Origin of the sequence: Methanococcus voltae (genome assembly GCF_017875395.1) — an archaeon.
Taxonomy (GTDB): Archaea; AGJL01; Methanococci; order Methanococcales; family Methanococcaceae; genus Methanococcus; species Methanococcus voltae_C.
The window spans coordinates 1-57671 of record NZ_JAGGMO010000008.1; the positions used below are offsets into that span (position 1 = coordinate 1).

At 28.5% G+C, this 57671-nt stretch carries 40 protein-coding genes; 14 read left to right on the forward strand and 26 right to left on the reverse strand.

Translation table 11 applies throughout. The annotated features are described in order from the left end of the window. On the forward strand, positions 1-787 hold a 787-nt coding region (locus J2127_RS07640; RefSeq protein ID WP_209732971.1), incomplete at its 5' end, for a tetratricopeptide repeat protein. 216 nt (positions 788-1003) lie between these two features. Here the strand turns inward: J2127_RS07640 and J2127_RS07645 are convergent. Then, positions 1004-3589 carry a NosD domain-containing protein gene (locus J2127_RS07645; RefSeq protein ID WP_209732972.1) on the reverse strand — a complete coding sequence of 862 codons (2586 nt, stop codon included), beginning with the start codon at positions 3587-3589 and terminating at the stop codon, positions 1004-1006. Between the two features lie 340 nt (positions 3590-3929). On the opposite strand from J2127_RS07645, the gene J2127_RS07650 reads away from it, so the two are divergent. From J2127_RS07650 to J2127_RS07670, 5 genes are all read left to right on the forward strand, one after another. After that, entirely contained in the window at positions 3930-6035 is a 2106-nt protein-coding gene (locus J2127_RS07650) for a NosD domain-containing protein (protein WP_209732973.1), read from the forward strand. Positions 6036-6520: 485 nt separating this feature from the next. Continuing rightward, positions 6521-9043 carry a NosD domain-containing protein gene (locus J2127_RS07655; RefSeq protein ID WP_209732974.1) on the forward strand — a complete coding sequence of 841 codons (2523 nt, stop codon included), beginning with the start codon at positions 6521-6523 and terminating at the stop codon, positions 9041-9043. Positions 9044-9653: 610 nt separating this feature from the next. Beyond that, positions 9654-10751, forward strand: a complete 1098-nt coding sequence (locus tag J2127_RS07660) for a DUF6293 family protein (RefSeq protein WP_209732975.1) — start codon at positions 9654-9656, stop codon at positions 10749-10751. 299 nt (positions 10752-11050) lie between these two features. Next, the gene (locus tag J2127_RS07665; RefSeq protein WP_209732976.1) at positions 11051-12193 is read left to right on the forward strand and encodes a restriction endonuclease subunit S; all 1143 of its coding nucleotides are present in this window, start codon (positions 11051-11053) and stop codon (positions 12191-12193) included. Positions 12194-12243: 50 nt separating this feature from the next. Next, positions 12244-13746 carry a type I restriction-modification system subunit M gene (locus J2127_RS07670; protein WP_209732977.1) on the forward strand — a complete coding sequence of 501 codons (1503 nt, stop codon included), beginning with the start codon at positions 12244-12246 and terminating at the stop codon, positions 13744-13746. Positions 13747-13896: 150 nt separating this feature from the next. Here J2127_RS07670 and J2127_RS07675 read toward each other — a convergent pair whose 3' ends face one another. From J2127_RS07675 to J2127_RS07695, 5 genes are all read right to left on the reverse strand, one after another. Then, positions 13897-17430: a NosD domain-containing protein gene (locus tag J2127_RS07675; RefSeq protein ID WP_209732978.1), complete on the reverse strand. Its 3534-nt coding sequence runs from the start codon at positions 17428-17430 to the stop codon at positions 13897-13899. Positions 17431-17582: 152 nt separating this feature from the next. Beyond that, a complete protein-coding gene (cobA, locus tag J2127_RS07680) occupies positions 17583-18326 on the reverse strand; it encodes a uroporphyrinogen-III C-methyltransferase (RefSeq protein WP_209732979.1) in 744 nt (247 codons plus the stop codon). Between the two features lie 117 nt (positions 18327-18443). Beyond that, positions 18444-19559 (reverse strand): 7,8-didemethyl-8-hydroxy-5-deazariboflavin synthase subunit CofG, encoded by a 1116-nt coding sequence (cofG, locus tag J2127_RS07685; RefSeq protein ID WP_348635425.1) that lies wholly within the window; start codon positions 19557-19559, stop codon positions 18444-18446. Positions 19560-19657: 98 nt separating this feature from the next. Next, complete coding sequence (locus tag J2127_RS07690; protein WP_245326520.1) at positions 19658-19864, reverse strand: MoaD/ThiS family protein; 207 nt, start codon at positions 19862-19864, stop codon at positions 19658-19660. A gap of 123 nt (positions 19865-19987) precedes the next feature. Next, positions 19988-21034 carry a transcriptional regulator gene (locus J2127_RS07695; protein ID WP_209732980.1) on the reverse strand — a complete coding sequence of 349 codons (1047 nt, stop codon included), beginning with the start codon at positions 21032-21034 and terminating at the stop codon, positions 19988-19990. Between the two features lie 232 nt (positions 21035-21266). On the opposite strand from J2127_RS07695, the gene J2127_RS07700 reads away from it, so the two are divergent. Next, positions 21267-22184, forward strand: a complete 918-nt coding sequence (locus J2127_RS07700) for an RlmF-related methyltransferase (protein WP_209732981.1) — start codon at positions 21267-21269, stop codon at positions 22182-22184. Between the two features lie 85 nt (positions 22185-22269). After that, positions 22270-22923: a ThiF family adenylyltransferase gene (locus J2127_RS07705; RefSeq protein WP_209732982.1), complete on the forward strand. Its 654-nt coding sequence runs from the start codon at positions 22270-22272 to the stop codon at positions 22921-22923. Between the two features lie 103 nt (positions 22924-23026). Here J2127_RS07705 and J2127_RS07710 read toward each other — a convergent pair whose 3' ends face one another. Together J2127_RS07710 and J2127_RS07715 are read right to left on the reverse strand one after the other, a co-directional pair. Next, the gene (locus tag J2127_RS07710) at positions 23027-23689 is read right to left on the reverse strand and encodes a TIGR00266 family protein (protein ID WP_209732983.1); all 663 of its coding nucleotides are present in this window, start codon (positions 23687-23689) and stop codon (positions 23027-23029) included. 135 nt (positions 23690-23824) lie between these two features. Continuing rightward, entirely contained in the window at positions 23825-25174 is a 1350-nt protein-coding gene (locus tag J2127_RS07715) for a GTPase (RefSeq protein ID WP_209732984.1), read from the reverse strand. A 255-nt stretch (positions 25175-25429) separates the two neighbouring features. Between J2127_RS07715 and J2127_RS07720 the strand changes: the two genes are divergently transcribed. Further along, complete coding sequence (locus tag J2127_RS07720; protein ID WP_209732985.1) at positions 25430-26584, forward strand: hypothetical protein; 1155 nt, start codon at positions 25430-25432, stop codon at positions 26582-26584. Between the two features lie 108 nt (positions 26585-26692). Here the strand turns inward: J2127_RS07720 and J2127_RS07725 are convergent, their stop codons facing one another. After that, positions 26693-27910: an FAD-dependent oxidoreductase gene (locus J2127_RS07725; protein WP_209732986.1), complete on the reverse strand. Its 1218-nt coding sequence runs from the start codon at positions 27908-27910 to the stop codon at positions 26693-26695. Between the two features lie 269 nt (positions 27911-28179). Here J2127_RS07725 and selB point away from each other — a divergent pair, with 269 nt between their 5' ends. Further along, positions 28180-29745, forward strand: a complete 1566-nt coding sequence (selB, locus tag J2127_RS07730) for a selenocysteine-specific translation elongation factor (RefSeq protein ID WP_209732987.1) — start codon at positions 28180-28182, stop codon at positions 29743-29745. Next, positions 29746-30855 carry a mevalonate kinase gene (mvk, locus tag J2127_RS07735; protein ID WP_209732988.1) on the forward strand — a complete coding sequence of 370 codons (1110 nt, stop codon included), beginning with the start codon at positions 29746-29748 and terminating at the stop codon, positions 30853-30855. It begins immediately after the preceding gene. A gap of 99 nt (positions 30856-30954) precedes the next feature. On the opposite strand, the gene J2127_RS07740 is transcribed toward mvk, so the two are convergent. After that, the gene (locus tag J2127_RS07740) at positions 30955-31377 is read right to left on the reverse strand and encodes a metal-dependent transcriptional regulator (protein WP_209732989.1); all 423 of its coding nucleotides are present in this window, start codon (positions 31375-31377) and stop codon (positions 30955-30957) included. Between the two features lie 474 nt (positions 31378-31851). Between J2127_RS07740 and J2127_RS07745 the strand changes: the two genes are divergently transcribed. Next, a complete protein-coding gene (locus J2127_RS07745; RefSeq protein WP_209732990.1) occupies positions 31852-32058 on the forward strand; it encodes a FeoA family protein in 207 nt (68 codons plus the stop codon). Between the two features lie 41 nt (positions 32059-32099). On the opposite strand, the gene J2127_RS07750 is transcribed toward J2127_RS07745, so the two are convergent. The 11 genes from J2127_RS07750 to J2127_RS07800 all read right to left on the reverse strand — a co-directional run bounded on the left by J2127_RS07750 (position 32100) and on the right by J2127_RS07800 (position 47974). After that, complete coding sequence (locus tag J2127_RS07750) at positions 32100-33026, reverse strand: sugar phosphate isomerase/epimerase family protein (RefSeq protein WP_209732991.1); 927 nt, start codon at positions 33024-33026, stop codon at positions 32100-32102. 224 nt (positions 33027-33250) lie between these two features. Then, positions 33251-35068, reverse strand: a complete 1818-nt coding sequence (locus tag J2127_RS07755; protein WP_209732992.1) for a DUF128 domain-containing protein — start codon at positions 35066-35068, stop codon at positions 33251-33253. A gap of 258 nt (positions 35069-35326) precedes the next feature. Then, positions 35327-36148, reverse strand: coding sequence for a hypothetical protein (locus tag J2127_RS07760; RefSeq protein ID WP_209732993.1), 822 nt, complete (start codon positions 36146-36148; stop codon positions 35327-35329). 225 nt (positions 36149-36373) lie between these two features. Further along, positions 36374-37561, reverse strand: coding sequence for a methyltransferase (locus J2127_RS07765; RefSeq protein ID WP_209732994.1), 1188 nt, complete (start codon positions 37559-37561; stop codon positions 36374-36376). Positions 37562-37732: 171 nt separating this feature from the next. Then, a complete protein-coding gene (locus J2127_RS07770) occupies positions 37733-38905 on the reverse strand; it encodes a methyltransferase (RefSeq protein WP_209732995.1) in 1173 nt (390 codons plus the stop codon). Positions 38906-38975: 70 nt separating this feature from the next. Beyond that, the gene (locus J2127_RS07775; protein WP_209732996.1) at positions 38976-40151 is read right to left on the reverse strand and encodes a methyltransferase; all 1176 of its coding nucleotides are present in this window, start codon (positions 40149-40151) and stop codon (positions 38976-38978) included. 375 nt (positions 40152-40526) lie between these two features. Further along, positions 40527-41705, reverse strand: a complete 1179-nt coding sequence (locus J2127_RS07780; RefSeq protein ID WP_209732997.1) for an ABC transporter substrate-binding protein — start codon at positions 41703-41705, stop codon at positions 40527-40529. A 461-nt stretch (positions 41706-42166) separates the two neighbouring features. After that, complete coding sequence (locus tag J2127_RS07785) at positions 42167-43369, reverse strand: ABC transporter substrate-binding protein (RefSeq protein ID WP_209732998.1); 1203 nt, start codon at positions 43367-43369, stop codon at positions 42167-42169. Positions 43370-43708: 339 nt separating this feature from the next. After that, complete coding sequence (locus tag J2127_RS07790) at positions 43709-44893, reverse strand: ABC transporter substrate-binding protein (RefSeq protein WP_209732999.1); 1185 nt, start codon at positions 44891-44893, stop codon at positions 43709-43711. Between the two features lie 344 nt (positions 44894-45237). Then, complete coding sequence (locus J2127_RS07795; protein ID WP_209733000.1) at positions 45238-46416, reverse strand: ABC transporter substrate-binding protein; 1179 nt, start codon at positions 46414-46416, stop codon at positions 45238-45240. A gap of 367 nt (positions 46417-46783) precedes the next feature. Then, a complete protein-coding gene (locus J2127_RS07800; protein WP_209733001.1) occupies positions 46784-47974 on the reverse strand; it encodes an iron ABC transporter substrate-binding protein in 1191 nt (396 codons plus the stop codon). A 400-nt stretch (positions 47975-48374) separates the two neighbouring features. Here J2127_RS07800 and J2127_RS07805 point away from each other — a divergent pair, with 400 nt between their 5' ends. Continuing rightward, positions 48375-49679 (forward strand): dicarboxylate/amino acid:cation symporter, encoded by a 1305-nt coding sequence (locus tag J2127_RS07805; RefSeq protein ID WP_209733002.1) that lies wholly within the window; start codon positions 48375-48377, stop codon positions 49677-49679. A gap of 182 nt (positions 49680-49861) precedes the next feature. On the opposite strand, the gene J2127_RS07810 is transcribed toward J2127_RS07805, so the two are convergent. Further along, complete coding sequence (locus J2127_RS07810) at positions 49862-50560, reverse strand: cobalt-precorrin-7 (C(5))-methyltransferase (RefSeq protein WP_209733003.1); 699 nt, start codon at positions 50558-50560, stop codon at positions 49862-49864. A 364-nt stretch (positions 50561-50924) separates the two neighbouring features. On the opposite strand from J2127_RS07810, the gene cysS reads away from it, so the two are divergent. Beyond that, positions 50925-52598 (forward strand): cysteine--tRNA ligase, encoded by a 1674-nt coding sequence (gene cysS, locus J2127_RS07815; protein ID WP_209733004.1) that lies wholly within the window; start codon positions 50925-50927, stop codon positions 52596-52598. A 173-nt stretch (positions 52599-52771) separates the two neighbouring features. Here the strand turns inward: cysS and J2127_RS07820 are convergent, their stop codons facing one another. The 4 genes from J2127_RS07820 to J2127_RS07835 form a co-directional block, all read right to left on the reverse strand. Beyond that, entirely contained in the window at positions 52772-54451 is a 1680-nt protein-coding gene (locus tag J2127_RS07820; protein ID WP_209733048.1) for an AMP-binding protein, read from the reverse strand. Between the two features lie 299 nt (positions 54452-54750). After that, complete coding sequence (locus tag J2127_RS07825) at positions 54751-55161, reverse strand: acyl-CoA thioesterase (RefSeq protein ID WP_209733005.1); 411 nt, start codon at positions 55159-55161, stop codon at positions 54751-54753. A gap of 132 nt (positions 55162-55293) precedes the next feature. Next, entirely contained in the window at positions 55294-55878 is a 585-nt protein-coding gene (locus J2127_RS07830) for a helix-turn-helix domain-containing protein (RefSeq protein WP_209733006.1), read from the reverse strand. A 556-nt stretch (positions 55879-56434) separates the two neighbouring features. Continuing rightward, entirely contained in the window at positions 56435-57520 is a 1086-nt protein-coding gene (locus tag J2127_RS07835; protein ID WP_209733007.1) for a ZIP family metal transporter, read from the reverse strand. Between the last annotated feature and the right edge of the window lie 151 nt (positions 57521-57671).

The window sequence follows — 57671 nt, forward strand, 5'->3', positions numbered from 1 at the left end:
AGAAGTAGTTAATGAAGAAGTAGTTAATGAAGAAGTAGTTAATGAAGAAGTAGTTAATGAAGAAGTAGTTAATGAAGAAGTAGTTAATGAAGAAGTAGTTAATGAAGAAGAAACTCCAGAATATTGGTTTAATTTAGCAAATATGGCTAAAGATAATAACAAGAAAATAGAATACTATAATAAAGCTTTAGATATAAACCCTAACTATGAAAATGCCATCAATGGTAAGGAAGCAGTTTTAAAATCCATTAAAGAATTAGAAAGATTAGAAGAAATTAGAAAGAATAAAGAAACTGCAAAAAAATTCTGTAAAATGGCATATGGTGAAAAAGATAAAGCTACACAGCTCAAATATTATGAAAAAGCTTTAAAATTAGATTCTGACAACATAAAGATATTATTAAATTGTGCAGTAGCACACCATAACTTAAAAGAATATAATGAAGCATTAAACTACTATGATAAAGCTTTAGATATAAACCCTGGCTATGAAAGTGCCGTCAATGGTAAAAAAATAGTATCAAAACTATTAAAACAAATTGAAGACGCTAAAAAGCTTTGTAAAATGGCATATGGTGAAAAAGATAAAGCTACACAGCTCAAATATTATGAAAAAGCTTTAAAATTAGATTCTGACAACATAAAGATATTATTAAATTGTGCAGTATCACATTATAATCTTAAAAACTATAAAATATGTAATGAATATGCTTTAAAAATCTTAAAAATCGATAAAAATAATTCAAAGGCAAAAGAACTCATTGAATTATGTAATAATAAAAAATAAATATTAATTAATAATTATTTTCTATTTTTTTAAAAGTTTCATCCAAACCATTTTATTCACTTTGTTCATAAAATCCTTTGATGGACATATTTTGTATATTGATTTATTTTATCCATAAAATCCTTTACACTAAAATCATAGATTTTAGGTATTTTAAAAACCGTAGGTTTTTAAGATGATGGATATATTTTGTATTTTTAAAAGTTTCATCAAAAGTTATTTAATAACTCTATAACCAGAACTAGTCCACTCTACAACAATAGGTTCAGTAGGTAACTCCGTAAGAGTTTCAAAGTATTTTAAAGCAGCTTCAGTTCCTAATCTATCGGAACCAGCTATATAGATTAACTTATAATTCTGTATTACAGTTGAAGAGCCTGAAGGAATTGAAATAACTTGTATAATTCCCCTATTTTCTCCAGGATTATCATTAGTTACGGGGATAGAGAATCTATCGTTGTATTGGTTAGCTATTCTGTTAGCTATTGGTCCACCTACGATAATCGTATCTCCATCGATTTCAGTATCGTCTGAATGTATATTTTCTTTTAATTCTTTTGCTAACTGTTTATCGAAGCTACTTCCGTAAACTACGTTTGAATTTGAAACTGTCCTTCTTAATGAGCTTGATTCTATGCTTGGTGAAGCATCTATTTTATTATTCTTATTGTTATTTGAAGGTACGTGAGTATCTATTGTAAATGTTGTAGTTGTTGAATTACTGTTGTTAGCATTATCGGTAGATGTAACGTTTAATAGGTATGTTCCATCGTTTAATGTTTTTTCCGCTACGTAGTAATCTCCTGTTTTAGTTAATGTAATGTTTTCATTAATATTTCCATTAGTTATGTTTGCCTTTACTTCTTTAACTTTAGATCCAGAATCTAAAGAGCTAACGTTTATTAAGAATTTATTAGTTTTTAAAGTTCCTGTTGGTGTGTTTATTGATACGTTTGGAGCTGTTGTATCTATAACGATCCATTGTTTTTTAACAGCTCTATTTCCTGCATTATCAAATACATAGAGTTTTAGCGAGTAATTTTTATCAAGTAGACTATTATAACTTAGGTAGTAAAAAGTAGGATATTCTGCAAGAGTATTATTCCAATCGCCAAGTTCAGCTACTATTCTATCAATACCACTTGCGTCTACTGCAGTTACATTTACTATAAACCTATCTACGTTTAATATTGATTTATTTACTGGTGAAAGCACCGTGAAAGTAGGTAGTGTCGTATCAACTGAGAATATTACTTCATCGGTTACGTTTTTGTTTCCTACAATATCTTCAGCGTAAACCTTTAAACTATATTTCCCATCTATAAATGTTTCATTTAATGTATAATAACTATTATTTTTATTTAATGTATAATTAGTTCCATTTATGTTTGCTTTTACTTCTTTTATTCCATTTGTATCGTTTGCTGTAGCATTTATAAATATATTAGTTGTATTGTATACTTTAGCTGTTGGAGTGTTTATTGATACGTTTGGAGCTGTTGTATCTACAACAACCCATAGTTTTTTAACAGCTCTATTTCCTACATTATCGAAAGCATATATTGTTAATGAGTGATTTTTATCCGTTAGATTGTCATATGTGACATCATAATATGTAAGATATTCTGTAAGTGTAGTATTTGAATCGCCAAGCTCGGATATTATTTTATTAACACCACTTGCATCTCTTGCAGTTACATGTACTCTAAATTTTGGTATGTTATATATTGAGTTATTTGAAGGTATATGTACTGTGAAAGTTGGACCTTGAGTATCGATTAATCGAGGCAAATAATCAATATTATCTAGAACTATAGGGTATGGTTCATCACAAAATCCATCATTGTCATTGTCAGGATGAGTTTCTGAGAAACCTGTTCCTTTTGGATTAAACCAGTAGTTTCCGCCACCTTTTTCTTTTGTAGTGCTCCAACTGTTTCTTTTAATGGGTACTATCCTTAAATTGTTTGTGTTATTAAATATATTGCCTACAAAAGAGTTACTTTCGGAATAGTATATGGAAATACCTTGAGCTTTTGAATTTATAACACTATTATTTATGATATAATTATTGTACGATTGATATAGATGAATACCATCGAATTTTGAACTTATAATACAATTATATAATAAAGAATTATTTGTTGATTTATCCAAGTAAATGCCATAATTGTTTAAATTTACAGTATTATTTCTAATTAATGTATTATTAGAATTCCTTAGATTAATGCCATAACTAGTTGAATTTATGGTATTATTAACAAGGGGATTGCTATTAGAATCCGATAGTGAAATACCAATACCATTTGAATTTAAAGTATTATTTAATAAAGAAGTATTAATTGACTTACTTAAACTAATGCCGCAAACATTTGAATTCACTGTATTATTAATAATAACGTTATTCTTGGTATTATGTATCGAAATACCATACTCTTTGTTTGAACTCACAGTGTTATTAACAATCCTGAGATTATAGGAATAAAACGTAGAGATACCTGCAGTAAAATTCTTTATTATAATGTCCTGTATTGTAACATTCTTTACAGGATCTACGTAAATAGCAGTACTTCCAGTACCATTACCATCTAGGGTAAAACCATTACCTTTGAGTGTTACATTATCGCAACAAATTCTAATGGGATTTCCCAAGGGGGCAGTTATGTTGTTATTTAAATAATATATTCCGGGGCTTGTAATCCGCGTTTGTTTAGTTATTGCATTATCTGCATACGCCGTATTAACAGCTAACATCATTATGACTAAGAACGTAAAAAATATCAGTTTATTATTTAGCTTCATGCCTGTTTTCCTCCATATGTTATGAATATATGTATAGTTATTCAATTAAATAATTGTTGATTTAGGTTATAAAGATAGTTCTAAAATTGTAATATTATATACGATAAAATAAAAAATAAATAATAAAAAATAAATAATAGAAATAAAAAATAAAAAATAAATTTGTTAAAAAAGAAGTCGATTATATATTATTTTACTAAAAAATGATTAATATTCCTAATTATCAACTTATAAATTTATTTTATAGTTATTTTAATTAGATATCTGATTTAATCGATATGAATAATTATTTATTTAATAAACTAAATAAATAATTATGTAAAATATGCTGGAGGATATTATGAACAAAAATTATAAAATATTATTTTTTACAATGTTAATGGTAACAATATTGGCCGTTAATACATCATATGCAGAGATTGGTACCCCAATAACGGGGCCTGTTACAATAGATACGCCAGGAATGTATTATTTAGCAAATAATATAACCCTTTCAGAAAGTGCTAATGCCATAACTATTGAATGCGGTAACATAACAATAGATGGAAAGGGATTTACCCTTGATGGGTCAGTATATGATAGTGTTGCTATAACGACAAATACTACTGCACTGATTAAAAATGTCACAATAAAAAATTTTAAAATAAAAAATTTTAATAGTGGTATATATTTATGTGATATGGAAAACGCCACTATTATAAACAATACCGTCTATTCGAATAAATATCATGGTATCTTCACATTTTTTGCTACCAATGTAACAATTGCAAATAATACGGCCTATTCAAATAATAATAATGGTATTTGCCTATCTTTTACTCATGACAGTACAATTAAAGATAATAACGCAAGTTTAAATAATAATGGTATTTATATAGCCTACTCTACGAAAAATAAAGTTATAAACAATACTATGAATTCAAATGGTTATAGGGGTATTGAAGCACTTGAATCTGATAATAACACCTTTATAAACAATAATATAACGTTAAGTAATGACGATGGTATTTTTCTAGAGGACTCTAATAATGCCATATTTATTAATAATACCATAAGTTCAACCGTGATTAATGGTGGTATCGAGTTAAAAAACTGTAATAATACAGTATTTACTAATAATACAGCTTATTCAAATGATGATGAAGGTATTCGTTTAAACGCCTGTAATAATACAGTATTTATAAACAATACTATCTATTCAAATGGCGAAGAGGGTATTTACCTCACTAATTCCCATAATAACACCATTATAAACAATAATGTAAGTTTAAATTATGACGAACAGGGTATTTACCTCACTAATTCCCATAATAACACAATTGCAAATAATACTGTGAATTCAAATCAGGAAGAGGGTATTTACCTCACTAATTCCCATAATAATACAATTGCAAATAATAAAGTATGTTTAAATGAAGATGAGGGTATTTATCTGGGTAGTTCGCATAATAACACCATTATAAACAATAATGTAAGTTTAACCCAGAATAATGACGATGGTATGTACTTCATTAATTCCCATAATAACACAATTGCAAATAATACTGTGAATTCAAATACGCGAGAGGGTATTTACATATACTGGTCCAATAACAATACAATTGCAAATAATACTGTGAATTCAAATACTAATAATGGTATTTATTTAGGATATTGCTGTAATAACACCCTTATAAATAATATTATAAATTTAAATAATGAATCGGGTATTAGAGTAACTAACTCATATAATAACTCAATATATGTTAATAGATTTAACAATACAAAAAACGTTTTCTTATCCGATAACATGGGATTAAATTACTTCAACACAACAAAAGAGAAAGGTGGTGGAAACTACTGGTTTACACCCGAAGGAACAGGTTTCTCTGAAACTCATGCAGATTTAGATAAAGACGGTTTCTGTGACGAAATATACAATATATCCTTAGGTAACATAGATTACTTACCAAAATGTTTTAAAAGAGAAGAACCGGCACCTAAATCAAGCAATAATAACAATAAAAAATTAGATGCTTCCACTAGTATCGATTCTAAGTCTTTAAGAAGGACAGTTTCAAATTCAAACGTAGTTTACGGAAGTAACTTCGATAAACAATTAGCTGAAGGTTTAAAGGAAAATATACATTCAGACGATACTGAAATAGACGGAGATACAATTATCGTAGGTGGGCCAATAGCTAACAGAATAGCTAACCAATATAATGATAGATTCTCTATCCCGGTAACTAATGATAATCCTGGAGAAAATAGAGGAATTATACAAGTTATAAGTATTCCTTCAGGCTCTTCAACTGTAATACAGAATTATAAGTTAATCTATATAGCTGGTTCTGATAGATTAGGAACTGAAGCTGCTTTAAAATACTTTGAAACTCTTACAGAGTTACCTACTGAACCTATTATCGTTGAGTGGACTAGTTCTGGTTATAATGTAGTTAACTAACCTTTTGATGAAACTTTTTTCAAAAGTTTCCTTTGAAACTCTTACAGAACTTCCTGAAGAACCTATTGTTGTAGAATGGGTTGATGGAGGATTTAGAGTGGTTGAATAACCCCTTTTTATGAAACTTTTGAAAATACAAAACATGCCCATCATCTTAAAAATCTTAGATTTTTAAAATATCTAAAATCGAAGATTTTATATAAAGGATTTTTACTCGTTTCACTCGTAAAAATGGTTTGGAGTGAAGCTTTTTTCAAAAGTTTCGTTGAGTGGACTTCTAACGGACATATGGTAGTTAAATAAAAATAATAAATAATAATAAAATAATAACTTAATAAAAATAAAATTAAAATACTTTTTTCTTTTTTTTAATTGATTAGTATTTTTAGTTATTATTGTCTACACCACATATTCAATAATCTAAATCAACAAGTATTTATCCTATTAAAAAAATAAATGATTTCATAAGATTTGTGGAGGATAATATGAACAAAAACTATAAAATAACATTTTTTATGTTACTAATGGTAACAATGTTAGCGATTAATGCAACGTATGCAGATATGCCAATAACTACAACTCAATCAATCAATACGCCTGGAAAATATTATTTAGCCAATAATATAACAGTTTCAGATGCAGATGCTATAATTATTACATGTGCCAATGTAATAATAGATGGTAAAGGGTTTACCATAAAAGGAAATAATAATATGATGATAAAAGGGATATATGTATATGATTCTTCGATTGTTGACAATATCACAATAAAAAATGTTAAAATATCTAATTTCGGAAGAGGTATACATATACAAAATGCAAGAAATATAACTATTGTAAATAATACCATAATTTCAAACAATGTTCATGGTATAGAACTTGCGAATTCTAATAATAACACCGTTATAAATAATACAATGAATTCAAATAAGGATTATGGTATTCGTATCAGTTATTCCGACAATAACACCGTTATAAATAATAATATTAGTTCAAACCAAGAAGAGGGTATTTACGTAACAAATTCTGAATTTAACCTTATTACGAACAATACTGTGAGTTCAAATTTAGGATTGGGCATTAGCTTATTAGCTTCTAATAATAACACTTTTGCAAATAATAGCATTACATTAAACGGTTATGATGGTATCCGATATTTCAACTCCCATTATAACACATTTACAAATAATAATATTAGTGTAAATAATAGGGACATATACGGTTTGGGAGGTATTGTCGCAATGAGTTCTAAAGGTAACTCCTTTACAAATAATACTATACATTCAAATGGAAAGTATGGTATTTATTACAAGAATACAGAGGATGAATCCCTTACGAATAATAAAATAAGTTCAAACTTTAATTATGATGTTTGGATGGAAGATTCCAAAAATATCGCTATAGTAAATAATACAATGAATTCAAGTACTGAAAATATTTATTTGGAGAACACTCAAAATATTACAATTATTGGAAATTCTTTAAATGAGGGTATTACCATATCTGAATTAGATGGAAGTTACTTATTTTATTATAATACTCACACGATAGTAAATAACACAGCAAATGGTAAAACAATTTACTATTATAAAAATAATAATACGGGAAAAGTTACAGAAGATGCTGGGCAGGTAATACTCGCAAATTGTTCAAACATGATAGTAGAGAATTTAGACATATCCGACGTATATACTGGACTACTTGTAATATATAGCTCAAATTGTTCAGTAAAAAATAATAATATTAGTTCAAATCAGGGTATAGCTATTTATAACTACTATTCTGAGAATAATACGATTACAAACAATATATTGAATTCAAATAGATTAGAGAGTATTTATATACGTGAATCTAATAATACCATAATTACGAATAATACCGTATGTTTAAATAGTGAAGAGGGTATTCACTTACGTAATTCAAATAACTCTATAATTATGTGTAATAATGCAAGTTTAAATGATGATGAACAGGGTATTCGCTTAGATAGTTCGCATAATAACACAATAAGAAATAATATCGTAAATTCAAACCAAGAAGAGGGTATTTACTTAACTAGTTCTGATAATAACACCATTGAGAATAATATTGCATTCTTAAATGGGGATGAAGTTATTCACTTAATTAACTCAAATAATAACAAAATAAGAAATAATATCGTATGCTTAGGTAAGGAAGAAGGTATTTATTTAGAGAATTCTAATAATAACACAATTACGAATAATACTGTGAATTCAAACCAAGAAGAGGGCATTCAGTTACTTAACTCAAATAATAACGCAATATATCTCAATAAATTTAACAACAGTAATAACGTATATGTTGAGAATTCTAACTTAAATTACTGGAATACTACAAAAGAGAACGGTGGCGGTAATTACTGGGCAACTCCAAACGGAACAGGTTTCTCTGAAACTCATGTAGATTTAGATAAAGACGGTTTCTGTGATGAAATATTTAATATTTCATTAGATAACATAGATTACTTACCAATTTCTGGCAAAAAAGTAGAACCAACGCCTGAGCCACAGCCTGAGCCAACATACAACAGAAATAATAACAATAAAAAATTAGATGCTTCACCAAGCATAGAATCAAGCTCATTAAGAAGGACAGTTTCAAATTCAAACGTAGTTTACGGAAGTAGCTTCGATAAACAGTTAGCAAAAGAATTAAAAGAAAATATACATTCAGACGATACTGAAATAGATGGAGATACAATTATCGTAGGTGGACCAATAGCTAACAGAATAGCTAACGTTTACAACGATAGATTCTCTATCCCTGTAACTAATGATAATCCTGGAGAAAATAGGGGAATTATACAAGTTATAAGTATTCCTTCAGGTTCTTCAACTATAGTTCAAAGTTATAAGTTAATCTATATAGCTGGTTCTGATAGATTGGGAACTGAAGCTGCTTTAAAATACTTTGAAACTCTTACAGAGTTACCTACTGAACCTATTGTTGTAGAATGGGTTGATGGAGGATTTAGAGTGGTTGAATAACCCCTTTTGATGAAACTTTTTTTAAAAGTTTCCTTTGAAACTCTTACAGAGTTACCTACTGAACCTATTATCGTTGAGTGGACTAGTTCTGGTTATAATGTAGTTAACTAACCTTTTGATGAAACTTTTTTCAAAAGTTTCATTTCATTATTTACTTTTTTACTTTTTTTTATTAAACGTTTTAAATTAAATTTAAAGTTTTTTTAAGATTGTTATTTTTAAATAAATATATTAACAATCACATTAATATCAAATATAAAATTAACTGGAATAGTTATAAGAGCTAATTTTATTAACATATTTAAATACATATTTGAATTTATTGTATAACTATTATTTTTAGAGGGGTTATTTTCATTTTTTATGTTTACGGTATTTGAGTTTCCGATTATTATTATCATAGTAAATCACCTTTTTGTGCTACATTGCTTTTAGTTTTGGAAGTCCCCTTAACTTCCCTAATTATACCTTGTCCTGGCGTATAGATTAAGCCCAGTATACTCATTAAGCTTAATAGACTTAGTAAACTTATTAGGCTTAATATTTTTATATGATAAAAAACAAATCAGTATAATAAAAAAATAAAAAAATAAAAAATCAAGGGATTATTGTGAACGATAAAACGTCTAATTATACAATAAGGGAAAAAACTAATGATTTACAAAAAAATATGGAAAATATGAAGAATAAAGGTTCTAGGGTACATATTGCGGTTTTAGGTTATGAATTAGATAGAATAACCGAAGTTCCAATTGAAATACGTACAGATAAGGTATATATAATCACACGTAATGAAGATAAAGAAAGCCCGGAAGCAGTTAAATTTTTGAATGAATGTATAAATAGATTGGAAGATAATAAAATTAAGACATTTATTAGGCGAAACGAACCCTTAAATCTTGAAAATATAATTGTTGAAATGAAAAAGATTATTAAATTTGAAAAAATGAACGAAGTACGTGAAATTTATATAAATGTTTCATCCGGCAGTAGTGTAGGGGCAATTGCTGGAACAATATGCGCTATGCTTTTTTCCGATGAAAATACGAAAATTACCCCATATTATGTTATACCTAATGAACATTATGAAAATTTAAGTGACGAAGAAAAATTAAAAAAGCAAGAAAATTATCGGAAATTGGGCTACGATGGAATTATGCCACGTTCTTTTGGCGTTTATGGAATAGAGTATGTCACTCCTTTTAATATAAGTCTTCCCGATGAAAAATTAATGATATTTGCAAAGAGAATTTATGAAATGGAAAGAGAAAGCGAATACGGAGTTTCAATGAAAAAGATTGCAAAGTTAGTAATTGAAACAAAAGAATCTCAAAATCTTATAAAATTAATAACTGAGCCCGAGAATAAAGAAGAAGAGGAATATAATAAAAAATTAATGGAAGATCTGTTAAAAAAATATAAAAAATTGGATTATGGGGAAAATGAGATATTAACTATGATTGAAGAAAATTACACCATACTAAAATGGAGAAAAATGAGGATGGGTATTGAAAAAGGCGACGAAGAAAATATAAAAAGATTGCAAAGAGAAAAACCAGAACCTGTGGATTATGTTTGGCTTAAACAAAATGTAATCTCTAAATTACAAAAATGGGAAATGATTGAAATACCTGAAGATAGAATTGGAGGCTATAAAAGAGTTAAATTAACAAAAAAAGGAGAAGATTTAGTTAAATATTTATATTAACTTATCACTGTTGTTATAATTTATAAATACTTTGTAATAAATTATAAATAATTTGAAATAACATGTTTTTTAAATATTTTCTTTTTATTTGTTAATATATGTAATTTTATTTTTTCTTTTTACATTTCTATTATTATTCCATTAATATTCTATTACTATTCTATTACTATTCTATTATTATTCCATTAATTATTTTAAAAATTTATTGGGAAAATACTTTTTCAACACATATATTAATAACAAACATCTAAACAAGATAATATAATAAAGTAATTAACGATAATTTTTTTAGTGATACTATGGTTACCATATTTGAAAATTTACCTGAAGACTGGGAAATTAAGAAATTAGGTGAAATTGCAAAAATCCGAACTGGAAAATTGGATGTAAATGCTGAAAAACCCGACGGTAAGTATCCTTTTTTCACTTGCTCCAAGGAGATTCACAAAATCAATGAATGGAGATACGATTGTGAATGTGTATTGGTTGCAGGAAATGCAGATTTGAATGTAAAGTACTATAAAGGTAAATTTAACGCATATCAAAGAACCTATATCCTAGAAGTTTTAGATAAACGAATAATAAAAACCAAATATCTATATTATTTTTTGAGTGTATATGTTGATATATTACGAAAAAAAAGCAATGGGGGGGTTATAAAATACATAAAGTTATCTGATTTGGCGGATATATGTTTACCAATTCCTCCATTAAATATACAACACGAAATCGTTAAAATTTTAGAAAATATAGAAAATGGGATAAATTTAAGGGAAAAAGCAATTTTGGAAACTGAAAATTTAATAAAATCTGTGTTTTTAGATACTTTTGATGACCTCTGGCACAATCCAAAAGGTTGGGATGTTACGGAAATAAAAAAAGTATGTTTAAAAATACCAAATATAGTCCCAAACGAGTCTTTAGCTGACGAATATATTAATTACATTGATATATCGGCAATAGATAACACGTCTAAAAAAATAGTAAATGTTAAAAAAATTAAGGGGAAAGAAGCCCCCATCAGAGCAAGACAAATTTTAATGAAAGATGATATTTTAGTAGCCATAGTTCGACCTAATTTAAATTCTGTAGCATTAGTATCTAATGAATATGATAACTTGATTGCTTCTACAGGATTTTGTGTTTTACGCCCTAAAAAAAATATGATTAATGAAAAATATTTATTTGAAATTTCAAAATCAGATTATTTCATATGTAATTTAGTTTCGAAATGCAAAGGTGCAAATTACCCTGCAGTTAACAAACCGGATGTATTGAATTTGGAAATTCCAATACCGCCAATAGATTTACAAAATAAATTTGCTGAAATCGTTCAAAAATTAGAAGAAATTAAAGAAAAACAAATTAAATCAAAGGAAGAAATGGAAGAATTATTTAATTGTTGTTTATATACTACTATTATTGGTAATTTAATCAAATAATACATATTAAATTTTTATGTACTTTTAAAGATTAATTAAAAGGTATTATCATGTTAAAAAAGGAATTAAAATCAGAAATAAGCAAATTATGGGACAAATTTTGGAGTAATGGAATTTCAAACCCCTTAACGGCAATAGAACAAATGTCATACTTATTATTTCTAAAAAGAATGGAAGTAGAGGATACCAAAAAACAAAATGCTACGAAATATAACTCTGAATTAAACTATGTTTCAGTATTTAACGGCTATGAAAATTGTAAATGGTCAAAATGGTCAAAAATGGAAGGCAAAGAAATGTGTAAATATATTGATAATGTCGTATTTCCATTTTTAAAAGAATTGGGAACTTCTGATTCATTATATGGAATTTATATGAAAGATGCAACCTTTGCAATACCTAATGCTTCTTTATTGCTCGAAGCTGTCAACGTAGTTGATAACCTATACTTGGATAACTTAAACTATGACGTTAATGGAGATATATACGAATATTTGCTTTCAGAATTAAAAACTGCGGGTAAAAATGGTCAGTTTATGACTCCGCGACACATTATTAAACTTATGATGGAAATGGTAGACCCCCAAGTCGGAGAAACTATTTACGACCCTGCATGTGGTACTGCTGGTTTTTTAGTTTCTGCACATGAATATATTTTGGAAAAAAACAGTTCGAAAGATGGGGTAATATACGATGAAGAAGGTTATCCTTTTGACTATGCAGGTGACAAACTGAACGATAATGATTGTAAAACACTAAAAACAAAAATGATTTATGGTTCAGAATTTGACCAAACTATGGTTAGAATTGCGTTAATGAACTTAATGATGCACGGTATTGAATCACCTCACATATTTAGAAAAAATAGCCTGGTTGATTGTGAAGAAAACAAAAACCAATATAATGTAATATTAGCAAATCCTCCGTTTAAAGGCACGTTGAATAAAAAAGAGCTATCAAGTAGCTTTACAATTAATACAACAAAAACAGAACTTTTATTCCTTGAATTAATATATAATTTATTAAAAGGTGGAGGACGATGTGCGATTATTGTACCTGATGGTGTGCTATTTGGAAGTAGTAAAGCACATAAAAAGATTAGGGAAAAGTTATTGAATGAGTGTAGGCTTGACGCAGTTATTTCAATGCCCCCTGGAGTTTTTAGACCATATACGGGTGTTTCAACCGCCATATTATACTTTATAAAAGGAGAACCAACAAAAAAAGTATGGTTCTATAACATGACTAATGATGGATACACATTGGATGATAAAAGAAATATAATTGATGGAAAAGGGGATATTCCAGATATTATAAAAAGTTTTAAAGAAAGATACGATCAGGACGAAAACAACCGTAAGGGCAAAAATTTCTTCGTAACGTTTGAAGAAATTAAAAAAAATAATTATGATTTAAGTATTTTAAAATATACGGAAATTGAATATAAAATTCCTGATTACGATAAACCTGAGATTATAATTAAAAGAATTAATGATTTAGAAGATGAAATTAAGAAAAGTTTTGAAGAATTAGATGTGCTAATGAAAAAATAAAAAAAAGTAAGAAACTTTTGAAAAAAGTTTCATCAAAACTTATTCTATAACTTTAAACCCATCAGCAGTCCACTCAACGATAATAGGTTCAGTAGGTAACTCTGTAAGAGTTTCAAAGGAAACTTTTAAAAAAAGTTTCATCAAAAGGGGTTATTCAACCACTCTAAATCCTCCATCAACCCATTCTACAACAATAGGTTCAGTAGGTAACTCTGTAAGAGTTTCAAAGTATTTTAAAGCAGCTTCAGTTCCCAATCTATCAGAACCAGCTATATAGATTAACTTATAACTTTGAACTATAGTTGAAGAACCTGAAGGAATACTTATAACTTGTATAATTCCCCTATTTTCTCCAGGATTATCATTAGTTACCGGGATAGAGAATCTATCGTTGTAAACGTTAGCTATTCTGTTAGCTATTGGTCCACCTACGATAATTGTATCTCCATCTATTTCAGTATCGTCTGAATGTATATTTTCTTTTAATTCTTTTGCTAACTGTTTATCGAAGCTACTTCCGTAAACTACGTTTGAATTTGAAACTGTCCTTCTTAATGAGCTTGATTCTATGCTTGGTGAAGCATCTAATTTTTTATTGTTATTATTTCTGTTGTATGTTGGTTGTGGCTCAGGTTGTGGCTCAGGCGTTGGTTCTACTTTTTTGCCAGAAATTGGTAAGTAATCTATGTTATCTAATGAAATATTAAATATTTCATCACAGAAACCGTCGTTATCATTATCCGGAGTTATTTCAGAGAAACCTGTTCCGTTTGGAGTTGCCCAGTAATTACCGCCACCGTTCTCTTTTGTAGTATTCCAGTAATTTAAGTTAGAATTCTCAACATATACGTTATTACTGTTGTTAAATTTATTGAGATATATTGCGTTATTATTTGAATTTTCTAAATAAATACCAGTCTCATTATTTGAATTTACAATATTGTTTATAATGGGATTATTAACAGAATCTTCTAAATAAATACCCCAATTATTTGAATTTGCAGTATTATTTATAAGAGGAGTATTATCACAATTATCTAAATAAATACTATAATCATTTGAATTTGCAGTATTATTTATAAGGGAGTTATTAACAGAATCTTCTAAATAAATACCCCAATTATTTGAATTTGCAGTAGAATTTATAATGGGGTTATTATTGGAATAGTATAGGTAAATACCACAATCGTTTGAATTTGCAGTATTATTTATAAGGGAGTTATCATTAGAATTTCGTAAATAAATACTCCAATAGTTTGAATTTGCAGTATTATTTATAAGGGAGTTATCATTAGAATTTCGTAAATAAATACTCCAATAGTTTAAATTTGCAGTATTATTTATAAGGGAGTTATCATTAGAATTTCGTAAATAAATACTCCAATAGTTTGAATTTGCAGTATTATTTATAATGGAGTTATTATTGGAAACATATACGTAAATGCCATACTCAGTGTTTAAATTTGCAGTAGTATTTATAATGGAGTTATTATTGGAAACATATACGTAAATACCATAACATTCGTTCGAACTTGCATTATTAGTTATAACGGAGTTATTATTAGAATTAGTTAAATAAATACCATTATTATTGTTTGAATTTGCAGTATTATTTATAATGGAGTTATTATTAGAATTACTTAGAGAAATACCATTATTAATGTTTAAACTTGCGGTATTATTTATAATGGAGTTATTATTGGAATAGAATAAGGAAATACCATAATCGTTTGAACTTATATCATTATTTTTTACTGAACAATTTGAGCTATATGTCATAAATAGTCCATTACATACATTGGATAAATTCAAATTTTCAACAATCATATTTGAACAGTTTGCGAGTATTACCTGTCCAGCATCTTCTGGAACTTTTCCTGTATTGTTATTTTTATAGTAGTAAATTGGTTTACCATTTGCTGTGTTATTTAGTATCGTATGGCTATTATATTGTAATAAAGAACTTCCGGAAATACGAATACCCTTCGTCAATGAATTTTCAATAACGGTATTATTTTGTGAATTTTCCAATTTTATACAATAAATACTTGAATTTGCAGTATTATTTATAAGAGAGTTATTATTAGAATTATCTAAAAAAATACCATACTTGTTTGAATTTACAGTATTATTTATAAAGGAGTTATCATTGGAATAGTATAGGTAAATATCATACTTGTTTGAATTTACAGTAGTATTTATAATGGAGTTATCATTGGAATTTCGTAAATAAATACCACAATTGCTTGAATTTGCATTATTATTTATAATGGAGTTATTAACAGAATTAGTTAAATAAATACCATTAATGTTTGAATTTGCATTATTAGTTATAACGGAGTTATTATTGGAATAGTCTACATAAATACCACTATTAATGTTTGAATTTGCAGTATTATTTATAATGGAGTTATTATCAGAATTTTTTACATAAATACCATTATCACTGTTTGAACTTGCATTATTAGTTATAATGGAGTTATTAACAGAATTAAGTAAATAAATACCATTCTTTGTATTTGAATTTGCAGTATTATTTATAATGGAGTTATTATCAGAATTACTTATAGAAATACCATTATTAATGTTTAAACTTGCGGTATTATTTATAATGGAGTTATTATTGGAATAGTCTACATAAATACCACTATTACTGTTTGAACTTGCATTATTAGTTATAACGGAGTTATTAACAGAATTACTTAGAGAAATACCAAAATTGTTTGAATTTGCATTATTATTTATAACGGAGTTATTAACAGAATTACTTAGAGAAATACCAAAATTGTTTGAATTTGCAGTATTATTTATAATGGAGTTATTATTGGAATAGTCTACATAAATACCATTTTCCCTGTTTGAAATTACAGTATTATTTATAATGGAGTTATTATCGGAATAGTATACGAAAATACCATAATCGTTTAAACTTGCATTATTAGTTATAACGGAGTTATTATTAGAATTAGCTAAATAAATACCATTATTATTGTTTGAATTTGCAGTATTATTTATAATGGAGTTATTATTGGAGTTATATACGAAAATACCGAAATTGTTTGAACCTGCATTATTATTTATAAAGGAATTATTATTAGAATTATCTAAAAAAATACCAAAATCGTTTGAAATTACAGTATTATTTATAATGGAGTTATTATCGGAATAGTATAGGTAAATACCCTTATTAGTGTTTGAACTTGCATTATTAGTTATAAAGGAGTTATTATTAGAATTAACTAACCAAATACCATTATTACGGTTTGAATTTACAGTAGTATTTATAAAGGAGTTATTATTAGACTTTCGTAAATAGATACCATCACTGTTTGAAATTACAGTAGTATTTATAAAGGAGATATCCTTAGAATTATCTATAAAAATACCACACGTGAATTTCGTTATGTTAACGTCCTTTATTGTAATATTATTTACACCATCTGCATATATCGCTTTCCCCATATAATTACCGGATATAGTAAATCCTTTACCATCAAGTATTACATTATCACAATTAATAGTTATAGCACTATCTGAAACTGTTATATCATTAGCTAAATAATACTTTCCCGGCGTATCTATCGTATCGGGTCCAGATATCGGCGTATCTGCATATGTCGTATTGATTGCTAACATTGTCACCATTAGTAACATAAAAAATGCTATTTTATAATATTTATTCATATTATGCCTCCATAAATCTTATGAAATTAGTTATTTAATTAATTGAATATATAATTATTGATTTAAATCTAGACATAAATAAACTAACTAAATAGTATAAAAAAATAGAATATATATAAAAACTAAAAAAAAGTAGAAAATAAAATTAAAAATTAAATGTCCAATATGTTAACAACATCGCCCACTACAATAATTCCAGGAGCTTTTACGTCGCTGTTTTGCGCAATTTCTACAATGGTTCCGAGCGTTCCTTTAACCATTCTTTGATTATCTCTTGTACCATCCATTAAAATTGCAATAGGTGTATTTTCGTTTCTTCTTGGATTTTTTAACAATTTTTTAACATGATTTTCCAAATTAGAAATTCCCATTAATATAACAATCGTTTGAGCGTTTAAATCTTCCAATTTAACTTGCTTTTCATTTTCTGATTTATCTTCTGCTTCATGCCCTGTTACAACGGTGAAAGATGTTGCCACTTTCCTATGAGTTACTGGTATGTCGAATATCTCAGGTACTGAAATAGAGGATGTAATTCCAGGTATGATTTCGTAAGCTATCCCTTCTTTTTTTATTGCTAGTACTTCTTCGCCCCCTCTACCAAATACGAAAGAGTCTCCACCTTTTAATCGAACTACAAGTTTATTTTCTTTTGCTTTATCGACTATAATTTGGTTAATTTCGTCCTGTTTGTGTGAATGCTTACCTTTTCTCTTTCCAACGTATATAAGCTCAGCATCTTTGGATGCGTTATTTTTGATGATGTTTTCCCCAACTAAATCATCGTATATTATAACTTCTGCATTTTTTATTGCATTAATTCCCTTTAAAGTTATTAATTCTTCATCTCCAGGGCCTGCACCAACTAATATTACTTTTGAATTGTTTTTTTCCATAATTACACCTAATTAAAAATACAAATTAAATATTGTAATCAATTTACTTTATAATTCTTAATTTATTCTATATTAAGTTATTCTTTTATTTTTTATTTTAGTTTATTATAGTTTATTTTATTTTCCGATTTCCTGAATTTTATTGTATATTCTTTCATCCAGCCATTCTTTGTTGATGTATTTTTCATATACGGGCAATCTCTCGACTAAATTATAGCCCAATTCAGCACTAAATTTGTTTAATTCTTCGATCTCTGGCCAAGGCGCTTCAGGATTAACAAAATCTTTCGTAACAGGTGAAACTCCGCCCCAATCGTCAATACCTGCGAGTAATAATAATTGACCGGTTTCTTTATTTAAATTAGGTGGTACTTGAACAGAAATATCCTTTAAAATCATTCTAGAAATAATAATTGTTTTTAAAACCTCAATAGGCGTAGGTTCGGGGTAATTTTCCATAGCTATACCCTTTTTGGCTCTAAAATTTTGAACTATTACTTCTTGTATATTTCCGTATTTTTCGTTTATCCGATTAATTTCAAAAAGTGAATCCACCAATTCTTCTTTGGTTTCTCCAATACCTATTAAAATACCCGTTGTAAAAGGTATTTTCAATTTTCCCGCGTTTTCCATCATTTCAATACGCGTTTTAGGCAATTTTCCAATGCTATCTTTATGGGCAACTGTACTGCAAAGTCTGCTACTTGAATTTTCCAACATTAAACCCATAGAAGCGTTAACTTCCCGCAATGTCTTTAATTCTTCGTAAGAAAGTATCCCGCAATTTGTATGGGGTAATAAGTCCGTATTATTTAAACACCAGTCTTCAATATCATAGAGGTATTCGATGATATTGGCATAGCCCATTTTGTTCAATTCTTCCATTATTTTTGGATTTTCATCCACATTTTCTCCAAAAGTAAAAAGAGCTTCGTGGCAATTGTATTTATCCGCTTCCCTAAGCGTTTCCTTCATCTGTTCCTTTTTTAAAAGTGTGTAATTTTCTTCCCTAAATGTGCAGTAACCACAAATATTTCTGCACCAGGTACAAACCGGTATAAAAGCATTTTTTGAGTAAGTTATGACTTTATTGTTTATATTATTTACATTATTCTTGTTATTTACATTATTTTTATCGGCGTTATCTAATTTCGATAAATTTAATAAATTTTCTAAAATTTTTGTTGTAGATGTGGAATTTAAGATATTTAACGCATTTTCACGGCTTATCACACAATCACCATTACTGATTTTTATCAATTATGTTAAATAATTTTAATTAATTCTTATCAATTATGTTAAATAATTTTTAATTATTTCAATTTTTTAAATTAACCACCAGAAACTACAGGTAATATTCTTAATTTATCGTTATTTTGCAATATATCGTCATCGGACAGTATTTCCCCGTTTTTAACAATTAAAACGTCTTCTAAATCCATTAACTTAATAAGGGTATTTACATTACTATTTTCATTAATTTCAATTGTTTTTTCTTCATTATTGTAATTCACAATCACTTTGATTATATTATCCAAATTAATCAACTCAAAATTGTTATTTCCTATTTTATCATTATTCTTACTATTTATTTAATTTATTAACTTACTATCTATTTAATTTATTAAATTTATTTTTATTATTTTTATTATTTTTATTTTTTATTTTTTATTTTTATTTTTATCCTTTAAAAAGTTCAATAGTTCTTCAGTATCGCCCATCTGTTCTAATTCTTTTAAACTAAGCGCTGCAATTCTTTTATATTGCATATCTTTGTTTTCCAATATCAAAATTGAATGACTGTTGAATAATTTTGATATCTCATTGACTATTAAAGCTTTTCTTTTTACTTCTTCGTTGCTGGATTCTTGAATATTTGTAAACAACAAGTTTTTAGAGTTTTCCTTATCTTCCCCGAGCGCGTCAAAAGGTGCCCTAGTTGTTTCAGTTACATTAAACCCTAAATCGCTAAATAAGTCAAGTACGTTACTTTTAAAACTGTCTTCCTCAAATTGATTTTGATGGCTTTGATGGCTTTGATGATTTTTGGTCGATTCGCTGTTTATACCACTTACTTCATTTTTGATATTATCGTTGATATTAGGCTCGACGTGTTTTTCTCTGCTCGATATCTCGATATCTTCTCTTATAATGTGCAAACCCTTAACAAGTGGGACGTCCAAATATTCCTCAATTTTAATTGCAACTTCAGCGGACGGGTTTGCTTCGTTTTGCTCGTATTTGTATATAGTTTTCCTTGAAACACGGGATATTTCCGCTAGTTCGCCGACTGAAATATTCAACTGCTCACGGGTTCTTTTTAACACACTACCGTCGATATTAACGAAAAAACCGCCCCTATCGGCATAAACTACAGGAGGTCGCCCGGTTATCTGGTTTTCAAAAGTTTTTGTAGTTACTGCTTTTATATGGTGACGTTCATAAACTACTTCGTCTTCCATTGTTGAATTACGAGTTCTAGAACCAACTATTATGGGTGTAGCGGATACTATAGACGCTATTTTACATAATTCATCAGATTGCTGAGAGCTTAAGCTATCAATATTTTTTAACACTTTTATAAGCAATCTCGTGTTTCCCCTTCTTGCTATTAAATCAAAGCACGATCTGTCCAAGGATGGCTTTGAAATTACAAAATTATTTTCATATAGTATTTGAATACATTCTGATAATAATACTTCTCGCATTATAACCACGCTTTTTTTATATTTTATAAGTTACTTTACTGGTATAATCTGTAATTATTTATTGTATAAACTTTCATAAAATTCATAAAATTCATAATTCATAACATTCATAAATTACATAAAGTACGTTAAAGTAAATATATTTAATACAATTATAGTTATACTCTATATATAATTATATAGTTAATATTACGCTGGGTTAAACACAATTATAAATATTTTAGGTTAAATCATGGAAAAAAAGAATATCGATGACAAATTTATTGGATTAAAAATAAAAGACGCCATAATATTTAATGAAAATTTAAAAAAATATGTTGAAGTAAAAATAAATAAATCGGGAAAGGAAATTTACAAAATTGATTTTAATTCAAAAGAAGCAGTTTATGAATACAACGTAGCAATTTTAAAAGGATTGTATGGCTTAAATATGAAATTCCATAGCGATGCTTTGGTACCTACTCCAGTTAACAGATATACGTTTATTTATTACATAATATCTGAATTTTTAAATAACTTAGATACTTTAGATAAATCAGAAGATAAACCAGAACTAAATATTTTAGAAATAGGTACTGGTTCAGGGATTTTATCAATTTTAATGTCAAAATACTTCTGCGAATTAACCAATAAATGCGATAAAGATAATAAAGATATTGAATTAATTAACATGTATGCAACAGATATTAAAGAAGAATATTTAGAAATAGCAAGAGAAAATTACTCCAATAATTTAGATAAATTAAAATTACCAATTAAATTTGTTAATTCGCAAGGCAATTTAATAAAAAACATTTCAGAATTAAATAAAGAATTGAATAACAACAAGTATGATATAATATTTACCTATCCTCCATACTATTCAGACCATTCGGTCGCTTCTATACGGAGTTTTGGGGGTGCAGATGCCGAAAAGGTCGAGCTAATTGGTGGTGGTAAATATGGGGAAAAGTTTTCGGAAAAGTTAATTGAAGAAGCAAAAGACGTTTTAAATGAAAATGGAATTATTGCATTCATGTTTCCCGATAAACCCGAAGAAAGGCGTACTTTAGTTGAAAATAAAATTTTAGACTGCAATTTAAAGTTGGAAAAGTACGAAATTCAGTCTGGAAAACGTAAAAGACATATTATATTTGGAATTAAAAAATAATAATAAAAATAAACATAGCAATAAACATAAAAATATTAAATTAATGGCTTAATAAATTAATAAAATACAATTAAAATGGGATATTATGGAAAAATTAGATAATAAAAATAATAAAAATAATAAAAATAATAATGAGGATATAACCGAAATAAAAGCTTTAGAAGATAGATTAAAAGCTACTGGAACAGTTACAGTTCTTGGAGCGGGTCGCTTAGGCATTAGAGTAGTTATGGATTTATTAGAAGTCCATAGGGGCGGTTTTGAAAAAATACAAGTTTTTGACGGTGCAAAAATCGATAAAAACGATATTATCCATAGGAAATATGGTGCAAAAGTAGGGGACTTTAAAGCTAAATTTTTAGAGGATTTTTACCCTGAAAAAGTAACGGGAATTTCAAAATATGTGGATATTGAAAATATCCTCGAAATAGAAGGCGATGTTATAATATCCGTTATAGCAGGCGGGGATACTTTAAAAATCAGGGAATTAATATTGGATTACGCTTTAAAAAATAATAAACAATTTATATCTACAAATGGTGTTTTTGGAATTGAAAAACCTGTAAAAGTTGAAATGTCGCAAGACGCAAAAGGTCCAGTCGAATTTATGAAAAATATGCCAAATCATACCGTTGTTGGTACTGGGGGCTTAATTAAAGATGGTGAGCCAATTACACCATATACACTTGACAAAATGAGCGAATTAATAGTTAAAACTTCATTAAAACTTAAAAAATAGAAATTTTAAATATATTCTAATATTTTTTAAATAGATATATAAAAATTTAAAAAAAATTAATTTAATTAATTAACTTATTATCTAATTTAATTATTTATTTAACTTATTTGGTTTGAGTAGGTATGTAAGGTAATATGAAATCCACAAAGCTTTCTACGTTTCTTGTTTGGATGTATATTGTTCCAGTACCTGAAAATCTGTATACTAAACCTTCTCCACCCAATAAAGTTGATTTTAAACCGCCTACTTTGGTTAATTGGTAGTCTAATCCTTCGGTAAATCCTATTAAGTTACCGTTATCAACAACTAACGATTCATTGTTTAATTCAACTGTTTCTATTGCACCATAAGATGATAAGAATAAATCTCCTTCACCGTTTAATTTCATTAAAAATAAACCCTTACCGCCGAAGAAAGATTTAGCACCTCCAAATTTGGTGTCTATATCAATATTAGGGGATGAGGCTAAATAAGCTCCGTGTTGTACGTATAATGTACCATTTAATTTATGGTATTGTATATCCCCTGATAAAGAAGGTGCTAAAGCTAATTTACCAGAACCCTCAAAAGTGTTTAGGAATAAACTTTCGCCAACCACAGCTCTTTTTAATACGCCAAACAAGCCTCCTTTAGCTTGTGTTTTTATTTCCACACTTGGTTCCATGTAAACCATTGCACCAGTTTCTGTTACTATACCTTCATTGTTAAGATTTAGCTTTAAAATTGAATATGATGGACCTTTTTCGATAGAATAATCGTAAGCCATTTCTAACACCCTTAAATTTTTATAAATTAATTAATACGTTATTATTTATTCCATTTATTGTTTTTATCTTTTTTTATTTAGATTAATTATTATTTGTTAATTTAATTCAATAAATTAATAAACTAAATTAATAAACTAAATTTCTCCAATTCCAATATATATGTTATTGTTTCCAATTTTCTTAAAAGCTTCAGAATACAATTCAATACCGTATTTATCTGCAAATTCTTGCATTCTCTTTCTGCCAGTATCTTTAGTTCGTTCTCCAACTGAAACAAGTACGTAACTATCGTGAATTTTTTCACAAGCTAGTATCTTTTTTCTTTTGTACTGACCAACCCTTAAATCAAGGTTTATCATTTCAGGTATTTTTTCAAGGTGCATAATGGCTTGTTTTGCATCTTCAATTAACATACAGTCTTTTAAGTGCTCAAAGATTAATTTACTGCTTTCGTTATTTTTTATATCCTTTACATCTTTTTTAGCACTTGTTTTTTCTTTTGCATCAGATTTTTTTTCAATATTTTCTTTTTCTTTTCGCTCTTCCATTAATTTTTCACTCTTAATGGATTTGTCATTTGTATTGATGGCTAACCTATCCTTTTTATAGTAATTTAACTTACCACTTTGGAAATCTACGATTATAGACCTAGAAGCTCGGTTTATATCGGTAATGCCACCTTTTGCAAGATAGTTTAATTTTTTACCGATTAATTCTATCGTATCTTCATCTATTTTTTCAGCAGGAATCTCTGCTAATTCCTCGATTTTATAATACTCACTTAATATGGTATTATCAAATTTTTGAAGTCTTTGGAGGATTTTAATAGCCGGAGATGTGATATTTTTTGACTTTTCAAATCTTAAAGCTCCTGATATTATCAATTCGTCGTCATCGTTTGGTTCGATTATTCCGGGGGTGTCTAATAATTTTATATCCTTTGTAAGCTTAATCCATTGCTCTCCAACAGTTAAACCTGCAACTAAACCACTTCTAGCACTTTTTTTGCCCGTAAGTGAATTGATAATTGAAGATTTACCTACGTTAGGGTATCCTACTACACCTACAGTGCCAATGTTTTGAGGTTTGGATGAATTTGGATGGGAATTAATATTTGGATTAGGATTGGATGAGTTTTTAGCCTTATTTTTTGCATTAGCATAAATATGGAGCTTTATTTCGTCCCTTAATATTTTAGTACCTAACTTATGGGTAGCACTAACAAATACGACTGAAGCGTCAGGATTTTCTGCCATAAATTTCTTTTTCCAAACTTCTAAGATTTCTTTAGGTACTAAATCGGCTTTATTCAGTACATATATAAGTTTTTTACCATTGTGAATAATACTACTTTCTAAATCGTAGTTACGGGTAGTTTCGGGGTCTCTAGCATCTACCACTAGTAAAATAACGTCACATTCTGTTATTATCCCTTTAACCTTTAATTTTGTTGATATTCTAAGTGTTGATTTTTTCTTTTCCATGATTTCACCATAAAATTGATTAAATACTTTTATACATCTATACGTCCTTAAGTTATAAAGTTATAAAGTTTAATTATAAATTTATAAATTTCAAGTTGTATCAATTAAAATAGTAGCATATCATTTAAATAATTATCAGTGTAAATTATTGATAGAATTATTAAAATTGATAGAATTGGTAGAATCATATAAAAATAGTTATATAATATGATAAATAGATAAATAATCCATAAAATTATTAAAATCGGTGTAAAAATGTCAAATTTAAGAGCATTAAGAGCAAGATTAAGAGATTTTGTAGAAACTGAAGAGGGTTATTTTGCAGTTAATACATATCAACACCCAAATGACAGAATAATTGCATTTTTAAGGTACATTAATTTAAATAAACTATCAGAAGTGACAAATAAGGAAATTGACGAATTATTATGTATATATAATTTAAATAAAGACGATGTACGAATTAAATTAGACGAAAATGGAAATGAGTTGCAATTTATTAAAGTAGCAGATTCGAAAACTGCATACGATATATTACAACAAAATTATCCAAGATACGTTTATTATGATAGTGTAAACGACGTATTGTTGCACGCTATACCTTACGCCGATATAAAACAGATTATAAGTCCAAAAGACAGATTAATGGAAATAATAAAGAACCCCAAGACGCCACTGGAAGAAAAATGTAAAAGATTAGCTGAAAAGTTAAAAGAATGTGGTAAAAAGAATAATTTACCTATTGATTTTGATAACATGGGAGTTTCAGGCTCTACCATACCAAAACTTAACAATGAAGGTTCAGACATTGATTTTGTAATATATGGTATGAAATATCACAAAATAGCAAGAAAAATTTTAGAAAAATGCTTTGAAGATGAAGAAATTCCTGAAATAACGCCATTATCTGAAAATTTCTGGAAAAAAGCATACAATAAAAGAATTAAAGACGATACTCTTGATTACGATGAATTCGTATGGCACGAATTAAGAAAATACAATCGTGGCTCCATAAATGGAACAATGTTTGATTTACTGGCTACAAGAGAATGGGACGAAATAAACGATAATTATGGCGATAAATCCTATAAAAATAATGGTTTTATTAAAATAAATGCTAAAGTAAAAGACGATGACTATATGTTCGATAATCCAGCGACATATACACTTGAAAACGTAGAAATAGCAGGATACGAGGGAAATATAAATATTAATGAGGTTGCTGAAAATTCCTTAAAAGAGGTAGTTTCTTTTACCCATACCTATGCAGGTCAGTGTTTAAATGATGAAAACGTATCCATTAGGGGCAAATTAGAATCTGTGAAATCTTCCAATTGTGAAAATTACTACAGAATTGTTGTAGGAACTACAAGAGAAGCATTTAATGAGTATATTAAATTAAATAAGTAAATACTTTTAAAAATAAAAATAATAAAAAATAACATATATTATATATTTTTTAATTTTATATATTCTTTAATTTTATTTATTACTTTTAAGTTATTATTTTTTTATTCATTAATTTGTTTTATCTTCCTTTTTTCTATCAATTTCTTTTAATAACGGCGGGAACGGGTCAGATGTTGGGAATATATTGTAAAAATGGGCATAATCCCCATTTCCTTTGATATATTGTAAAAAGTAAGGTGCAACTTCATTTGGTGAACCCATGGTAACACCCCCCACGACTTTTCCATCCTCAAAGTAAACTCTATTAAAGCCCCTGTATTTTTCAAAGTAAGCTCCATGTACATTTCCAGTTTTTATCTCTTTATAATCATTGGTTTGAGTTCCAATTAATCCCAGAGGTATTTTTAAGCGTATTACTTCCATATATGGAACGGGTTTTAATTTAATCAATGTTTCTTTTAGTATATCGTTATGTATATTAATCGCGACGATGGCACCTTGCCTTGCAGAAATAGGCGTATTGCTCCTACCTATGGCATCACCGCAAGCGTATATATTTTCAACGTCACAACGAACCTTTAAGTTACTATTCACACTAAACGGTCTAGTTCCTCCAAATGCTATTAAATTGTACACGTTTTCGTCGTTTAGTAGCTCTTTAGTTTTGTTTTCATCTTTTATTATGTTAAAATTAATTATATGGTCTAAAACGTACTTTCTAACGTCGGGGTCGGTAATACGTTTTAATATATTGGAACGGACGTAAGTGCTAACTTCTGTACCTAATGATGAAAATACCGACGAAATTTCCGAAGCAGATATTCCACCGCCGATTACAATCATTTTTTCGGGCAATTCTTTTAATTTAACCAAATCAGAGTATTTATTGCATATTATTCCTTCGTAAACGTTAGGATATTCCATGCCTGTGGCGTAAACTACATAATCATAGTTTTGCTCTTGCTCCTTTTCAAATCGCTTATATATTACTTTTATGCCTTCTTTTTTTAATTTTTCAAAACTATTCTTTCTAATACTAGAATGGACTTCGTCTATTTTTTTGTTTAATGTTTCAAAGCTCATAAAGTCATTTAAAGTATATTTAGGCGCATTGGATTCTCCCTTAATTTCATTTAGCCGGTCTATCGAATCAGAAACTTCTTTAAGTGCGTTTATGTATTTACATCCGTAATTTAAACAGAGGCCTCCTAATTTATCTTTTTCGTATAAATCTACAGATATTCCCATTCTCGAAAGCTTTTTAGCACAAGATGACCCTGCAGGACCTGCACCTACTACTGCCACCGTTACATTTGATAAATCCATAATAACCCCCAATATGAATTTTTTATATTACTATATCATAATTTTATTTTATTATAATTTTATTTTATTATAATTTTATTTTATTATAATTTTATTTTTTTAGTTAGCAATAGTAATTATGTTAAAATAGATTTATAAACCATATGTCGAAATAAAATATAATTTAAAATATGGCATAATATAAAGTAATATAAAGTAATATACAATATTATATTTAGAAATTTATTAAACTTAATTGATTAAAATTACTTAATTATGGTACGATTATTATGGCAGATTTATCAAAAGAATTAAACGAATTAAGCGAAAAAGAATTAAAAGACTTAAAAAACATTAATTTAGGAATTTTTGGACACATCGACCACGGGAAAACTACATTGTCCAGCGTATTAACCGAGATAGCTTCTACTTCATCACTCGACAAGTTACCAGAATCCCAAAAGCGAGGAATAACTATAGATATGGGATTCTCATCTTTTAACCTAGTGAAAGAAGAAACAAACCAAAATTACATGGTTACGCTTGTTGACGCTCCCGGACACGCTGATTTAATTAAAACCGTTGTTAGTGCTGCGGATATAATTGATATTGCGCTAATAGTTGTGGATGCAAAGGAAGGGCCAAAAACACAGACTGGAGAGCATTTACTCATATTAGATAACTTTAAGATACCTACAATCGTGGTTATTACGAAAATAGATAATGCAAATAATGACGAAATTGCACAAACAAAGTTATTTATGAATTCCATACTTAATTCAACCCAGAATTTAAAAAATAGCGAAATTTTGGAAATTTCTGCAAAAAGCAATATCGGAATCGATAATTTAAAAAATTCAATAATGGAAAATTTATTAAAACTTGAAAAAGAAAATAAACTTGACAGGAACACTGATAATTACTTTAAAATGCCGTTAGACCACGCATTTCCAATTAAAGGGGCGGGAACTGTTGTAACAGGGACTATAAACAAAGGTATTGTTAAAGTTAGCGATGAATTGCAGATATTACCCATAAATATGGAAACAAAAGTAAGAAGTATTCAACGGTTTAAAAAGAGCGTAGGGGAAGCAGAAGCCGGAGATCGTGTTGGTATGGCACTACAAAACGTAGAAGCTAAACAAATATACCGTGGCTGTATATTAACTTCAAAAGATACTAAATTACAAATGGTTGACAAAATAGTAGCTAAAGTAAAGATTTCTGATATATTCCGATACAATTTAACCCCTAAAATGACTGTACACCTTAATGTAGGAATGTTGACGGTTCCTGCGAAGGTAATTACCTATAGAAAGGTTTTAGACCCTCAAAACAACAAAACCGAAAACTTAATTGTAAATCAAGTTAGTGCAGGACAAGAGTGCTACTGCTCATTTGAACTTGATGATAAGGTACTCGCAGAAGTTGGGGACAGAATATTAATAACAAGGTTAGATTTACCGCCTACTACGCTTAGAATTTGTGGTCACGGAACCGTAGAAAGTTTTGAATCTTTAAAAGAGTTGAATATTAAAAAAGAAGTTTTAAGGGACGGAACCATTAGAATAGAGAAAGGAAGAGTTAGCATAGAAAATTTAGCACCTTCAAAATCCAATGCCGAAAACTTAATCGGTGAAAAAGTCTACGTTATTGATAAATCGAAGAATATTGAAGAAGTTAAAAAATTATTGTCTGAAAATGATGTTATTGAATCCCAACGTCCTGAATATATTAAAGCCATCGGAAAGATTAAAGGTACTTTCGGTACTAAAGGGGTGCTTGTAGCTGATTTTGATGCAGATATTGGCAATAGGGACGTTGTACTTTTGAAAAGGCTCAGAAGGTGGGGCTAAATGAAAGATAATGGATGTAATTGTAATATTAATTGTAATATTAATTGTAATTTTAATGGTAACGATATCTCCGAACAAAGCCCTTCAAAAATAATTTTATTTGGAGAACATGCTGTTGTAGATGGATATCCCGCTATTTCAATGGCAATAGATCTAAAAACACACGGCACTATTAAAAAATTGCAATCTGATAAAATTAAAGTAAATTTGGAAGATTTAGACGAAGAAATTGAAATTAGTATTGGAACAGAAGAAGAAATAAAAAATTTTTTAAATTTGGATATTAATAAAATTGATAAAAACGTTAAATACGTAGTTTGTGCAATCAAAAATACTTTAAACTACCTAATCTACTTAAAAAATAAAAATAAAAATGCCCCTGTTGAAGATATTAAGAACTTGATTGTTCCTTTTGAATTATCCTTGCATTCTGAAACGCCTGTTAGTTGTGGACTAGGCTCTTCAGCCTCTGCAGTATTAACCACTATCAAATTAGTATCTAAATTATTGGGTAGTAAGTTATTAGGTAACGAGTTTAATTCGTTATCTAATCTCAAAATGGCAGAAATCGCATATAGTGTTGAAAAAGAAATACAGGGTAGGGCAAGTATAACTGATACTTATACGGTTTCAATGGGTGGTATTTTAGAAATAACTAACAATGGGTATAACCCTAATAATTTAAACAATGAATTTGTTGAATTTATAAAAACTTGCAATTTCTTAATAGTTTACGTTGAAGAAAGAAGCAGAAAAACCGCCGAATTAGTCCAAGAGGTTGGGAGTAATCCTAAAAAAGATGAAATATTTTCTAAAATTGGACAAATAATCTTAAAATTAAAAACTTGTGACGATAAAATAGAATTTGGTAATTTAATGGTTCAAAACCATATGTTCCTAAAAGAATTGAATATATCTACTGAGAAAATTGACCAAGTCGTAGAATTAGGTTCTAAATATGGATTAGGTGCTAAATTAACTGGTGCAGGTGGCGGTGGTTGTGCAATAATTCTCTTAGATGAAAATAGCTCTCATAAGAATGAATTAATTGATAATCTTAAAAAAATATCTGTTAAAGGAATTTTTGAATGTAAAATGTACTTAGAATAATAAATAATATTTAATATAACATTTAATATAATAAAATAATAATATATAAAATAAACAAAAAATAATGAATAATATATAAAATATAAAAATTATTTTTTATTACTTATTACCCTCAGGGAATGTTTTTTCGATTTCCTCGCCGTGAGGACAAGTTTTAGGTTTTTTTATAAATTCGTAAAGTTTTTCAATTGTTTCGTCACTCATCGAGTGTTCTAATTTGCAAGCTTCCTTACACGCTTTTTCTAAATCCAAGTCCAAACAATCAGTTAAAAAGTGTTCAATAATCCTATGTTTTCTTAATATTTTTCTTGCGATTAATTCGCCTTTTTCATCTAATTTTATTCCTACGTAAGGTTCGTATATAATATAGCCTTCACTACTTAATTTTTTAGCCATTCCGGTAACTGCAGCGGGTTTAACGCCCAATAAATTTGCTAATTCGGTTGTTTTTACAGGTCTTTGTTCTTTTTGTGTAAACATATGAATACTTTCAAGATAATCTTCAATGTTTGGAGAAATCATTAAATCACCACCGTGGGTGTGTACTTTGTATATTTAGCATATTTCACATATATTTGTAATTCATAATTTATAAGTCGTAATTCTTATTACCTTACATTTGTATAAAACGTGGCATGTGGATTAATAATATAAATTAATAATTAATAATTAATAACTAATAACTAATAACTTAATAAATTACTAATTAATAATTCGGGTAATAACAAATGCTGAAATCATGTTACTTATGTATATCTATCGTTTATAGTATTTAAAGTTTTAAACCAAATTAAAATTTTTAACCAACATTAATTAAGTATCTTTAATAAATTATATATAGTAGGAAGTACATTATATATTTAAGTTAGTTTAAATTATTTAATTATAATAAAAGTATTAAAGATTACTAGAATTATTATATTAATAAAATATTACTGAAATTATTAAATCAACTGAATTAACGCCCATAAATAATAAAACATCAAGGGTGATTTTATGGAAAGTATTTTATCAAAAAACCCAGGTTCATACACGGTATTAGAAGTAAACGGTGGAGCTTGTAGGAAATTTTACGAACTCGGAATTATTCCAGGATGTAAATTGACTGTATTAAACAAAAGTCAGGGTCCTTTATTAGTCAGAGTGGGAAACAGTAAAATAGCTATCGGTCGAGGAATGGCTGATAAAATTATGGTAAAATAATACTATAAAAATTTAAGATTAATTTTTAAAACTTTAGAGTTTTACAATTCTAAAATTTCATAGATGTGATTGATTTCCCCTGACATTATATCTATTTTATGCTCTTTTGTCATTTCATTACCTTTATTAAATAATAGGTCATTTAATTCTAAGATAATTGAACTTTTGTAATTATATTTATAGACTAAATCATACAATGATTTTTCAAATAGCGATTTGTAAGGTTCTTCTGAATGTACTAATGAATAATGCTCTGATTTTTTAGAATCTAAACCTGAAATATGAATATTGGAAATTTTTGAAGTATCAACTTTTCTTAAAAATTCTTGCACGTCGGCATTAGCATGTACGAAATCAAGTGTAAATCTTAATTTTTCGTATTTACCTAAATAGTAATTTATTTCTTCAGGCGTTTTGCAGAGTTTATTTAATCCTTTCGGGGAATTTTCAATAGATAGTATTATTTCCTTTTTTATCAATTCGTCAACTTGCTGAACAGATTCTAAGTCGCTATATTCAATGTACTCATTAAATTTAGAGCAAAGCCTTATATAATTAGTTAAGTATGCGTATTCTTCATTAATACGAGGTAGTCGTTTAGCACTTCGTTGACCTGCATGAAAAACCATATGTTTTGCACCATAAAATTTTGCAACGTGTAAAGCCCAAAAGGTTTCTTCCAAGGTAATATTTCGAAGATTTTCATTCGTAGATGCAGGGTTTAACTCCAAATAAGGTGAATGTATACTTAAATAATCTATTTTAACCATTTCTTTTTTTAAATTTCTCAAATAGTCTTCATCATACCTATTTTTCCAAAATTCTGGATTTTCTACCACAAATTCAAAACATGATAATCCCAATTCCCTAACTGCATCGATTATCTCTTCGATAGGATATTCCCAAAAAAATAACGATGTAACCCCAATACAAGGTTTTGAATTTTTTGATTTTATTAATTCAGACATCTAATCCCTCTTTTCAGTGTCTTATAATTATAAATTACTAAATTCTGTATTGATATGTTGTATTCATAATCTTGTAGTATAATATATGAAAAATAGGTAATATATAACTTATGAAAATTAATATAAAATATGGTAAACTACTAAAAAAAATAAAAAAATAGAAAATAAAAATAGAAAATAAAAATAGAAAATAAAAATAGAAAATAAAAATAGAAAAAGTTAAATTATAAAATTAAATCATAATCATCTAATTCTGAATAATCCATTATTCTGTAATGTGTTTCAATTTTTACCGGTATTTTGTTAACGTTTAAGTATGCAAACGGATTTGTGCCCCCTAAAGTTACATAACCTAGCATTTCGCTTTCTACTCGTATGCCACATAAATCATTATTTGGTTTGCCATATTCTAATATTGAATTCCAACCTAAATCTTCATAAATTTCTTCAATTTTTGATTTTGAGAACATTGGTACTTTCCTAATACCTGCCAATATGGTGTTTTTACCGTCTGATTTATCAAAAAATACTTCGTGAGGGTCTAATGAAGTACCTTCATAGGAAATAGCTTCTATAAATCTCATTTCGGGGCGCTCTAATAAGCCCCCATAGTATGGAAGTACAGGGATTTGATTATTGAGGAGTATGCCGTCGAAAGTTAATGAACAGATTGTATAAATATTTAAGAAACCATTTTTAACATCTTTTTCAATCTTTAATTTATTGGAAATTGATAAATCTTTTTTATATACTTCTTTCAATAATTTTAAAACATCTTCTTCATTTTCGATATGATTTAAATCTATTTTTGCCATATTTACGATAATTTGACCTGATTCATTCTTGATGTCAAATTTTACTTCGTGCATCATTGAAATCATTTTTGATAAAACTGGTTTGACATTATAATCTTTTAAAACGTTCAGACGTTTTAAATCTTCGATATTACATATATCATAACCCTTTGTATTAGATTTACCGTAGTTTTTAAACTTGTACTTGTTTAAAAAGTCGTCGGTCACTTCTATTGGTTCAATGATGTTTTCTTTAGGCACTTGAATTTTGGGATTATCTATTATGGTGGTACTTGGGTCAATTTCTAAGGTATAACCTAGCTCTACGGGTGGGCAAAGCGGAGTAAGACCTCCTATTAAGGCTACACCTATTTCTTCATCATTTAAATTTATCCCTAGTATGTTGTTTTCCCCATAACATATTACTGATTTTAAATCATCTTTTTTCAAAAGCTGTTTAAAGTCATTCAATTTTGATTTTGGAATAACTCTAAAGTTGGCAGGTATGTAACCTTCGCCATTTTCCATTACGCCCAAGACATCTGTCTTTTTTTGCATTATGAACGCTATTAATGGGTCTACGGATGATTTTTTAAATTCAATAACACCTTTAAAGTTAACAGGCTCGCCATCTTCGTATTTAACAACTCCCCCGTGTTTTGGCATAGGCATTATTCCATTTTTAATTAAATAATTGTCAAAATTCACATTACATAGTGTTTCAACCTTTAATTTTGAAACATTACTTGTTATTTTACCAGTTACTTTATCGGTTATTTCATTTGCCAATTCTTCCATTTTTAAATAATTTCCAGTGCTAAAACCTTTCATAAAACTAGATAAAATTAAATCTTTTAATTTATCAACGGAATTATTTCTTAAATTTATATCCTTTATATTATCGTTTAAATTATCCTCTAAATCAAATATTCCTGTGTTTATGATTATTGTTTCTGGATAGTTATTTTTTATAATTTTATCATATATATTAGCGGAAACAGAACCTATACGGTGGGCTACATTGGCTTTTTGTAATTCTTCAGTTCCCTTTTCGGTTATAATCCTGCCAGAATAACCCACTCGCTTTGTTAGTTCTTCGTCATCCATAGATTGTAAATGGTATCTAACCGCACGCTCTCCTATCTCGTATCCGCGTAATTTTAAATCTTCGGCTATTATCTTAGCCCCTATTGGTTTATTATATTTTGAGAGTAAATTCAAAATAGCAATATTTAGGTTTTTAGTCATTTGTGTCCCTCACCTAAATTAAAATTATATAATAAGTTGAATATGTTTAATTTGTTATATATAACTATAGATTTTAAATTGGCAAATTTTGTCTAAAAAAATAATGTAAAGGAAACGAAATAGAAATGATAAAAATAGAAGAATATAAACTAAGTATAAAATAAAATAGAAATAAACTAAGTATAAAATAAAATAAAAATAAAATAAAAATAAAATAGAAATAAAATAGAAAATTAATTAAAATTAATTGTTATTTACTTAATTAGGTAAGCTATCTACGATATCAATGCTGTTAGCGATTAAAATACCAGGGTAACTTCTCAACATGATTTTTCCTTCTACTTTAAGTACTGAACCAGCTTTTATGTCCTCTTCGTTACATAATACTTTTGTTTCAGGACCTACTCTTATAAATAATGGTGTATTAGCACTTGTATTTATTTTTATGTCGTATACTCCATTTTCATCTTTTTCTGAAATGTTTACGATGGTTCCGTAGGTGTAACTTGGTAATTCATATTCTTTTATTACTTCTACGCTGTTAGCGATTAAAATACCGGGGTAACTCATCAACATGATGTCGCCTTGTACTTTAATAGCTGATCCTTCTTCAATTTCCCCAGAGGTAGTTATGATTTCAGTTTCATTTGTTACGCCAATGAATAAGATTGTGTTTTCACTTGTATTTATTTTTATTTTGTAAGTACCGTGTTCGTCTTCTTCTAAAATTTCTATAATTTTACCGTATGTATAGTTATCTTCTAATTCAGTTGTTTTATTTTCATCTGTGATATTATTTGAATTATTAATATTGTCTACATTATTTGAATTGTCTGTATTATCGTTATTATCATCAGTATCTTCAGTATTAAATCCGAAGAAATTTAAAATTTTATTCCAAATGTCTGCTAATAAGTTAGATAATGTATATTCGTTATTTGATTCTGTTTCATCAATTTCTGCACTTATCAAAACTGGTTTGATGTCTTCAGAGCTTGAATTTTCCGAGGTTGCAAAAACTGGCACAGTGAATAAAGAACCGATTACCATTAATAGCATTGCAAGTTTTTTTATATTCATTTTATCACCAAATAATACTATGCCTTAAAAATTATATATAAATAAAGTTTATGTAAGGAATTGACCGAACAATGTGAATGAATAAAAAAAATTAAAAAATAATAATTAAATAAATAGTATGATAAAAATATACAATAAATAATGTAATAAATAATGTAATAAATAATGTAATAAATAATGTAATAAATAATGTAATAAAAAATAAAAAATAAAATAAATAATGATTTAATTTCTAACTTTTTTAGCAACTACGATGTAATTACCTGTTTTTATATTGTTGTAGTGGTGCCTTTTAGCAGCATGGTGATGATGACGTTTTCCACTGTTTAAAGACTTTTTATTTTCTACGGAGAAAATACCTAATATTTCAAAGCCTTTTTCTTCTAAGTAGCTTACATATCCTTCTAAAGTTAAGCTATTTTCAAAGGTATAGCAAATTTTTTCTTTTTTAGTTCCCGTAAAGCTAAACATATTCCAGTCTATACCATCAAAAGCTTTTTTAGTAGCGTATTTTTTACCGATATTTTCAGGAAATGCTTGTTTATTTGCAAATATGCCGTTTAAAGCTGTCGCTTCACAAATTTTGTCAATCACTGCTGGGTTTTTACCCCCTGGATTGTATGAACTGAATATTAAATCATAACCTTCTGAATTTGAATCATCTAGTGTATCTACAAAGTTATCAGTAAAGAAGTTACCTGGTATTGTTGATACTCTATCAGAACCGTATTCTTCAATGTATTTTTTTGTTTCTTCACAAACTTCGGGTAAATCAAATACTTTACATTGAGAATCTTCATTTAAGTATGATAACGCTATACCATACAAACCGTGACCGCCTGCAACATCTAAAATGCTTTTAGCGTTTTTAATGTCTTCAAAGTGTTTTAAATAGTCAATTGTTAATTTTAATTCGCCCGCCCTACAATCAATTGCCATTCTTTTAATTATATCTGGGAAGAAAGAACCTTCTTCAGTTTTTAATTCTCCGGACTTCAAAGTTTCTTCTAAGTTAATCCATCTGTTTGCTCTTTCACCGTAAGTGAAGAAAGGAGCTAATGAATCTATTTTACTATATTCTGAATTTGAACTCAAATATGTTTTTGAGATTTCAGTAGCCTTGTAAAATACATTTTCTGAATTATATGCTGGGTGATAAACCTTTACTAATCCAAATTGTACTAAAGCGTCTAATATGCTTTCTAATAAATTATTATTTGGTTTAAATCCTTGCTCTTCAAACCATACAGCGATTTCTTCAAAAGTTTTAGGTTTTTCTAAGAGTTCAAAGACATTGTACTTTAAGCAGTACTTTAATAAAAAGAACTTTCTTAAACCTAGGTAAGCGTCTTCAAAAAGGTCTTCGATTTGTTCAGGTCCAACTTTAGGGGTTTCCAATACATTTTTAGCCATTTTTTCACCATTTATTATTGTATTATGCCGTAATAAATATATTATGTTGTAATAATTAATAATTCAATAAATAATTAATAATTCAATAATTTGCAATAAATCCATATAAATTTGTAAGATACAAAAATATTATTTAATATGATTTAATTATTGATATTGAAATATTAATTATTATCTTATTTTCTTAGTAACGATTATATAGCTTCCCATCTGATTATTCATTATTTTAGGGTTACATTTATAACTAACTTCATTTTTAACGCTTCTTCTTTCATCAAATGAATATATATCTAATAATTCAAAGCCTTTTTCTTTCATATAACTTATATATCCATCTAACGTTAAATCGTTTTTAAAAGTATTGCTTGCTCCTTCTTTTCCAAGTGAGGAAAATGAAAACATATTCCAATCAATGTTTTCAAAACTTTGTCTAAGCTTGTATTCGTCTCCGATTCCTTCTGAAAATATTTGTTTATTTACAAATACACCATTTGGAGCCATTGCATCGTAAATTTTATCAATTACTTCAATACTTTTACAACCAGGGCTATGGGAAGTAAATACTAAATCATATCCTTTTGAATTTGAATCGTCTAACGTTTCAACAATCGTACCTTTGTAATAGTCACCGGGTGCAGTAGTTACTCTATCAGAACCGTATTCTTCAATGTATTTTTCTGTTTCTTCGCAAACTTTTGGTAAATCAAATATTTTACATTTTGAGTCTTCATTTAGGTATGATAACGCTATACCATACAAACCGTGACCGCCTGCAACATCTAAAATACTTTTAGCGTTTTTAACTTCCTCGAACTGAGATAAATAATCAATTGTAGCTTTTAATTTACGGGAACGGCAATCAGTAACCATTCTTCTAACTGCTTCGCTGAAAAATGATTTTTCTTTTAATTTAGGCTCTTTTCCCATAAAGGTATCTTCTAAATTAATCCATTTTTTAGCTCTGCCTTTGTATGTAAGTAGTGGCGATACAGAGTCTATCCCACTAAATTCAGATTTTGGATTTAAGTAAATATTTGCAATCTCTGAAGTTTCGTAATAAGTTTCTGCACTGTTATGGGATCGGTTGTATCTATTTATTAATCCAAATTGCACTAGTGCGTCCAATAAATTTAATAATAAGTTATCATTAGGTTTAAAACCCTGTTCTTCAAACCATATTTTGAGTTGTTCAAAAGTTTTTGGTTCTTCTAGGAGTTCGTATATATTGTATTTTAAACTGAATTCCATTAAGTAAAATTTTCTTAAACCTAAATATGCTTCTTCAAAAAGATTTTCAATGTGTTCGGGTCCTAATTTTGGACATTCCATTACGTTTTTGCTCATTTTTCCACCTAAATTTGTTAAGTTAATTAAATTAATAAATTAATAAATAATATTCTACGTCACTTATTGATTATTGCCCTATTTTTTTAGCAACGATTATATAGCTTCCCATCTTGCTATTCATTATTTTAGGGTTACAAGCATAGCTTAGCTCATTTCTAACGCTTTTTCCTTCGTCAAGTGCGTATACGTCCAATATTTCAAAGCCTTTTTCTTCCATATAACTTATGTATCCCTCTAACGTTAAATCGTATTTAAAGGTGTTATTAATTCTTTCTTTCTCGAATCCTGAAAATGAAAACATATTCCAGTCTATATTTTCCAAACTCTGTTTAACACGGTATTTATCGCCAATACATTCTGAAAATACTTGTTTGTTTACAATTAGACCATTTAAAGCGGTTGCTTCACAAATTTTATCGATTATTTCATTAGTCTTACAACCAGGGCTATTTGAGGTAAATATTAAATCATAGCCTTTTGAATTCGAATCATCTAATGTATCTACAAAGTTATCTTTAAAGTAATCCCCAGGTATTGTAGATACTCTATCAGAACCGTATTCTTCAATGTATTTTTTTGTTTCTTCACAAACGTGTGGTAATTCAAATATTTTACATTTTGAGTCTTCATTTAAGTATGATAAAGCTATACCGTACAAACCGTGACCGCCTGCAACATCTAAAATACTTTTAGCGTTTTTAACTTCATCAAAGCTTTTTAAATAATCGATGATAGATTTTAACTTACCTGCTCGGCAGTCTAAAACTGTTATATTAACTAAATCAGTGAAAAACGATTTTTCTTTCACTTCTAGCTTTTTTTCTTTCAATGTATCTTCTAAAGTAATCCATCGTTTAGCTCTGTTTTTATACAGTAAAAAAGGTGAAGCTTTGTCTATTCCACTATATTCAGACTTTGGATTTAAATAAATATTTGCAGCTTCTGCAGTCTCATAATATGTTTCGCTACTATCGTAAGACCGTTTATAGCTAGTTACCAACCCAAACTGGACTAAAGCGTCTAATATGCTTTCTAATAAGTTATCATTAGGTTTAAAACCTTGCTCTTCAAACCATACTTTAATTTCTGCAAAATTTTTTGGTTTGCTTAAGAACTCGTACATGTTATACTTCAAACTGAAATATAATAAAAAGAACTTTCTTAAACCTAAGTAAGCATCTTCAAAAAGGTCTTCGATCTGTTCAGGTCCCACACTAGGGGTTTCTAATACATTTTTAGCCATTTAAACGCCCCGATATATAAATTAATTAGTTAATAATTAGTTAATAATTGGTAAATAATTAGTTAATAAGTAATTAATTACGATCATGTATTAATTAAAAGTTTTAAAATATCCGTAATTAGATTATACGATAAGATTGATGATATAGATAATAATGATAATATTTGTAAGATTGACAACATTTATATTGCTAAATAATTAATAAATAACATTATATTAAATAATAACTAATTTAATCAAATAGAAAAAATAAGTAAATGGAGATTTTATAATCTTTTACTTATTTATCTTTTTTAATTTAAATTTAAATTAACTTAGTTTAACTTATTTTAGATTAGTTAAGTTTTATTAAGTTTTATTTGGTATTATATTCATTTATAAGTCTTCCAATTTTTCAAATCCCAAATTCTTATTGGAAAGTCCTTCATATGCTGGTTTTCCAGTGAAGAAAGTGTATACTTCATCTGCTTTTTCAACCGGGTCAATATCTTCAAACTGTTCTGGATAAAGTACCTTACCTATGTAGTAGGAATCTGCTATTGCACTAGCTTTGTTAAATCCATACCAGCAGTATGGGATTAACCTATAGGTTTTACCGTTTTTAACGGCATCTAAATTGCCAAATTCTGGTCTTTCCAAATCTTTTAAAACTAAATCCATTGAAGCTGAATTTATGAATAAATATTCTGGATTCCAAGTTACTAATTGCTCGTCACTTACGCTATAAACCTTACCGGTTTTTGAGATATTGTATGCTACGTTATTAGCTCTATTGTTAGCGCCTAAATATTCAAAAGGCATCCAATGTGGGTCAGTTGTAGTTATACCGTGTCCCCCACTGTATACTCTACCACCAATGTAAGTAGTTGGATTTTTATCAGATTTTGAAGCTCTAGTTTTTAAATCGTTTTTGTATTCTTCCAATTTATTTACCACAGCATCTGCTCTCTCTTCTTTACCCAATACCTTACCCATTACTCTTAATGATTGAGCATATTTTTCATTTTGGTCTTCGGAACCTGTTGTATCCATGAAAACTACTACGACAGGAACACCTATTTTCTTTTGTATTTCATCTGCTAAATCAGCTTGATACCCTAAAAATATCATATCGGGATTTGCAGCAATGATTTTTTCATAGTAATAACCAGAACCTGCTTTACCGACCACTGGTAAATCTGTTAATTCAGGGTTTGCTGCGACGTAAGGTAATGCCATAGAACTATTTTTATTACCTTCTGCAACTTCTACGCCGACTACCTTATCGGCTGCATCTAAATAAACTATTTCTCTTAAACAACAACCTAAACCAATTACTCGGCTTACGTTTTTTGGTACCTGAACTGTTCTACCTGCCATATCTGTAACAGTTATGTATTCTGTAGATTTATCTGCATCTAAACCTTTAGGGTCTAGATTATTGTTCCCCTCGTTACTTTTAATGTCATTCGTTGATTCAGTACTATCGCCAATACATCCACAACTCATTGCTACGATTGTTATCATAAGTACATTAAAAGCCATAATAAATGATTTTTTCAAAGCTTTAGACATTTTATCGTCCTTATATTATTTCCTTATATTTTATAGGTTTTATATTAGATTATATTAGATATATTAGATTATATTATATCATATTTTGTCGTATTTGTCGTATGATATTACACATTTTAGTTTAAAATTTACTCATTTGTCTACTTATTATAATTTCATATTAATAACAAATAGTTATGTGATTGGTAATAATTTTTTATAATTTATGAATTAATATTCATACAAATTAAGGAATAGTATTACTAATTAATATAATTTGCGATATAATCGTAATGAAAAAAATAAATTATAAAACTAATATAAATTATAAAGCCAATATAAAATTAAACATAATAAAGATAACAATTAACAAGTTTAAATCTTGAAAAAATCGAAAATACATCTAAAATTTATAAATAGATGAAATTGTTAAAATATAAAGCATGGATAATAGCTAGGTGTATATATCATGATATATGGCATTATTTAACCTCCCATTTTCCGAATTTTAAGTTATAGTCGGAAAGTTCATTATATACAGGTTTTCCATTGAAAAAGGCGTGTATTTCGTCTGCTTTTTCAACTGGGTCAATATCTTCAAACTGTTCTGGATAGAGTACTTTACCGATATAGTAAGAATTTGCCAAAGCATTATCTTCATTAAATCCATACCAGCAATAAGGTAATATTGTATACATTTTATTTTCAGATACTGCCCTTAAACTTTTAAATTCTGGTCTTTTTAATTCCTTTGATATTTTAGGTACTGTAGCAGAATTCACAAAAATATATTCGGGATTCCAAGATATGACTTGTTCTTTGTTTACCGTACAATCGTTACTTACTTCTGAGATATTATATGCAACGTTGTTTGCCCTATTGTTTGACCCTAAAAATTCAAATGATGGTAAATGTGGATCAGTCGTAGTTAATCCAGTAACTCCTCCGAATACTCTGCCTGCAACGTAAATACTAGGATTTTTATCGGACTTTGTAGCCCTATTTTTTAAATCTTCTTTGTATTCTTCCATTTTATTTAATATTTCTTCAGCTCTTTCTTCTTTATCCAATATTTTAGCCATTAATCTTAAAGATTGTGCGTATTTATTATTTTGAGTGCCCGTACCTGTAGGGTTAATATACGTAACTACTACGGGTATACCCACTTTTTCTTGCAAATCATCTGCCGATTCAGAGTTAAAACCTATAAATATTACATCAGGCTTTACTTTTATAATTCTTTCATAGTAATAATTAGAACTGGCTTTACTTACCGGGGTTAAATCCATTAATTCCTTATTTGCAGCAATATAAGGCATTCTAGTACCTACTTTTTTATCGCCTTCTTTTACTTCTATGCCAACGACCTTGTCTTTAGCACCTAAGTAAACTACTTCTCTTAATGAAGATCCTAATCCAATTACTTTATTAACTGTTTTTGGAACCTTAACAACTCTACCCGCCATATCGGTAATTTCGATATATCCTACATTTTTATCTAAATTGTTTTCAAGGTTATTGATTCTATTATCTTTAGTAATGCTATTGTTATCATTTTTATTGTTATTTTCATTTATTACTGAAGGAGCTGTAGCTTCACCAGTACATCCACAACTAATTGTTACTATTACAAGCATAAATATACAGAATAGTATATTTTTTGGCTTTTTTAAATTTTTATCCATAATGTCCTCCCAATCATATGATTTGTTATTTTATCTTTCGAATTTTTAAATATTATTTAAGTAATTAATTAAGTGTACTTAATTAAATAAAGTTAATATATTTAAGTATAGTTAAATAATTTAATAATACTTAATATTACACTAATAGGATATAAATTTTACTATTAAATCATACTTTGCTAGTATTAAAAATAACAAATAAAAATATTAAAAATATTAAAGATATTAAAAAATAGAATAAAACTCATATTACTAATAAAAAAATAGAATAAAAAATAAAAAGACGATGATATTAATTATTTATTAATTATTTATTAATTGTTAGTTAATTATTCAATATTATTCAATATTATTTAAGTCTAATTTCTTAAATCCGCCTATTTTTCCAGTTAACTCGTCATAAGCTGGTTTTCCATAGAAGAATGTGTATATTTCGTCTGCTTTTTCAACCGGGTCAATATCTTCAAACTGTTCTGGATAGAGTACCTTACCAATGTAGTATGAATCTGCTATCGCAGTATCTTTATTATACAAGTACCAACGGTATGGCAATACCTGATAAACATTATTGTTTGAAACTGCACCTAAGCTTTTGAATTCTGGTTTTTGGAATTCTTTTGAAACTTTATCTATTGAAATAGAACTTATAAATATATATTCTGGGTTCCATTCTAATAACTGCTCTTTACTTATAGCCATACCTTTACTTTCATTACAAAGGTCATATGCCACGTTATTTGCTTTATTATTAGTGCCTAAATATACTAATGGTGGCCATTTTGCGTCTGTTGCGGTTAATCCATTTATGCCCTGGTATGCTCTACCACCAAGGTAAACACTCGGGTTATTATTAGATTTTGAAGCTCTTAGAGCTAAATCTGCTTTATATTCTTCAATTGTGGTTAATATTTCTTCTGCTCTTTCTTCTTTATTTAATATTTTACCCATTAATTTTAAGGATTGCGTATATTCCTCATTTTGAGCTTCTGTACCAACAGGAGCTGTATAAACTACAACTACAGGAATTTGTAATTTTTCTTGCATATCATCTGCTACATCAGATTCATATCCTATGAATATAACATCAGGGTTTATTTGTAAGATTCTTTCATAATATTGTTCAACATTACCAGATTCGCTCACAATAGGTAATTTCATTAATTCCTTATGTGTTAAGATATACAATGTTCTTAAACCTACTTTATCGTCAGCTTCTAATTTTTCTACGCCGACTACTTTGTCACTTGCATTTAAATAAACTATTTCTCTTAAAGAAGAACCTAAACCAATTATTCTAGTTACATTCTTCGGAACTTGAACTGTTCTGCCCGCCATATCTGTAATAGTCATATATTCTGCAGTTTTACTTGCGTCACTACCTTTAGCATTTGCGTCAGTATTATCTGTAGTCGATACAGGCGTCAGTTCAGTAGCTCCACTTGTACAACCACAACTCATTACGATAGCTACAACTGCAAATATGCTAAAAATCGTAACTAATGATTTTTTCAGTGTTTCATTCATCTTATCTTCTCATATGTTTTATATTTTGAAATCTAAGTATACACTAATATTGTCACATATGTGATATATATAACTTTAAGATTGGTAAAGAAAAGTTTAATTACAAGTCAAAAAGTAATACTAAGTAATAATGGGTTAAAGAACTTAGAAAATAAAGTATCACGCGGGACATAAAAAACCATTAAAAAGTAATAACGTAAAAAATCATAAAATAAAATATAATAAAATAGGAAATTATAATAAAATATAAAATAAAAATACTGTTCCCAACAACTAAAATATAGAACAATTTACTGGATTAAAAAAATATAGAATAATTTAATAAAATATTTTTATGATTTTTATTATTTTATATCCAATTGTTCAAATCCTAAATTTTTCTTAACTATTTCGTCATATACTTCTCCACCATTGAAGAATAAGTATATTTCATCTGCTTTTTCAATGGGGTCAATATCTTCAAACTGTTCTGGATAAAGTATTTTTCCGATATAATAAGAATCTGCTATCGCAGTACCTTTATTGTAGGAGTATAATCTGAAAGGAGGTACTTTATAAACGTTGCCATTTTTAACGGCACTTAATTCTTTAAATTCAGCTTTTTCGAAACCTTTTTCAACCATACCAAGCGCAGTAGCAGGTATGAACATATATTCAGGGTTCCAGGTTATTAATTGCTCTTCACTTACTGATACACCTTTACTTGCATTATCCATTCCATATGCTACGTTATTAGCTCTATTGTTAGCACCCAATAATTCGAATGGTGGCCATCTAGGGTCTGTGGTGGTTATACCGTTTGTTCCGTAGTATGCCCTACCTGGGATATATACACTAGGATTTTTATCAGATTTTGAAGCTCTTGCCTTTAAATCTGCTTCATATTCATCCATTTTATTTATTATTTCTTCAGCTCTTTCTTCTTTATTTAATACTTTACCCATTAATCTTAATGAGTTTTCATATTTTTTGTTTTGTTCTTCTGAGCCGATTGCAGTGGCATGAACAATTATAACAGGTATATTTAATTTAGATTGCATGTCATCTGCTATTTCTGCTTCTTGATTTCCCAGAAATATTACATCAGGATTTGCTGCAAGGATTCTTTCATAATATTGCTGTGTTTTACCTGCTTTACTTACCGTAGGTAATTCTGCTAATTCAGGGTTTGCCATCATATATGGCATTCTCATACCTATTTTTTCATCACTTTCTACTTCTTCTATGCCCATAACTTTATCTTTTGCACCCAAGTAAACTATTTCTCTTAACGTACATGCTAAACCTATTACTTTATCCACTTTTTTTGGAACTTGAACTGTTCTGCCCGCCATATCTGTAATAGTCATATATTCTGCAGTTTTACTTGCGTCACTACCTTTAGCATTTGCGTCAGTATTATCTGTAGTCAATACAGGCGTCAATTCAGTAGCTCCACTTGTACAACCACAACTCATTACGATAGCTACAACTGCAAATATGCTAAAAATCGTAACTAATGATTTTTTCAGTGTTTCATTCATCTTATCTTCTCATATGTTTTATATTTTGAAATCTAAGTATACACTAATATTGTCACATATGTGATATATATAACTTTAAGATTGGTAAAGAAAAGTTTAATTACAAGTCAAAAAGTAATACTAAGTAATAATGGGTTAAAGAACTTAGAAAATAAAGTATCACGTGGGACATAAAAAACCATTAAAAAGTAATAACGTAAAAAATAATAAGATAATATTTAATATAATGGTGTAAAAAAATCATAAAATAATAAGATTAAACACTAGTAAATTAAAAAAAGAACTTAAAATATAAAAACTAAAAATAAACCTATAAACCTATAAAATTATAAAATTATAAAAAAAATAAAAAATAGAATGGATTAAATTATGCTTCTAATTTACCGTATCCGCCCATTCTATTTGCTATTTCTTCGTAAGCTACACCGCCATCGAAGAATGTATATATTTCGTCTGCTTTTTCTTCAGGATTAATGTCTGCAAACTGCTCCGGATAGAGTACTTTGCCAACGTAGTAAGCATTTGCTATTGCAGTATCCTTGTTAAATGCGTACCAGCAGTAAGGTAATACTTTGTAAACTTTACCGTTTTTAACTGCATTCAACCCTTGGAATTCAGGTTTTGCTAAATCAGCTGTAACTTCATTCATTGAAGCCTCACTTACAAAGATATATTCAGGATTCCAAGCTACCACTTGTTCTTTGCTAACTTCTTTACCTTCACTAATCTTTGAAACGTTGTATGCTACATTATTAGCACCTAAAAATTCAAATGGTGGCCATCTAGGATCTGTTGTTGTAATTCCGTGAGCTCCGTTGTAAGCCCTACCTGCAACATATACGGTTGGGTGAACTGTAGCTTTTGAAACTCTAGATTTTAAATCATTTTTGTATTCTTCCATTTTGTCCAATACTTCGTTGGCTCTTTCTTCCTTATCTAATATTTTACCCATTAATCTTAATGAGTCTTCGAATTTTTTATTTTGACCTTCTGAACCAATTGCTGCAGTATAAACAACTACTACAGGAATGTTTAATTTACTTTGTAAATCTTCAGCTGCGTCTTTATTATTACCTATAAATATTATATCAGGGTTCATTTTAAGAATTGCTTCGTAATTATAGTTAGCCCCTGCTTTACCCGCTACAGGTAAGTCAATTAATTCAGGGTTTGCTGCTAAGTATGGTAATTCAGTACCACAAGGGAATTTATCATCGTCAGATTTTGCTTTAACACTTTCTCTCATTTCTATTGCTATTACTTTATCTTCTGAATCTAAGTAAACTATTTCTCTTAATGAACAGCCTAAGCCGATTATTCTATTTATTTCGGTTGGAACTTCTACAGTTCTGCCCGCCATATCTGTAACAGTTATGAATTCTGCATTTTTGGTCGTTTCTGCACCTTTATTTTGATCTGCATCGCCACTGGTGTTTGCACTATCAAGGTTTGTTGTAGGGGCGGTATTTCCACCGATACATCCGCAACTCATTACAATAGCTACGACCATAAAAACACTGAAAACCATAACCAATGATTTTTTTAAAGTTTTATTCATAATATCATCGTCTTTTTTTGGTTTTAATTAGTAATTTATTTTATTAATTTTTAATTTATTAATTTTTAATTTATTAATTTTTAATTTATTATTTTATTATATTGCACTCTATTCTAATTTATTTTGAATGCGTAATAATAATTATCTATAATTTATGAATTATTATTCATACAAATTAAGAAATAGTATTACTAATTAATATAATTTACGATATGATATTATTAAAATCAATATATTCTTATATTTCTATATTATTATTTAAGATTATATTGGGGTTATTTACCAATATTAAGACCATTTTTTACCCTTTTATTTAAAAAATTTAGTAAATGAATGGAATTAATCAAAAAGTATATAATTATGAAATATTAAAGTATATTTTATAACTTGGAGGTGCATTATGTCTAACAAAATACTAAATGCTTATACAAGCATACCACTAGTTGCAAGAATGTTGGGTGCATTAGCTATTGGTTTGCCTATTGGTTTGGCGATATCTTTCTACGCCCCTGATTTAATAAATGTTATTAGTGCTTATTTATCACCGTTTGGTACTGTTTTAGTAAACATGCTTAAAATGATTGTTATACCTATCATATTCTTCTCATTAATTGCAGGTGCTGCAAGTATACCACTCGGTAAACTCGGAAGAGTAGGTTTCAAAACTATTTTATGGTATTTAATGACTTCATTATTCGCGTCATTATTCGGTGTTATTGTTGCAATGTTATTTAACCCAGGTGTTGGTTTCACACCGCAAGAGGTTGCAAGTTCAGTTACACAAGTTGGTGTTCAGCCATCCGCTGATATCATTGGTATATTATTAGGAATGTTTGCAAACCCATTTGCTTCCCTTGCTCAAGGTAATTTCTTGCCTATCATCGTGTTCGCAATTTTATTTGGTGTTGCTACAAGATTAGTAGCTGATAAACCACTCGATGAAGAAGAGTCAAAAAGGGCATTCTCATTGATTGATTTCGCAAAAGCTGTTAACTCATCAATGTTTAAAATTGTTAACTGGGTTATGGAATACGCACCAATTGGTGTTTTAGCTTTGACAATTGTAAACTTCGGAACTTACGGTTCTGATTTATTAGGAAGCTACGGACAAATCGTTATTGGTATTGTTCTTGGTATTATTGGATTAATAGCATTCGTATACTCTGGATTAATAGTCCTCATCGGAAGAGAAAATCCATTAAAGATATTCAATAAAATTAAAGAAGCAATGGTTACTGCATTCGCTACAAGAAGTAGTGCTGCTACATTACCAGTTTCAATGGAAGTTGCAAGAGATGAATTAGGCGTAAAAGAGGAATTAGCTTCATTTACATTACCATTAGGTGCTACAATCAACATGGATGGAGTTTGTATCCACTTACCAATGTGGGCTTTCTTCGCAGCAAACATGTTTGGTATCCCGATGACAATTGATTCAATCCTTGTAATGGTTATTACAACAGTTTTAGCTTCAATTGGTGCAGGTGGTGTTCCAGGTGGAAGTTTAATGCTTTTATTCATTATTTTAGGTACTATGGGATTAGCTCCAGAACAAATCGCAATTGTTGTTTCATTGGCTATCGCAGTGAACCCAATTTTAGATATGTTCGAAACCATGAACAACATCACAGGAGATTTGGTTATGACTTACTTAGTTGGTAAAACCGAAGGCTTAGTTGACGAAAACGTTCAAAAAAAGTTATAATTAGTATTTAATTTATTAATACTAATTAAATATTAATTAAAATATTAATTAAATACAATACTAAATTATAATCTGTCAAAAATAAAATAAAAAAAATATTAAATAAAATAACTAAAATATCTAAAATAACTAAAATAAATAAAATAAAAAATAACTATTTAATTTCTTTTTTTAATTTCTTTTTAAAAAGTTATAACGCATACTGCCATATATGAGAATTCCAAACCATTTTCTATGTTTTTAATTAATTCGCCCAATTTATATGTGCTTATTTTTTCATCAGGATATGATAAATTTTCGCAAATTGTAATTCTTACATCTTTTAAATGGTAATCAACGTTTTTAAGATTAAAGCTAACATTATTTTTGTTTAACATGTATTCAACATCTTTTTTTATGTCACTCGGTAAAAATATTACACTGTGATTATTTATTACCATATTATATAGCAATTCTTGATTATATTCTTTACCGTGAAGTGTTAGTATGGCATAATCGTCCCAAGATATTTTTAACCTTGCACAAGCTACCTGTATTGAAGAAATACCGGATATAACTGATATATCCTTTTTATCCACGCCTAAATTTAGCATAGTTTTTAATAAACCGCTAAAACATGGGTCGCCAGTAGATAAAATACCGATATCTTTATTTTTAAATTTATCATCAAAAGCTATTTCTTTTAAAGTTTCTTTAAGATTTTTGGATAAATAAATTATTTCTTTAGATTCTAAATCGTTTGAATTAATGGAATCAATTGATTTAATTGACTCTATACTTCTTTTGCTACCTACTAGAATATCTAGTTTATCAATTGTATTTAGTGCTTTTAGGGTTATCAAATCGCTACTTCCTGCGCCTATTCCTATAATATAAATCATATTTTCATCCAACGGCATAATCTTTTTCAATTTTTTAATTAATTTTTAATTAATTTTTAAATATTACTTAATTATGTAGTATAATCTATGATATAATCTATGATGTATTCTGTAGTATAATTTGTAGTATTTATAGTATATTTCTAGTATAGTTTATTCTATTTTTTTATCTTTTTATAACTTTAGATTTTATATTCAAATTTAATGATAGATCCTTGATAAACTCATCGATTATATGGTTTATATAATTTTACAAACATATTATTATACACACTATAAATTATGAAATAATTATGAAATACCTAAATTCATATGAATTATAAGTCATACGATAAATACGATATAAAGCACGAGGTGTCAGGGTATGATACACCGAGAATCTCAAAATTCAGACTCTAATAATAGAGCACTAAGTGAAAAGGGATATTTTATTACCGTATACAACAGCTTAACAAATACTATGGAAAAATTTATTCCATTAGACAAAAAAGCCATAAAGATGTATATTTGCGGACCTACGGTTTATGATTCGTCGCATTTGGGTCATGGTCGTACGTACGTATCTTTTGACGTAATAAAACGATATTTGGAACATAAGGGTTATAACGTTTATTTAGTCATTAATTTTACTGATATCGACGATAAGATAATAAATAAGGCTAAAAATCTTAAAATGGATTGTAAAAATATTTCTGAAGAAAATATAGACTCATTTTTGATAGACATGCTTTCCTTAGGTGTAGAACCTGCAAATGTGTATCCTAAGGTTACACAATCAATCTCTGAAATAATAGATTTTATAGGTGTATTAATGAAAAAAGAGTACGCTTATAAAACAACAGATGGAATTTATTTCAACGTTAGGAAATTTAGGGAGTATGGTAGGCTTAGCAATGTAAATATAGATAAATTAAAATCTAAGACTAAGGCCAAGACTAAAGAAGATGTAGATAGTGAAAGTGAAAATAAAAATAAAAATAAAATTGGTAAGTCAACAACCGAAAAATTAAATGTAGAAGATTTTGCACTTTGGAAGTTTAACGAGCCAATTTTTGAAGGGGATATTTGTGTAGAACCTGCATGGGATAGCCCTTGGGGTAAAGGACGCCCTGGTTGGCACATTGAATGCTCGGTAATGAGTGCAAAGTATTTCGGAGAATGTTTCGATATACACGGAGGCGGAAAAGATTTAGCATTCCCACACCACGAAAATGAAATAGCTCAAAGCGATAGTTATTTTGAAGCACCTTGCGTCAAATATTGGATGCACACGGGTTTTGTTAGGGTAAATGGGGAAAAAATGAGCAAAAGCCTTGGAAATTTTGTAACCATTAAAGATATGTTGCAAAAATATAATAAAGACACCTTAAGATTGTTCTTTATCCAAAGACATTATCGCTCGCCTCTTGATTATTCAGACGAGTCCTTGACGCATGTACAAAATACATTAGATAAATTTGAGAATGCAATTAAAAAATTAATCTATTATTCAAAAGATTCTGAAGTTAAAAATAAGTTATCAATAACTGATGTAGAATTTATGAATGTACTATACACCTGCAGAAACAAATTTTATGATGCTATGGACGATGATTTTAACACCGTTGAAGCTATTAAAGTTCTTTACACACTGGTAACCGCTACAAATAAATATATGGCGGAATTGGAAAATTTAAAAAATCCTAATGCAAATACATCCATTATAATCCAAGCTTTAGAATTTTATAGGGATGTAGGGGAAATATTTGGCATATTTGGAGATTTAAAGATTGATTGTTATTTAAATTGCTTAAAAAGATATGGTTACGAAGAAGAAGTAAGAGAAAGTAGTGCCTGTATTGATAAAATAGCAAAAGCGGAGTTTAGCTTTGCTAGTGCGGGAAAAGTAGACGGCTTAATGAAATTAGTAATTGAGTTACGGGAAGATTTACGCGCCAATAAAAATTATGAAATGGCGGATAAAATAAGAGATAAATTAGAAGAATTAGATATTATCTTGGAGGATAACCCGAAAGGTACTCGATGGAGCATTAAATAATAAACTAATAAAAATAGAAAAGTTATCCAATTTATCCAATTAAATAAATTAAATAAAATAAATAATACTTAATAAATAAAATTAAAAATAAGGAAAAGGAATTTTATTTATTCTTGTATTTCTTTTTGTATTTGTATTTATATTTTAATTTTGTATTTTATTTTTTAGTATTTTTACAATTTAGTCTCATTTAGTCTTTTTTCAACTAATTCTTTACCGATTTGAGCTAATTTATATTTTTGAATTTTACCACTTGCTGTAAGTGGATATTCTTCAACCATAAAGACGTATTTAGGCACCTTGTACCTTGCAATTTTGGTTATTGCGTAGTCCCTTATATCTTCCTCGGTTAAATCTGCACCTTCTTCAAGAATTACGAATGCTCCAACGATTTCACCGTATTTTTTATCAGGGATACCTGCAACTTGAACATCTTTTACGCCGTCCATTGTATGAATAAATTCTTCGATTTCCCTAGGGTAGATATTCTCTCCGCCCCTGATAATCATGTCTTTTATTCTTCCAACGATTTTATAGTACCCTTCATCGTCTTGTGTTGCTAAATCTCCACTGTGAAGCCATCCGTCTTCGTCGATTGCTTCAGCGGTTTTTTCCGGCATGTTATAGTATCCTTTCATTACATTGTAACCTTTACAGCAGATTTCACCGACTTGGTTCCTACCGAGTGTTTCGCCTGTTTCAGGGTCTACAATTTTTACTTGACTGTGTGGTAGAGCCACACCTACGGTGTTAACTCTTTTATCAAGGCTATCCGTAGCCTTAGTTTGCGTAAACACAGGTGAAGCTTCCGTAAGTCCATAAGCAATTGTAACTTCGGACATATTCATCTCTTCGATTACTTTTTTCATTGCTTCTGTAGGGCATGTTGAGCCTGCCATAATACCGGTTCTTAATGAACTGAGATCGAACATCTTAAACATAGGGTGGCTAAACTCTGCAATAAACATTGTAGGAACCCCGTAGAGTGATGTACATTTTTCTTTTTGGACTGCTGCAAGTGCAAGTAATGGGTCGAATAATTCAAGCATTACGAGGGTGCTACCGTGTGTTAAAACTGCCATAACCCCCAGAACTATACCAAAGCAGTGGAATAAAGGAACTGGTAAGCATAGCCTATCTTTTTCGCTATAGTGCATACTTTCTCCGATATAGAATCCATTATTAAGGATATTTCTATGCGTAAGCATCACACCTTTTGGAAAACCTGTTGTTCCTGAAGTATATTGGATATTTACCACATCGGTATTTTTAACTTGCTTTTTAGCTTCTTCAAGCTTATCATTTGGCAAGTGTTTACCTAATAACATGATTTCATGAGTATTATACATACCCCTATGCTTTTCAGGTCCTATATACATAATGGTTTTTAAATGAGGGTAATTTTCGCTGTTTAACTCCCCTCGCTTCTGTGTTTTCAATTCAGGTATTAAATCGTAAACCGTTTCAATGTAGTTCACATCCCTAAATTGATCTACGATTGCTAAAGCTTTCATATCGGATTGCTTAAGTACGTAGTCAAGTTCGTGACTTTTGTAGGCAGTGTTAACGGTTACAGCTACAGCCCCGATTTTTGCGGTTGCAAATACGAAAGTTAACCAGTCTGGTACGTTTCTTGCCCAAAGGCCAACGTTATCGCCTTTAGATATACCAATCTCTAAAAGACCTTTCGCCATCATATTAACACGTTCGTTAAATTCTCCGTAGGTAAATCTTAAATCTCTGTCTGGATAAACCATAAACTCTTGGTCAGGGTTTTTTGATACCATTTTTTCAAAGAATTCACCGATTGTTTCTTCTGTAAATAGATTTCCATAATCTAGTGGTGCTTCCATGTTTTCATAATAAACATTTCCTGTTTTTTCGACCATAACATCACATTTTAGTTGGTTAATTGATTAATTGTCTAGTTTTTATTATTATTTCTTATTAATTTATATTAATTTATATTAATTCGTATTAATTCGTATTAGTTCTTATTTTAATTTACATTATAATTAGCTTAATTAATTTGGATTGAAATTGTAAAATTAAGATTGTATAATTGATAATGTAAAAATGTAAGATGTAAAAAAGCAGAATTTAGTTGTTATTTAGTTGTTATTTTATTATTCATAAAATATTAATATAATATTTAATTTTTATCGAGTTCTATGTAATGTTCCATCAATTGATTCCTTATGTCTTCTGGTATAGGAACTGATTTTTGTTCGATAAAATCAAAATGAACAACTACTGCTTTACCTTTTACACACAATACACCGTCTTGCCAAGCTTCGTGATATAAAGTGAATGACTTATTTCCTATTCTGCTAACGTAACTTCTTATTTGAACGTTTTTACCCAATTCCATTTGGCTAACAAAGTCAAAGTCTGTGTGAGCCATTATAAGTTTCCAATCTTCGTGTTTTGTTGATAAATTTGGGGTGAACATCTTGAAAAATGGATTTCTTGCTTGTTCAAACCATATTGCTACAACGGTATTGTTTATGTGGCGCAACCCATCGATATCGCCAAATCTTGGTTCTACGGTTATTTCATACATAATATACACCAATTTAAGAATTTTACTAAGTTTAATAATTTTTTAATTTTTAATTTTTAATTTTTGGCTTTAATTTTAATTTCTTTAGCATTTTATATTATTAATTTTCCTTATACTAAATTCCCATAGTATTTACAATGGTGTATATACAACCGCTAAAATCTTTGAATTTTGGTCTTTAGCGTGTAAGTTGTGAGGTACGATTGAATCATAGTATATGCTATCTCCTTTTGCTAAAACATATACATCTTGTCCGTAGTTGATTTCAATCTCTCCGCTCATAACATATATAAATTCTTCACCTTCGTGGGAAGATAATTCAATTTCCTCATCTGCTTGTGGATACACATCAATAATAAATGGTTCCATGTGCCTATCTATTTTACCCGCAGCTAATGAATAAAAGTTTAATTTACTTTCTTCTTCGTTGGAGTACGTTTTTGTTCCTGAAAACCTAACAACATTTTCTGATGCACCAAATCTTGATACAACTGGTCCGATTTCAGGCAAGTCGTCCAAAAAAGTACCCAACCTAACGCCTAAAGCTCTTGCAATTGCGATTAAAGGTTTTAATGAAGGTATCAAATCGCCGTTTTCAATTTTCTTGAGCAATTCAACATCGTTACCGCTAATTTTTGCAAGTTCTTCAATAGACATGTTATTTAATTCTCTAACTTTTTTGATTTTAATTCCTACTTGGTTGTTCTTTTCTGACATACTTACCCTCTTTTTACTTGGAGTACAACTTAAATTTTTTGTTTTGTTTTTATATTTGTATATTTTACGCTATTTTTAATTTATCCATATTTGCATTTATTTATTTATTTATTTATTGTTTTAATTTAGTTGTACTCTTCTTTTAGTCGGATATCTCCGATTTTTTACAATTTTGCCTCGCGTGAGGTTTTGTACAATTTGTACAATTTGTTTGTTTTTTCATTTTGGACCTTTTCCTTATTTTTTATTTCATTTAATTTAGTTACTTAAGTTATTTATTTAAACTATTTATTTAAACTATTTATTCTTTACTTAAGTTTACTAAAATTTTTTAGATATTTATTTTATTGTTAGATTTAATGATTGGTTTATTTGCATTAATTAATTGATACATATACATAAACCAAAACATTAAATTTAAAATATATCTTATTATTTAAAAAGTTAACGGTCAAAGGTAGTTTTGATACGATAAAAAAGTAAAAAGAGTACTAAAAAAGAAAGGTTTCTACGTATAAATTAAAATTAAATAAAAATACATAAAAAAAGAATGGTATTAAAGTAGTACGGCAATTCCAACTGCGAAAATACCCAATAATATGTAATAAAATCCTTTTATATTTGCATGTTTTGGGTTAATCAGTAAAAGCATAGATGTAGCTATAAATACACCTGCTGAAAAAGATATCAAAGGCTTAACGGGTAATTCCGGTAATATCCAAAGCCCTGCAAAAGTTCCCAGTACGGTTGAAAGAGAAACGATACTTCCAATCAATAAAGAGTACGGTCCATAGTACTTTTTTAAAGGTGAGAATAATGCAAAACCTGCAGGTAACTTGTGCAATAGTATTGCAAGGTACAAAGACATTCCCAAACTACCAATAAAGGTTAAAGCAATTACCAAACCGTCAATAAACGCGTGAATAAAGAATGAAATAGGGTAAATGTATTTAATTCTAACATCTACATTTTCATATATTTTTTCAAGGCTGGAAATGTTTTTTTGAATTATTTCTTCAGGTAATTTAACGGTTGTCTTTAAAACCATATCTTCCTTATTTATTTTTGAATTTATTTCTTCGCAATCCACACAAGTATTTGAATTAATATTATCGATTGTACAGTTTTTACTATTTTTTAATTCCTTTTCATCGTATGACTTATTTAAATTGTCATTGTAATTTTTATTACCTTTACGGCCTATACTTTCACTATGATTTATATCATAGTCTATTATTTCAATAATTTTGTTTGAAACCTTATTTTTAAATTTGCCCAATGAATTATCATTTTTAATATTTTTAATATTTTTAATATTTTTTGCATTGTTTTCGGCATTTTTTTCATTATTTAATCGATTAATGACGTGTAATTGATGATGTACACCCAATTTTCTAAAATACTTTTCAAATAATATTACAAGTGTTATACCCAGTAACACATACAATGTAGAATATTTAAAGTACCCCTCAGGTATCATAATAAATATGCTCGCCCCTAACAAAAATCCCCCTGCAAATAGCTCATAATTTTCAGATTCCTTTAAAAAGTTGGTATAATACGCCAAAAATCCCCCAAAAATCATTATGAAAAATGCTATTATTGCAACATGTATTCCTTCATTGCTTATCAAATCTATCATTGTAAACACCCATAATATAATCTATATACTTCAAGTTTTTTAATGTTATTTAATCTTTTCTAATATGGTTATTAGATTATCTAATATCAAAGGTATAATATTATAAAATTTATAAAAAAATTATAAAAAATTATAAAAATTTATCTAATTC

Coding starts and splice junctions, on each gene's coding strand:
- J2127_RS07670 (WP_209732977.1), top strand. CDS start 12,244: ATGTTAAAAAAGGAATTAAAATCAGAAATAAGCAAATTATGGGACAAA.
- J2127_RS07720 (WP_209732985.1), top strand. CDS start 25,430: ATGTCAAATTTAAGAGCATTAAGAGCAAGATTAAGAGATTTTGTAGAA.
- J2127_RS07745 (WP_209732990.1), top strand. CDS start 31,852: ATGGAAAGTATTTTATCAAAAAACCCAGGTTCATACACGGTATTAGAA.
- J2127_RS07770 (WP_209732995.1), bottom strand. CDS start 38,905: ATGAGCAAAAACGTAATGGAATGTCCAAAATTAGGACCCGAACACATT.
- J2127_RS07810 (WP_209733003.1), bottom strand. CDS start 50,560: ATGATTTATATTATAGGAATAGGCGCAGGAAGTAGCGATTTGATAACC.
- J2127_RS07785 (WP_209732998.1), bottom strand. CDS start 43,369: ATGGATAAAAATTTAAAAAAGCCAAAAAATATACTATTCTGTATATTT.
- J2127_RS07655 (WP_209732974.1), top strand. CDS start 6,521: ATGAACAAAAACTATAAAATAACATTTTTTATGTTACTAATGGTAACA.
- J2127_RS07820 (WP_209733048.1), bottom strand. CDS start 54,451: ATGGAAGCACCACTAGATTATGGAAATCTATTTACAGAAGAAACAATC.
- J2127_RS07715 (WP_209732984.1), bottom strand. CDS start 25,174: ATGGAAAAGAAAAAATCAACACTTAGAATATCAACAAAATTAAAGGTT.
- mvk (WP_209732988.1), top strand. CDS start 29,746: ATGAAAGATAATGGATGTAATTGTAATATTAATTGTAATATTAATTGT.
- J2127_RS07705 (WP_209732982.1), top strand. CDS start 22,270: ATGGAAAAATTAGATAATAAAAATAATAAAAATAATAAAAATAATAAT.
- J2127_RS07790 (WP_209732999.1), bottom strand. CDS start 44,893: ATGAATGAAACACTGAAAAAATCATTAGTTACGATTTTTAGCATATTT.
- J2127_RS07830 (WP_209733006.1), bottom strand. CDS start 55,878: ATGTCAGAAAAGAACAACCAAGTAGGAATTAAAATCAAAAAAGTTAGA.
- J2127_RS07710 (WP_209732983.1), bottom strand. CDS start 23,689: ATGGCTTACGATTATTCTATCGAAAAAGGTCCATCATATTCAATTTTA.
- J2127_RS07795 (WP_209733000.1), bottom strand. CDS start 46,416: ATGAATGAAACACTGAAAAAATCATTAGTTACGATTTTTAGCATATTT.
- J2127_RS07725 (WP_209732986.1), bottom strand. CDS start 27,910: ATGGATTTATCAAATGTAACGGTGGCAGTAGTAGGTGCAGGTCCTGCA.
- J2127_RS07750 (WP_209732991.1), bottom strand. CDS start 33,026: ATGTCTGAATTAATAAAATCAAAAAATTCAAAACCTTGTATTGGGGTT.
- J2127_RS07825 (WP_209733005.1), bottom strand. CDS start 55,161: ATGTATGAAATAACCGTAGAACCAAGATTTGGCGATATCGATGGGTTG.
- J2127_RS07675 (WP_209732978.1), bottom strand. CDS start 17,430: ATGAATAAATATTATAAAATAGCATTTTTTATGTTACTAATGGTGACA.
- cobA (WP_209732979.1), bottom strand. CDS start 18,326: ATGGAAAAAAACAATTCAAAAGTAATATTAGTTGGTGCAGGCCCTGGA.
- J2127_RS07645 (WP_209732972.1), bottom strand. CDS start 3,589: ATGAAGCTAAATAATAAACTGATATTTTTTACGTTCTTAGTCATAATG.
- J2127_RS07755 (WP_209732992.1), bottom strand. CDS start 35,068: ATGACTAAAAACCTAAATATTGCTATTTTGAATTTACTCTCAAAATAT.
- J2127_RS07775 (WP_209732996.1), bottom strand. CDS start 40,151: ATGGCTAAAAATGTATTAGAAACCCCTAGTGTGGGACCTGAACAGATC.
- selB (WP_209732987.1), top strand. CDS start 28,180: ATGGCAGATTTATCAAAAGAATTAAACGAATTAAGCGAAAAAGAATTA.
- J2127_RS07665 (WP_209732976.1), top strand. CDS start 11,051: ATGGTTACCATATTTGAAAATTTACCTGAAGACTGGGAAATTAAGAAA.
- cysS (WP_209733004.1), top strand. CDS start 50,925: ATGATACACCGAGAATCTCAAAATTCAGACTCTAATAATAGAGCACTA.
- J2127_RS07700 (WP_209732981.1), top strand. CDS start 21,267: ATGGAAAAAAAGAATATCGATGACAAATTTATTGGATTAAAAATAAAA.
- J2127_RS07835 (WP_209733007.1), bottom strand. CDS start 57,520: ATGATAGATTTGATAAGCAATGAAGGAATACATGTTGCAATAATAGCA.
- J2127_RS07780 (WP_209732997.1), bottom strand. CDS start 41,705: ATGTCTAAAGCTTTGAAAAAATCATTTATTATGGCTTTTAATGTACTT.
- J2127_RS07740 (WP_209732989.1), bottom strand. CDS start 31,377: ATGATTTCTCCAAACATTGAAGATTATCTTGAAAGTATTCATATGTTT.
- J2127_RS07805 (WP_209733002.1), top strand. CDS start 48,375: ATGTCTAACAAAATACTAAATGCTTATACAAGCATACCACTAGTTGCA.
- J2127_RS07695 (WP_209732980.1), bottom strand. CDS start 21,034: ATGCGAGAAGTATTATTATCAGAATGTATTCAAATACTATATGAAAAT.
- J2127_RS07760 (WP_209732993.1), bottom strand. CDS start 36,148: ATGAATATAAAAAAACTTGCAATGCTATTAATGGTAATCGGTTCTTTA.
- J2127_RS07800 (WP_209733001.1), bottom strand. CDS start 47,974: ATGAATAAAACTTTAAAAAAATCATTGGTTATGGTTTTCAGTGTTTTT.
- J2127_RS07650 (WP_209732973.1), top strand. CDS start 3,930: ATGAACAAAAATTATAAAATATTATTTTTTACAATGTTAATGGTAACA.
- J2127_RS07765 (WP_209732994.1), bottom strand. CDS start 37,561: ATGGCTAAAAATGTATTGGAAACCCCTAAAGTTGGACCTGAACAAATC.